The sequence below is a fragment of the Streptomyces sp. NPDC005866 genome (assembly GCF_040629895.1).
In the GTDB taxonomy this organism is placed as follows: domain Bacteria; phylum Actinomycetota; class Actinomycetes; order Streptomycetales; family Streptomycetaceae; genus Streptomyces.
In genome coordinates this window covers 280,800-338,470 of record NZ_JBEXWP010000001.1, presented here as the reverse complement: position 1 = coordinate 338,470, position 57,671 = coordinate 280,800, and the positions used below count along the sequence as shown (strand labels likewise).

Here is a 57,671-nt window from a genome sequence, read left to right as displayed (position 1 = left end):
CAGTCTCCTGCGGAGCGTCCGTGCCCTCGGCCGGCGTCACGGCGGCCTCCGTGGACTTGCGGGTCCGACGGCGGCGCGGCTTCTCCGGAGCGACCGACTCCACCACGGCCTCGACGGCCTCGACGGTCTCAACGACCGCCTCCGGCGTCACGGTCTCCGGGACGGCGGCCGTGACCGGCTCCGGCGACGCCCCGCCGCGCGTACGGCGCCGACGGCGCTGGGTGTGGGTGCCGGCGGGCTCCGACGCCGTGACGGACTCGGCGGCCGGGGACGCGGACTCGGCGGACGGCGCCGTGGCCGTCGTACCGGATGCCGGCTCCGGCGACGCTCCGCCGCGGGTGCGACGGCGGCGGCGCGGGGTACGGGCCGAACGCTCCCGCTCCTCGGAGCGGGCCTCGCCACGGTCGCCCCGGCCACCGCGACCGCGTCCACCGCGGCCGCCGGTCTCGCCCAGGTCCTCCACCTCTTCCGCGTCGAGCCCGGCGCGGGTGCGCTCCGAACGCGGCAGGACACCCTTGGTGCCGGCCGGGATCTTGAGCTCCTCGAAGAAGTGCGGCGAGGTCGAGTAGGTCTCCACCGGCTCGGGGAAGCCCAGCTCCAGCGCCTTGTTGATGAGCTGCCAGCGCGGGATGTCGTCCCAGTCGACGAAGGTGATCGCCGTACCCTTCGCGCCCGCCCGGCCCGTACGGCCGATGCGGTGCAGGTACGTCTTCTCGTCCTCGGGGGACTGGTAGTTGATGACGTGGGTGACGCCCTCGACGTCGATGCCGCGCGCGGCGACGTCGGTGCAGACGAGGACGTCCACCTTGCCGTTGCGGAAGGCGCGCAGCGCCTGCTCGCGGGCACCCTGGCCGAGGTCGCCGTGGACCGCGCCGGAGGCGAAGCCGCGGCCTTGCAGCTGCTCGGCGATGTCGGCCGCCGTGCGCTTCGTACGGCAGAAGATCATCGCCAGTCCGCGGCCGTCGGCCTGCAGTATGCGGGCGATCATCTCCGGCTTGTCCATGGAGTGCGCGCGGTAGACGAACTGCTTGGTGTTCGCCACGGTCGCGCCCGTGTCGTCCGGCGCGGTGGCGCGGATGTGGGTGGGCTGGCTCATGTACCGGCGCGCGAGGCCGATGACCGCGCCCGGCATGGTCGCCGAGAACAGCATGGTCTGGCGCCTGGCCGGAAGCATGTTGATGATCTTCTCGACGTCGGGCAGGAAGCCCAGGTCGAGCATCTCGTCGGCCTCGTCGAGGACGAGCGACTTGATGTGCTTCAGGTTCAGCTTCTTCTGGCCCGCGAGGTCCAGAAGCCGGCCCGGGGTGCCGACGACCACGTCGACGCCCTTCTTCAGGGCCTCGACCTGCGGCTCGTAGGCCCGGCCGCCGTAGATCGCCAGAACGCGCACGTTACGGACCTTGCCGGCCGTCAGCAGGTCGTTGGTGACCTGGGTGCACAGCTCGCGCGTGGGGACGACGACGAGCGCCTGCGGGGCGTCGGTGAGGGCCTCGGGGGCGGCGCGGCCCGCCTCGACGTCGGCGGGGACGGTCACGCGCTCCAGGAGCGGCAGACCGAAACCGAGGGTCTTGCCGGTGCCGGTCTTGGCCTGGCCGATGACGTCGGAGCCCGACAGGGCGACCGGGAGTGTCATCTCCTGGATGGGGAAGGGGTTGATGATGCCGACGGCTTCCAGGGCCTCGGCGGTCTCGGGAAGGATCCCGAGTTCTCGAAACGTCGTAGTCAGGGTGCTGCCTCTTCTGTGTGTCGCGGTCCGAGGCGAGCGCGGGGGTCTTTGACGGACCGTGCCGGGGACGTCGGCTGCCTTACGGGCGGGCCGTGGGGGCACGCCGTATGGCACGGGACCTCTGCCGACGCTCTAGCGCTCGTACCGCTGAGGTGTCCCTCCGGTCGTCGTACGCGATGTGCCGTACGCGCCGGGAGGGCTGTCGGGTCGGAGCCGATCGGGCCACCGACCGGGCATCCTCATACGTGCGGCCTGTCGAGGTACGTCCGAATTCGACGGCGTACCAGCAGGCGCATTACCACCATACCCCGGAATCGTGCACATGTGATGGCCGAATTGGTCACGTCGTGGTAGTCACAGTGGTTGACCAGGGCCTTCCCCGGAGACTTCTCCAGGACTTCCGGGACTTCCCTGAGACTTTGCTGGGGCTTCCCCGAGGCTTCCCCGAGGCTTCCCTGAGGTGGCGGGCGGGCTATTGTGCGCTTCATGACGAGCTCTGACAAGCCTGAGACCGCCTCCGCCGTACCGACCGGTGTCGCCGCCCAGGACTGGGCGCGGGCAGCCGCCGACCCGCAGTACCGTGCCGCGGTCGTGGACCTGCTCGGCGCGCTCGCATACGGCGAGCTCGCGGCGTTCGAGCGCCTCGCGGAGGACGCCAAGCTGGCGCCCTCGCTGGTGGACAAGGCCGAGCTGGCGAAGATGGCATCGGCCGAGTTCCAGCACTTCGAGCGGCTGCGGAACCGGTTGACGGAGGTCGGCGAGGACGCGACGCAGGCGATGGAGCCGTTCGTCGCGGCCCTCGACGGCTTCCACCGGCAGACGGCGCCGTCGGACTGGCTGGAAGGCCTGGTCAAGGCGTACGTGGGCGACTCGATCGCCAGTGACTTCTACCGGGAGGTCGCGGCACGGCTGGACGCCGACACGCGCGAGCTGGTGCTGGCCGTGCTCGACGACACGGGGCATGCCGGGTTCGCCGTGGACAGGGTACGGGCGGCCATTGACGCCGACCCTCGCGTGGGAGGCCGGCTGGCGCTGTGGGCGCGACGGCTGATGGGGGAGGCGTTGTCCCAGTCCCAGCGGGTTGTGGCCGACCGGGACGCGCTGTCGACCATGCTGGTGGGCGGGGTGGCCGACGGGTTCGATCTCGCCGAGGTGGGGCGGATGTTCTCGCGGATCACCGAGGCGCACACGAAGCGGATGGCGGCTCTGGGGCTCGCCGCGTAACGCCCTGGGCCGGCGGGGGCTGTGCGGCGGCCGGGGACGCGTGCGGCTGGTCGCGCCCACGCGGCGGAGCCGCGAATCCGCACAGCCCCGCGTCCCTGACAGGGCGGAAAGCTTGTTCAAAGAGTTCGAAGGCGGTCCGGGAGTTCGGGATCGAGGAACTCGCGGACTACGCCGGGATCGATCGTCGACGCAGATGGCGGCCCGCCGGGCGGAGCAGCAGCGAGAGGGACGCCGCCGAGACGATCGCGGCACCCAGGAGGCTCACGAGGACCGTGCCCGGGCCCAGCGCACTGTGGGTGACGAAGTCGCCGAAAAGGGCTCCCGCGATGCCCGTGGAGAACACCAGGGGGCGGGCCGGAAGGCGGTGGGAAAGGCGGCTGGCCGCGCCCCACGACAGGGCCAGGCCGAGCAGTGCGGATCCAAGGACTTCCAGCAGCATCACGAGGGGTCCCTCCCACAGCTGGCCGGTGCTTCACGGTCGTAGGCCGTCATACCCGTGACCTGCGGAATGCAATCCTCCCCTGTGGGTGACTTGTGGACCGAATGTGGAAAGCGGACATGACAGAGGGGCCCGGGGGACAGATGTCCGCCGGACCCCTCTGTACTGCTGTGGCTAGAGCGCGGTGAAGCCCACCTTGCGCACCGTCGGCTCGCCGAGCTCGATGTACGCCAGGCGGTCCGTCGGGACCAGGACCTTGCGGCCGCGCTCGTCCTCCAGGGACAGCACCTGCGACTTGCCGGCCAGCGCGTCGGCGACGAGTCGCTCGACCTCCTCGGCGTTCAGACCGCTCTCCAGCACGATCTCGCGGGGCGCGTGCTGCACGCCGATCTTGACCTCCACGGCTATGTCCCTCCGACGGTCAGTAAAGTGCGCGACCTTCCGCGCCGTACGCAGCACACATTAGCCCGGTGAGGGGATGTACACGGTGCGGGCGTGCACGCCAGGAGCGAACAGCGAACGGGAATGGAACAGCGAACGGGAGTCAACGGGAATGCCGTGCCGACCGGTCCACCACGCCTCAGTGGTGGTCGGTGCCGTGCAGCGGGAAGCCGGCGATACCCCGCCAGGCCAGCGAGGCCAGCAGCTGTACCGCCTGGTCGCGCGGGACGCTGCGGTCGCTGTGCAGCCAGGAGCGCGCCACCACCTGGGCGAGACCGCCGAGGCCGGAGGCCAGCAGCATCGACTCGGCGCGCGAGAGGCCCGTGTCCTCGGCGATCACGTCGCAGATCGCTGCCGCGCACTCGTTGGTGACCTTGTCGACGCGCTCGCGCACCGCGGGCTCGTTCGTCAGGTCGGACTCGAAGACCAGGCGGAAGGCTCCGCCGTCGTCCTCTACGTACGCGAAGTACGCGTCCATGGTCGCCCGGACCCGCTGCTTGTTGTCGGTCGTCGACGCGAGCGCGCCGCGTACCGCATGGATCAGGGCGTCGCAGTGCTGGTCCAGCAGGGCAAGGTAGAGGTCGAGCTTGCCCGGAAAGTGCTGGTAGAGCACCGGCTTGCTGACGCCGGCGCGTTCGGCGATGTCGTCCATCGCGGCCGCGTGGTACCCCTGTGCGACGAAAACTTCCTGGGCGGCGCCCAGCAACTGGTTCCGGCGGGCACGGCGCGGCAGGCGAGTGCCCCGCGGGCGTGCCGCCTCTGTCTGCTCGATGGCTGTCACGCCGCCTCCCAAAATCGTCACATGCGGATTGCGCCGCGCGGCCATCGTACTTTTCGGTAACCGTGCTGTGCGCGGTGCGAGCGCAGAATTTCACGTACCGGACGACGGCGAAAGCCGCACCGGGAAATGCGGACAGGCCAGGCGGACCCGCCGGAGCCCCCCGCGGTCAGCGATAGTCGTCCTCGTCGAGGGAGACCACGCGCGCCTGTTCGATGAGATCGGCCTCGTTCCCGCGGTCCACGTCCACACCGGTGAGCGGGTCGTCATGGGACGGTGCGATGTCGGTGTGCTGCTCGGCTGCGTCGCCCTCCGGGGCCTCGACGTCGATCTCCGGGACGTCCTCCGCCTCCAGCTCCAGATCGTCGAGCATGTCGGGGTCGACGGGGTCGGTGGGGTCATAGGCCATGGTGGGCTCCCTTCCTTCGAATGTCCCTGGCAGAGGCAGGGGCCATAAACGGGTGCCCTCTATATGAGCGTAGGAGACACCGGATGCGGACGCTATGTCATTGACGGCCCTTCATCCGGGACGTCGTCGACGGCCGTCTCCTCGGCCTCGTTCGCGGCTTGGCAACGGCCGGTCGGCGGTTCGTCGTCGGGCCGTGTGTGTCGACGGCTCGCCCGGGTGACCCTGTGATGGCGAACACACGAATCACTGTGTGATCGTCTCGTAACATTGGCCCATGTCTTCGACCGAGCTGCCATCAGTGCCGCCCACCAGCGTGCTCCCGAAGGCGGCGGCCGTCCGAGTCGCGCAGGGTGAGCGCCTGCGGTCGGTGGGGCTGCCCGGCGTCACCCTTTCGGTCCGGTCCAGGCCGCCCACGCGTGCGGACCTGTCGCCCGCGTTGTACGTCCACGGGCTCGGCGGCTCCTCGCAGAACTGGTCGGACCTGATGCAGCGGCTCGAAGGCGTCGTGGAAGGCGAGGCGGTCGACCTGCCTGGCTTCGGCGACTCCCCGCCGCCGGACGACGGCGACTACTCGGTCACCGGGCACGCGCGCGCGATCATCCGCTATCTCGAGGCGGTGGGCCGCGGTCCCGTCCACCTCTTCGGCAACTCGCTCGGCGGCGCGGTCACGACCCGCGTCGCCGCCGTCCGCCCCGACCTCGTCCGCACGCTCACGCTCGTCTCACCGGCCCTGCCCGAACTGCGTGTGCAGCGCACGGCCATGCCGACGGTGCTGCTCGGCCTGCCCGGCGTCGCCGGGCTGCTCACCCGCACGACCGGCAAGTGGACCGCCGAACAGCGCGTACGGGGCGTGCTGGCCCTCTGCTACGGCGATCCCGGCCAGGTCACGCCCGAGGCGTTCGAGTACGCGGTCCAGGAGCTGGAACGGCGGCTGCGGCTGCCGTACTTCTGGGACGCGATGGCGCGGTCCGCGCGCGGGATCGTCAACGCGTACACGCTGGGCGGGCAGCACGGACTCTGGCGCCAGGCCGAGCGCGTCCTCGCCCCGACCCTGCTGATCTACGGCGGCCGCGACCAGCTCGTCGGCTACCGCATGGCGCAGAAGGCCGCGCGCACCTTCCGCCACTCCCGGCTGCTGTCCATGCCGGACGCCGGGCATGTGGCGATGATGGAGTACCCGGATGCGGTGGCCGGGGCGTTCCGGGAACTCCTGGCGGACAGCGGCGAGTTGGGCGGCAGTACGGCCGCGCCGGGTGCGGGGAGCTGAGGGGCGGGTGGGACGCCACAGTCGCCGCGGCCAGGCAGTCAAAGGTGACGCCGCAGACATATCAGACATAGGTGCGGGCCGAAAGAGAGACCCGAAGGAGGGCGAGCGCGGGGGCACCGGCACCGGTGCGATACCGCGCCCGACCCGCGGCACACCGGCTCAGGGGGTGCCGCGCCTGCCGGACGGTACGCCGGCTCAGGGGTTCTCGCGTCGGCCGGACGGTGCGCCGGTGGGCGGTGTGCCGCGTCCGCCGGAGGGTGTGGCTACGGGCGGGATGCCCCGTCTGTCGGAGCGTGTGGCCAGGGGTGGGGTGCCGCGGTTCGCGGACGGTACGCCTGCCCGTGGTGTCCCGCGCCCGGCGGACGGCAGGCCGGCTCAGGGGGTGCCGCGGCTGCCGGACGGTACGCCCGCGCGGGGGATGCCTCGCTTCCCGGACGGTACGCCCGCGCGGGGGATGCCTCGCTTCCCGGACGGTACGCCCGCCCACGGCGTGCCCCGGTTTCCTGACGGGACCCCGGCTCACGGCGTCCCGCGCGTCCCGGACGGTACGCCCGCCCACGGCGTGCCCCGGTTTCCTGACGGCACCCCGGCTCACGGCGTCCCGCGCTTCCCGGACGGGACCCCCGCCCACGGCGTGCCCCGGTTTCCTGACGGGACCCCGGCTCACGGCGTCCCGCGCGTCCCGGACGGGACCCCCGCCCACGGAGTCCCCCGGGCCCGTGGCGGTCACCCCCAGCAGCGTGAAGCGGGCGGTGGCTGGGGCGAGTTGCGCCGGCAGGCCGGTGCCGTCGCCTCGGGGGCGGCCGGGCCGTCCATACCGCGGCAGCGGCGGAGTGGGCCAGGTGGGCCAGGTGGGCCCCGGCAGGACTACCTCGACGCCTTCGGTGAGGACGTCGACGACTTCGCGCCCCGCACCGGCATCGGCCCCCAGCGCGCGGAAACGTATCCACCCGCCTTCGGCCCGCGCACATCCCCGCTCGCCTCCGAGCCGTACGGCGACGATGACGACGAGCCGCCCACCGGTGAACCCGCGCAGGCCAAGGGCGGCAAGGGCCGGGCCTTCGCCGGTGTCGCGGCCGCCGCCGTCACCACCGTGCTCGCGGTGGTCGTCGCCGGGCAGGTCGCCAAGGGCAGCGACAGCGCCGTACGGTCCCAGTCGGCCGCCGGCGACGCACGGGCCACCGACGGTTCCGCCTCGCGCGGCAACGGCCGTACGACTCCGTCCGCCTCCGTTTCCGCCTCCGCCTCGCCGAGCGTGGCGACGTTGTCGTACGCGCAGGCGATGAGCAAGAAGTACCCGCTGGGTGCCACGCTGGCCGGGTCCGGGAAGTACGACGCCGTGCCGGGGATCGTCAAGGCGCCCGGCAAGGGGCAGAAGTACACCTACCGCGTCGACGTGGAGCAGGGCCTCGGGCTGGACGGGGAACTGTTCGCCGCGGCCGTGCAGAAGACGCTCAACGACGACCGCAGCTGGGCCCACAACGGCGCCCGTACCTTCGAGCGCATCTACTCCGGCAAGCCCGACTTCGTGATCACGCTCGCCAGCCCCGGAACCACCGCCAAGTGGTGCGCCAAGTCCGGTCTCGACACGACCGAGGACAACGTGTCCTGCGACTCGGCCGCCACCGATCGCGTGATGATCAACGCCTACAGATGGGCGCAGGGCAGCGAGACGTACGGCGACGAGATCCACGCCTACCGGCAGATGCTGATCAACCATGAGGTCGGCCACCGGCTCGGCTACGGCCATGTGACGTGCGACAGGGACGGTGAGCTGGCGCCGGTCATGCAGCAGCAGACCAAGTTCCTGGACTACGACGGCATCCACTGTCTGCCCAATCCCTGGCCGTATCCAAAGAGTTGACAGGTGGCGCATACGTCACATTGACATGGGCAGAAAGATCGTACATATTTCTGGGCATGTCGACCCTTCACGCCTCCGCGCGCGCCGCCATCGAGCTGGCGCTCATCGGCGTGACCCCGCTCTGCGTGGCCGACATTCACTGTCGCTGACGCTCGCCCCCTGGCGTTCGCGTCGCGATTTTTCTCTCTGTTGCCGTGACTCGGTCACGGCTCTTTCGACGACCTGACGCCCGGGCAGACGTCTGTTCACTTTCGTCTCACTCCTCGTCAATCTGTCTCATCAGCCGAGACTTGCCCTTCCGAGAGGTCGTCATTCCGATGCGTCAACCGTCCGCCATAGCGCGCCGCGTCGCCGTGGCATCCGTCAGCCTGGTCGTGGCAGCGGGCGCCGCCGCCTGCGGCCCGAAGGACAACGATGCCAACGGCTCCAGTGGCGACTCCACGCCGCACAAGGGCGGCACGCTCAGCGTCCTGAACTCCGCCCCCCAGTCGGACTTCGACCCGGCACGCCTCTACACCTCCGGCGGCGGCAACGTCCCCTCCCTGGTCTTCCGTACGCTCACCACCCGCAACCGCGCGAACGGAGCGGCCGGTGCCAAGGTCGTCCCCGACCTGGCCAACGACACGGGGCGCCCCAGCGAGAACGCCACCGTGTGGACGTACACCTTGAAGAAGGGCCTGAAGTACGAGGACGGGACCCCGGTCACGTCCGCCGACATCAAGTACGGCATCGAGCGCTCCTTCGCCCCCGAACTCTCCGGCGGCGCGCCCTATTTGCGCGACTGGCTGGTCGGTGCCGCCGACTACCAGGGGCCGTACAAGGACAAGAAGGGGCTCTCGGCGATCGAGACGCCGGACAGCCGCACGATCGTCTTCCATCTGAACAAGCCCGAGGGCGAGTTCCCGTACCTGGCCACACAGACGCAGTTCACGCCCGTCCCGAAGGCCAAGGACACGGGCACCAAGTACGAGGAGCATCCGATCTCGTCCGGCCCCTACAAGGTCGTGAAGAACGAGAACGACGGTGAGCACCTGGTGCTGGAGCGCAACACGTACTGGTCGTCGGCCGTCGACGACCAGCGCAAGGCCTACCCGGACACCGTCGACGTGCGTTCCGGGCTCGACTCCTCGGTGATCAACCAGCGGCTGTCGGCGTCCCAGGGCGCGGACGCGGCCGCCCTGACGACGGACACCAACCTCGGCCCGGCCGAACTCGCCAAGGTGACCGGCGACAAGACTCTGGCAGCCCGGGTCGGCACCGGCCACTTCGGCTACACGAACTACATCGCGTTCAACCCGACGGTGAAGCCTTTCGACAACGTCAAGGTGCGACAGGCGATCTCGTACGCCATCGACCGGTCGTCCGTGATCAACGCGGCCGGCGGCAGCGCGCTCGCCGAGGCCGCGACCACCTTCCTGCCCAACCAGAAGTCCTTCGGCTACACGCCGTACGACCTGTTCCCGGCGGGCGAGACCGGCAATGCGGCCAAGGCCAAGGAACTGCTGAAGGAAGCCGGTTACCCGAACGGGCTCACCGTGACCCTGACCCACTCCAACAGCAAGGACTTCGAGACCAGCCCCGAGATCGCGACCGCCCTCCAGGACGCGCTCAAGAACGCCGGCATCACGGTCAAGCTGCAGGGCCTGGAGGAGAACGACTACAAGGACAAGATCCACAGCGTCAGGACGGAGCCGGGCTTCTTCCTCGCCCACTGGGGTGCCGACTGGCCGTCCGGCGGCCCCTTCCTCGCCCCGATCTTCGACGGCCGGCAGATCGTCAAGGATGGAGCGAACTTCAACGCAGGTCTGCTCAACGATGCTTCGGTCAATACCGAGATTGACGCGATCAACAAGTTGACCGACCTTGACGCGGCCGCCAAGCGGTGGGGCGCACTGGACCAGAAGATCGCCGGGCAGGCGCTGACCGTGCCGCTGTTCCACCCCGTCTACAAGCGGTTGGTCGGCAAGGACATCAAGAACGTCGTGATCAGCGACTGGACCGGTGTCCTGGACATCTCCCAGGTCGCGGTGAAGTAGCGCCGTGAGCGAGGCACTTGTCGCCACCCAGGTCCCCGAGGCGCTCGCCTCGGGGACCTCGGGGGCCCGTCAGTTCTGGCGGCGGCTGCGCACCCGGCGCGCCGCCCTCGTCGCGGCGGCCGTCGTCGCGCTGCTCGTCCTGGTCGCGCTCGCCGCGCCCCTGCTCACCGCGGTCGAGGGCCAGGACCCGACCACCTACCACCCGTCCCTCGTCGACTCCGCGCGTGGGGGCGTGCCCACCGGCTCCTTCGGGGGCATCGGTGCCGAGCACTGGCTGGGCGTGGAGCCGCAGACCGGGCGGGATCTCTTCGCACGTCTGGTGTACGGCGCCCGGGTCTCCCTGGGTGTCGCGCTGGCGGCGACCGTGATCCAGGTCCTCCTGGGGCTCCTCGTCGGTGTGGCGGCCGCGCTCGGCAGTGGATGGGTTGATCAACTGTTGAGCCGGTTCACCGACATCTTCGTCGCTATGCCCCTGATGGTCATGTCACTGGCGCTGCTCGCGATCGTCCCGACGAGTTTCCCGCGGCCCGTCCTGGTCACCCTCGTCATCGGGTTCATCGCCTGGGGCAACATCGCGAAGATCGTGCGCGCCCAGACCCTCACGCTGAAGGGGCTCGACTACGTCGCCGCCGCGCGGCTCAGCGGCTGGGGCACCTGGCGCATCGCCCGCCGTGAGCTCCTGCCCGGGCTGGCCGCACCGGTCATCACGTACGCGTCCATCCTGATCCCGGTCAACATCAGTACCGAGGCTGCCCTGTCGTTCCTAGGCGTCGGCGTGAAGCCGCCGACGCCGTCCTGGGGGCAGATGCTCAGCGCCGCCGACGTCTGGTACCAGGCGGCCCCGCAGTACCTGCTGCTCCCGGCCGGCGCGCTCTTCGTGACCGTCCTCGCGCTATCCGTCCTCGGCGACGGTGTCCGCATCGCCCTCGACCCGCGCGCCGCTTCCCGGCTGAGCATCGGCACGGGGCGCAAGCGGGAGACCAGGGCCGCCGGGTCCGCCGGGTCCCTCACGTCGACCGGGTCCGCCGGGTCCGCCGGGTCCGCCGCGTCCGTCGAGGAGGGGTCCGCATGAGCGGCTTCGGTGGCTTCCTGGTCCGTCGCGCCATCGGCACCGTGGTGACCCTGCTGGCCATCTCGGTGATCGTCTATGTCGTCTTCTACGCCACCCCCGGCAACGTCGCCCAGATCACCTGCGGCCCGCGCTGCTCCCCGGAGCAGGTGCACCAGGTGGCCCAGCAACTACGGCTCGACGACCCCCTGTACGTGCGCTACTGGCACTTCCTGGAGGGCCTGGTCGTCGGCCAGGACTACTCGACCGGCACCTCCGTGGAGCACTGCTCGGCGCCCTGCCTCGGGCTCTCCTACCAGACCGACCAGCAGGTGCTGAACATCATCCTCACCAAGCTCCCGGTCAGCCTCTCGCTCGTCCTCGGCGCAATGGTTCTCTGGCTCGTCCTGGGCGTGGGCACCGGCGTGCTCTCCGCCTGGCGGCGCGGCCGGTTCACCGAACGCGTCCTGACCGCCCTGACACTGGCGGGCTGGGCCACCCCGGTCTTCGTGATCGGCCTCGTGCTGATGATCGTCGTCTGCGGGGAACTGCAACTGCTGCCCTTCCCGCAGTACGTCAACTTCACCGACGACCCCGAGCAGTGGGCATGGAACCTGCTGCTGCCGTGGCTGTCCCTCGCCCTCGTCGAGGCCGCCTCGTTCGCCCGGCTGACCCGGTCGTCGATGCTGGAGACGCTGGCCGAGGACCACATCCGCACCTTCCGTGCGTACGGCGTCGGGGAGCGGGCGATCGTCGGACGGCACGCCCTGCGCGGGGCGTTCGCGCCGGTCATCGCGCTGAACGCCAACAACGTCGGCTCGGCCGTGGGCGGCGCGGTGCTCACCGAGACGCTGTTCGGACTGCCCGGCATCGGCCAGGAACTCGTCCACGCCGTCAACGTGGTCGACCTGCCCGTCGTCGTCGGCATGGTCCTGGTCATCGGCTTCTTCGTGGTCCTCGCCAACGCCGTCGCGGACGTGCTGTACGCGGTGGCCGACCGACGGGTGGTACTGACGTGAGTCTCGTCCGAGTCACTGATCTGACCGTGGAGTTCGGCGACCTGCGGGCCGTCGACGGACTCTCCTTCAGCCTGGAGGCGGGCGCCGCCCTCGCCCTGGTCGGCGAGTCCGGCTCCGGCAAGTCCACCGTCGCCTCGGCCCTGCTCGGGCTGCATCGCGGCACGGGCGCGCGGGTCGGCGGCACGATCGAGGTCGCCGGCACCGACGTACAGGCGGCTTCCGACGAGGAACTGCGGCGCCTGCGCGGCGCGAAGGCGGCGATGGTCTTCCAGGACCCGCTGTCGTCCCTCGACCCGTACTACGCGATCGGCGACCAGGTCGCCGAGGTGTACCGCGTGCACACGCGCGTGTCGCGACGGGCCGCACGCGCGCGTGCGGTGGAGGTTCTGGACCGGGTGGGCATCCCGGACGCCCCGCGCCGGTCCCGGTCCCGCCCGCACGAGTTCAGCGGCGGCATGCGCCAGCGCGCGCTGATCGCCATGGCGCTCGCCTGCGAGCCCGGTCTGCTGATCGCCGACGAGCCCACCACCGCCCTCGACGTGACCGTCCAGGCCCAGATCCTCGACCTGCTGCACGCCCTGCGCGAGGAGACCGGCATGGGCCTGCTGCTCGTCACGCACGACGTGGGCGTCGCCGCCGAGAGCGTCGACCGGGTGCTCGTCATGCGGCACGGGCGCGTCGTCGAGCAGGGACCGGTCGCCGCCGTGCTCGGGGCGCCCGCCCAGGCGTACACCCGCGAACTGCTCTCCGCCGTCCCGCGCGTGGACGCGGTGCGCGCGCCCTCACATGCCTCCGAGGAGGCCGTTCTGGAGGCGTCCGGCCTGCGGCGCGAATTCGGGCGCGGCAAGCGGGCGTTCGCGGCCGTGGACGACGTGTCGCTGACCGTTCGCCGGGGCGAGACGCTCGGCATCGTCGGCGAGAGCGGCAGCGGCAAGACCACGCTCGGCCGGATGCTGGTCGGGCTGCTGGAGCCGACGGTGGGGGAGGTGCGTTACGAGGGGCACGCACGCGTGGGTGTGCGGCCGGCCGTGCAGATGGTGTTCCAGGATCCGGTGTCCTCCCTCAACCCACGGCGCAGCGTCGGCGAGTCGATAGCCGACCCGCTCCGCGCGCGTGGCGAACGGGATCAGGGGCGCATCCGGGGGCGCGTGATCGAACTGCTGGAGCGCGTGGGGCTCGAAGGGGCGCACTACGAGCGCTATCCGCACGAGTTCAGCGGTGGTCAGCGTCAGCGCGTGGGCATCGCGCGGGCGCTCGCGGCCGACCCGCGCGTCATCGTCTGCGACGAGCCGGTCTCCGCGCTGGACGTCACCACCCAGGCCCAGGTCGTCGCCCTGCTCGGTGAACTGCAGCGGGAACTCGGCCTGGCGCTCGTCTTCGTCGCCCACGACCTCGCCGTCGTCCGCCAGGTCAGCGACCGGGTCGCGGTCATGCGCCGCGGCCGGATCGTCGAGACCGGACCCGCCAGCGAGGTCTACGACAACCCCCAGAACCCGTACACCCGGCAACTCCTGGCCGCCGTACCCGCCCTCGACCCCGAAGCCGCGGCCCGACGGCGGGCGGCCCGGCGGGAACTGGCGTCGGCGTGACGTTTCAGCAGCTCCTGGGGACGCGATGATGTGACGTTTCGCTGTCGACTGATCTCCTAGCGCGACCGAACGCGATCCGCACGGAGAAGTTACGACCGTTCACCCCTTTTGGTGGTGCGATGGACAACCGTCCGTCGCGCCACCGCCATGTCCGCATACGTTCGTCCCGCTGCGAGCCACCGAGGCAACGGTGGCTCCCCTTACGGGAGATCGATCGGGGGTGCACACGTGCGCATCGGACTGCTTACAGAGGGTGGCTATCCGTATGTGAGCGGTGACGCCAGACTCTGGTGCGACCGGCTCGTACGCGGGCTCGGGCAGCACGAGTTCGACATCTACGCGCTCAGCCGCAGCAGGCGCCAGGAGGACGAGGGCTGGCTGCCGCTGCCGCCGCACGTCAGCCGGGTACGGACGGCTGCCCTGTGGACCGCAGAGGAGGACGGGGTCGCGTACGGCCGACGCGCGCGCCGGCGCTTCGTCGAGAGCTACGGCGAACTGGCGGGGGTGCTGTGCGCCGGTCCGGGTATCGGCGGCTCCGCCGGTCAGGGCCTGGACGGCGCAGGCGGTGCGGAGGGCTCCGGTGTCGAACCCGGTGATCTGGCGGACCGTTTCGGCAGCGCGCTCTACGGACTCGCCGAACTCGCCCGTGACGAGGGCGGACTGGTAGGCGCACTCCGCTCCGACACCGCCGTGCGCACGCTGGAGCGCGCCTGCCGCGCACCCGGCGCACTCGGCACGGCACGCGAGGCGCGCGTGCCGGACCTGCTCGCCGTCGCCGCGCACCTCGAACGCATCCTGCGCCCCCTCTCGCTCGACTGGTACGACGACGACGGCCTCGGCGCCGCCGACCTCTGCCACGTCACCGCAGGCGGTCCGGCCGCCCTGCCGGGCCTGCTCGCCCGCCACTTCTCCGACGTGCCGCTGCTGGTCACCGAGTACGGCGTGCAGTTGCGCTCGCACTACCTCGCGTCCGGCCCGGACGCGGCCGCCCCGGCCGTGCGCGCCCTGCTCGCCGCCTTCCACGGCCGGCTCGCCGCCGAGGCCTACGGCCGCGCCGCGATCATCACCCCCGGCAACGCGCACGCCCGCCGCTGGCAGGAGCGCTGCGGCGCCGACCGCTCCCGCATCCGCACCGTTCATCCGGGCATGGATGCCTCCCGCTTCGCCGAGGTCGGAGAGGCACCGGACCGGGCCGACCCGGACACACTCGTGTGGGTCGGCCGCACAGAGCCGTCCAAGGACCTGGTGTCGCTGCTGCACGCCTTCGCGGAGGTCCGCAAGGAGGAACCCAAGGCGCGGCTGCGGGTCGTGGGCGCCCCGACGGGACCCGAGGGCGACGCCTACTTGGGCCACTGCAAGGCGCTCGCCGCCCAGCTCTTCCCGGACGAGGCCGAGGGCGTGCACGCCGTCGGGGACAACCCGGTCGCCTTCGAGGAGATCGGCGGCCCGGAGGCACCGACCCTCGCCGACGCCTACGCGTCCGGATCGGTCGTCGTCCTCTCCAGCGTCGTAGAGGGCTTCCCGGTCGGCCTCGTCGAGGCGATGTTCTGCGCCCGCGCGACCGTCTCCACTGATGTCGGTGCCGTGGTGGAGGTCATCGGGGGTACCGGTCTCGTCGTGCCCCCGCGCAACCCGCGGGCGCTCGCGGAGGCGTGCGTGGCGCTGCTGCGCGACCCCGAGCGCCGTGACCGCCTCGGAGCCGCCGCGCGCGCCCGGGCGCTCGAACTGTTCACCGTCGAGCAGAACATCGCGGCATTTCACGGCATTTACCTGGAGATCGTCTCGCACTGCCCGGTGCGCCGCGTCGTCCTCGACGAGGCCGGCGAGCCCCTGCCGTTCGCCGTCCCGGCCGAGGCCCATGTCCCCGGCCGCTGGACCGGCCCCACGGCCCGCGTCGTGAACCGGGGCGGACCCGGCTGGGCCCTGGGCGCCCCGCTGCGGCCGACCCCCGTACGGGCCACCCCGCTCGCGGCCACGGAGGGGGTCCTGTGAACGGCGACCAGGACGGCACGGTGACCGGCGGTCTCGGGGAGCTGGACCGGCCCGGGCGCCCCGGCGGTGCCGACGCCTGGGACGGGCGTTCGGAGGAGTGGCTCCCGGGCGCGGAGGAGGGCGGCTCGCAGGACGCTCTTTCCGGAAGCGGGTCGCCAGGACCCGTTCCGGTGTCAGGCGCGGGCTTCAGGGGCGGCCGGACGGGCGCCAAGGACACCGCGGGCAGCCGTAGATCCAGCCCGCGTCGAGGCGCCGCCGACCCCGTGAAAGCGCTGATGCACCGTCACCGGACGCTCTGCGAGCGGGCCGTCGACCCACTGGAGATCGCGGCCGGCCTCGAAGCGCACGGCGTCACCGACCGGACCGCCGCCCGCTTCCGGCACCGCGACGTCTTCTCACTCGCCGAGGAGCTCTACGCGCGCGTGCCCCGCGACGGCGACCGGCGCCCGCGTCCGGAACCGGCGCCCGCGACCCGCGTGCGCGCCGACTGGGCGCTGCTGACACTCCTGCCGGGCGCCGTCGGCGCGGCGGTCGTGACCGGCGTACGGATCGCGGAGGGCCGCCCGCGCCTCCTGGTGGCGGCCGCCGGGGTGCTCGCCCTCGCCGTGGCCGCAGGCCTGGCCCTGCGCCGCGGCCCCCTGGCCGTGCCCGCCCGCACCCTCGCCCGGCACACCACGACCGGCACGCGCGTGTGGACCTGCTGGCTCCTCGCCTACGCCCTCCTCGGCAACGGCCTCCTGCGGGCCGTCCTGGACGGCGGCCCCGAGGGCCTCCCGACCGGCGCCGCGCACGGCCCCTGGCCGGTGACCACCGCGCCCGTCCTCGCCCTCACCCTGGCCTGCGCCCCGGCGGCCTGGAGTGCCCATCTCTTCACGGCGGGCGCCCGCCGCAGGCTCACCGGCAGCCGGGGTCTGGAGGAGTTCACCGGGGCCGTACAGCCGCTGCTGCTCGGCACGTTCGCCCTCTACCTGGGCGTCCTGGCCGCCCTGCTCGCCCTGTGCGGCGCCGCCCTGGGCGAACCCGCCGGCTACCCGGAAACCTTCACCCTCGGCGCCCTCCTCCTGCTCGCCCGCCTCCTCGCCGTCCACAACGCGCCGCAGGGCCCCGTCCTCGCCCTCGCCGCCGCCACGGAAGCGGCTGCCGTGGGCCTGGTTCTGGCCGGCCGGCTGCCCGGCTGCGCCTTCCTGGCGGCCCCCGTAGACGCGCTGGCCGGCGCGTGGGGCGCGGGCGGCGTCCCGGCGCTCGTCTGCGGCACCGCCGCCCTGGCGCTGCTGTTCCAGGCGACCCGCACCCTCACCCGGGCCTCGGCTCACGCGCCGACGGGAGACCCGCAGTGAGCAGAGCCACCCTTCTCTTCGCCTGCCTCGCCGTGCCGTCCCCGAGGCAGGTGCCCGGCACCCCGCCGGAGGCAACCGCATCACCCCTTGAAGGAGACCACCAGATGACCACCTCCCGACCCGGACCCGGAGCGTCCGGAACCACCGGAGTCGCCGGAGCGCACACCCCGGGAGCCATGCGATGAGGGTTCTGCTGATCGGAGCCAACGGATACCTCGGCCGCTTCGTCGCCGACCGGCTGCTCGCCGACCCGGCCGTCCAGCTCACCGCGCTCGGCCGCGGCGACGACGCCGACGTCCGCTTCGACCTCGCCACCGGCAGCCCCGGCGCGCTCACCCGCTTCCTCGACGCGGTCCATCCGGGCGTCATCGTGAACTGTGCCGGCGCCACCCGCGGCGGTGCCCGGGAACTCACCCGGCACAACACCGTCGCCGTCGCCACCATCTGCGAGGCCCTGCGCCGCAGCGGCTGCGGCGCCCGCCTGGTGCAGGTCGGCTGCAGCTCCGAGTACGGCCCGAGCCAGCCCGGCTCCTCCACGGCCGAGGACGCCGTACCGCGCCCGGGCGGCCCGTACGGCGTCAGCAAGCTCGCCGCCACCGAACTGGTCCTCGGGTCGGGCCTGGACGCGGTCATCCTGCGCGTCTTCTCGCCCGCCGGACCCGGCACCCCGGCCGGCTCCCCGCTCGGCCGCCTCGCCGAGGCCATGCGGCGCGCCATGCAGTCCGGCGACGGCGAACTCAAACTCGGCGGCCTCGGCGCCCAGCGTGACTTCATCGATGTACGCGACGTCGCCCGCGCCGTCCACGCGGCCTCGCTCTCCGCCGCCCAGGGCGTCATCAACATCGGCTCCGGCCGCGCCGTCCGCCTGCGCGACGCCGCCGGAGTCCTCGCCCGGGTCGCCGGATACGGCGGCGCCCTGCACGAACTCGACGGCCCCCCCGGCCCGCTGCGCAGCGCCATCGGCCACCCCCGCCTGGACCCCGACCACGCGGCCCCGGTCGCGTACCCGTACCCGGACGGTTGCGGCAGCTGGCAGCAGGCCGATGTGCGCTGCGCCCGCGACCGGCTCGGCTGGCGACCCCGCATCAACCTCGAAGAGTCCCTCGCGGACATCTGGATGGAGGCGGCATGCCGCATCTGACCAGTAGCAGGGCGGGCGCCGCGACCACCGGCGTCCGCACCGCCTTCGGCATCCCCGGCTATGCCCACCCCCTTCTCGCCCAGGCCGAGTGGGCCGAACTCACCCGCCCGGGCACCCCTCTGCACTGGGTCGTCCTCAACGTGGCGAACGGCCCCGGCAGCCGCCCCGACCCGCACTGCCTGGAGGCGGCCGGCCGGCTCCGCAACGCGGGCATCCGCGTCCTCGGCCACCTGGACACCACCTACGGCGCCCGCCCCCGCGGCGACCTGATCTCCGATGCCCGCCGCTATCACGACTGGTACCGCGTCGACGGCTTCCTGCTGGACCGCTGCCCCAGCGAGCGCACCGCGATCCCCGGGATCCGCCGCGTCGTCGCCGCGCTCCGCCGTATCGGTGACGACCCGCACATCGTCCTCGGCCACGGCACCCACCCCCATCCGGGTTTCGCCGAGAACGCCGACCAGCTGGTGACCTTCGCCGGCCCCTGGAGCGACTACCGCTGGTCCCACGTCGCCGAGTGGACCGCGGACTATCCGCCGGACCGCTTCTGCCACTTCGTGCACGGTGTGCCACACGGCCACCTCGACGAGGCGCTGCGTGTCGCGCGCTGGCAGGGCGCCGCCACGATCTACTTCACCGACCGGACCGATCGCGGCGGCCGCGTCGACCCCTGGGAGACCATGCCCGGCTACTGGGACGACATCGTCTCGCGGATCGGAACAGGTGTCTCGGAATGAAGAAGCCCATGGCAGTGTTAAAGGGAGAACAACTGTAGTGATTGACCGATCAACGGAGTCCCCGTGTCGCTGCCACCCCTGGTCGAGCCAGCTTCTGAGCTCACCGTAGACGAGGTCCGCAGGTACTCCCGCCACCTGATCATCCCGGACGTCGGGATGGACGGGCAGAAGCGGCTGAAGAACGCCAAGGTGCTCTGTGTGGGCGCCGGCGGCCTGGGCTCGCCGGCGCTGATGTACCTCGCCGCGGCCGGTGTCGGCACCCTCGGCATCGTGGAGTTCGACGAGGTCGACGAGTCGAACCTGCAGCGCCAGATCATCCACAGTCAGGCCGACATCGGCCGCTCCAAGGCCGAGTCCGCCCGTGACACCGTCATGGGCATCAACCCGTACGTGAACGTGATCCTCCACGAAGAGCGGCTCGAGGCCGAGAACGTGATGGACATCTTCAGCCAGTACGACCTGATCGTCGACGGCACGGACAACTTCGCCACCCGCTACCTGGTGAACGACGCCTGCGTACTGCTGAACAAGCCGTACGTGTGGGGCTCGATCTACCGCTTCGACGGCCAGGCCTCGGTCTTCTGGTCCGAGTACGGCCCCTGCTACCGCTGCCTCTACCCGGAGCCCCCGCCGCCGGGCATGGTCCCCTCCTGCGCCGAGGGCGGCGTACTGGGTGTGCTGTGCGCGTCCATCGGCTCCATCCAGGTCACCGAGGCCATCAAGGTCCTCACCGGCACCGGCGACGCCCTCGTCGGCCGCCTGATGATCTACGACGCCCTGGAGATGCAGTACCGCCAGGTCAAGGTTCGCAAGGACCCGAACTGCGCGGTCTGCGGCGAGAACCCGACCGTCACCGAGCTCATCGACTACGAGGCCTTCTGCGGCGTCGTCTCCGAGGAGGCCCAGCAGGCGGCCGCCGGCTCGACGATCACTCCCAAGCAGCTCAAGGAGTGGATCGACGACGGTGAGAACATCGAGATCATCGACGTCCGTGAGCCGAACGAGTACGAGATCGTCTCCATCCCGGGCGCCAAGCTGATCCCCAAGAACGAGTTCCTGCTCGGCACCGCCCTGGAGGGCCTGCCCCAGGACAAGAAGATCGTCCTGCACTGCAAGACGGGTGTCCGCAGTGCGGAAGTCCTCGCGGTCCTGAAGTCCGCGGGCTTCGCGGACGCCGTCCACGTCGGCGGCGGCGTGATCGGCTGGGTCAACCAGATCGAGCCGGAGAAGCCGGTCTACTGAGCACAGTCTCCGTGGAGGGCGGGGGCTCCGGGTGCGGCAGGCGCCCGGAGCCCCCGCCTTCGTCATGAGCAGACCTTGCCGTCCTTCGGGACCGTGTCGTTCAGCAGACAGGCGTGCACCGTCGAGTCCACGCAGTCGCTCCCGCTGCCGTACGCGCCGTGGCCCTCGCCCTTCCAGGTCAGCTCGATGCCGACGCCCTTGCCCAGCTCCTCCGCCATACGCCGGGCGCCCTCGTACGGGGTCGCCGGGTCGCCCGTATTGCCGATCAGCAGGACCGGGGCGGAACCCGGGGCGCTCACCTCCGGGGTGTCGTACTCCCCGGCCACCGGCCAGTCGTGGCACCAGCCGGCCGTGTCCCAGCCCAGGTAGTCGCCGAAGACGGGCGGATCCTCTCGGCGTGACCTCACGAACAGACCGAGCCGGCCTTCGGCGCCTTCCCCTCCAGCAAGTAGCCGTTCACGGCCGACTGCACGCACTTGTTCTTGCTGTCGTAGGCCCCATGCCCCTGCCCCTTGTACGTCAGCTCCATCCCGACGCCCTTCCCCAGCGCCTCCACCATCTTCTTCGCGCCCTCGTACGGCGTGGCCGGATCGCCCGTGTTGCCCACGACCAGGATCGGCGCCGACCCGGGCGCGCTGACGTCGGGATGGTCGGCGGCGCCCGGCACCGGCCAGTCCGTGCAGCTGACCATGCCCCACGCGAGGTAGTCGCCGAACAGCGGGGATGCGGCACGGAATTGCGGCAGTCTCCGCTGGACGTAGTCGGCTGTGTACCGCGGCTTCTCGTCGGCGCAGTTGATGGCGATGTTCGCCGCCGTGATGTTGCTGTACTCGCCGTTCGGGCTGCGGCCGTTCATCGAGTCGGACAGCAGCATCAGGATCTTCCCGTCGCCGTCGTACGCCTCTTCGAGCCCCTCGGTGAGGTACTCCCAGAAGTCCTTGGAGTACAGGGACTGCGCGATGCCGCTGGTGGCGGCGGTCTGGGTCAGCTGGCGGGGGAGGATGCCGGGGATCGGCTTCTTGTCGAGGTCCGTGAGGAGCTTGGCGATACGGCCCTTCACGTCCTGCGGGGTGTCGCCGATAGGGCACTCGGTCGTCTTGGACGTGCAGTCCTCGGCGAAGTTGTCCAGCGCGAGTTGGAAACCCTTGGCCTGCGCCAGCGAGCTCTGCTCGGGGTTCTGGGTGGGGTCGACGACGGCGTCGAAGACGGCCCGGCCCACGTTCTTCGGGAACAGGTGGGCGTAGACGCCGCCGAGTTCGGTGCCGTAGGAGATGCCGAAGTAGTGCAGCCGTTCGTCGCCGAGGACCTGCCGCATGAGGTCCATGTCGCGGGCTGCGTCGATGGTGCGTACATGCGGCAGGATCGTCTTGGAGTTCTTCTCGCAGGCGGCGTTGAACTGCTTGGTGCGGTTGATCAGCTGGGTGCGCTCGGCCCTGGTTTCGGGCGTCCCGTCCTGCTGGAAGTAGTTGTCGAGCTGGGCGTCGCTCTCGCACTCGACGGGGTCGCTGCGGCCGACTCCGCGCGGGTCGAAGCTGACGAGGTCGTAGCGGGCCCGCAGGGCCGTGTAGTCCGCGCCGAAAGCGGGGAGCGTGGTGACGCCGCTGCCGCCGGGCCCGCCGAAGTTGAAGATGAGGGAGCCGATCCGTTTGCTGGCGTCGCCGCTGGCCGTGGCACGGATCAGCGCGAGACCGATGGTGTCGCCCTTCGGCTGTGACCAGTCCAGGGGTGCCTTCATGGTGGCGCACTGCCAGGCGCCGCCACCGGGCGGCGGCGAGGGGGTGCCGCCATCGCCCTCGGCCTCGTCGGGGGCCGGGCAGTTCGTCCAGTCCAGTTTCTGTGCCGTCAGATCCCCGTGCTCGGAGCCGTTGCCGCACCCGGTCAGCAGGGAGGACAGCACCAGGGCGGCGGTCAGGGCGGGGACACGGATCCGGAAGGGGTTCGGCATGCTTCCATCCTGGGGTCGCGCGCGGCCACGCGCGCGGGGCACGAGCCGTACGAGGTACGAGCCGTACGAGGTACGACCCGGTACGGCCCGTGGCACCTCGCCCACGAGGCGTGCCGCGTCCCGTACGAGCGACAACGCGTTCCCCTACGAGCCGAAGCGCATCCCTATGAGCCGGAGCGCACCCGCTTGGAGCCATCTCCTACGGGTCGGAGCGCGTTCCCGAGCCGGTGCGCCTCGCGCCCACGGCATCGGCGCCGTGCCTAGAGCGCTCCCTTGCGGGACAGGTGGTTGAAGGCCAGCCACCCGGGCAGGACCGGCAGCCACAGGGTCAGCAGCCGGTACAACAGGACGGCTGGGGCCGCGACCTCCTTGGGAAGGCCGACTGCGATCAGGCCGACGGTCAGGGTCGCCTCGACCGCGCCGACACCGCCCGGGGTCGGCGCCGCGGAGCCGAGCGCGTTTCCGGCGAGGAAGACGACCGCGACGCTGGCGATGCTCAGCGAGGTCGACTCGTCGCCGAACGCGCGGATGGAGGCGTCCAGGCACATCACGAAGCAGGCGGTGAGCAGCAGCATGCCGCCGATGCCGGTGACGAGTTTCTGCGGCCGCTGGAGCACATCCAGCATGCGCGGCACGACACCCGCGAAGAGCGACCGCACGCGAGTGGCGACGAATTTCCGCAGGAACGGCACCGAGGTCACCACGAGGACCAGTACGGCGACGGTCAGCAGGCCCGCGATGACGGTACGGGACGGCGACAGCGACGGGGTCTTCTCGGTCCCGGTCAGATAGCCGAAGGACAGCAGCATCAGGATGTGGCAGCCGAGCCCGAACAGTTGCGAGGCACCGACGCTCGCCACCGCGAGCCCGGGGCGCACACCCGCGCGCTGCAGGAAGCGCGTGTTGAGGGCGACACCGCCGACCGCCGCGGGCGCCACGATCTTCACGAACGACCCGGCGACCTGCGCCGCCACGGTCCGCAGGAACGGCACCCGCTCGGGCACGAACCCGAGCAGCGCCATCGCGGCGGCGACATAGCTGAGCGCCGAGAACAGCACCGCGGCGATCACCCAGCCCCACTGGGCGTTCGCGATCAGGGGGCCGAACTCGATGTGGGTGAGCTGGGTCAGCAGGTAGTAGGCGCCGATCGCGCCGGCGATGAGGCTGATCAGCGTGCGCGGCCGCACCCGCTCCAGGCGGGCCGGCTCGACGGGGGCCTGCGGCCTGATCTTCAGCACCTGGTGCCGGATCTGGGTGAGCAGGTCCTCCTCGCGGGCCTCCTCCAGTGCCTCGTCCAGGGCCCGCTTCTCGGCCCGCTGCTCGGCGCGCACCGTCTTCTTGTCGGGCTTCTCGGCTTCCTCCGCGCGGGCCTGCTTGGCCTGCCGGGACGCCCCCAGGACCGCGTCGCGCTCGCGCTGGGCGCGTTCTCTGGCCAGCCTTCGCAGCGTCGCGCGCGTGGAGCGCGTGAGTGCGATCGGCTGGAGCATCGGCAGACAGTCGGCGACGGCGTCGGGCCCGAGGACGCCGACCGCCGAGGCCACCGCCCGCTCGGCGCCCACCCGCAGACCGAGCGTGGTGACCAGTTGGGCGATGTCCATGCGCAGCAGCAGTTCACCGGCCGCGATCTCGCCGCCGCGCAGGTCCGTGAGGATCACCTTGCCGGAACGATCCACCAGGATGGCGTCACCCGCCAGCCTGCGGTGCGCGATCCTGCGCGACTGCAACGCCTGCGCCTGTTGCCAGGTGTTGCGCAGCAGTTCGTCGGTGATGTCCTCGTCGGCCAGTGAGTCGAGCGTGCGGCCGCCGGTGTGCTCGTAGACGAGCATCACGGCGTCCGGGCCCAGCTCGGAGGTGGCGATCAGCTTGGGCGCGTTGGCGCCGGCCGCGATCGCCGCGTAGGCCAGCAGCGCCTCCTGCTCCAGGGCCTGGCGCAGCGACTGGAGGCTGGAGCGGGTGGCGAAGCCGCGCAGGGTCAGGTTGCGCCACGCGCGGTAGAAGAAGCCCTGGGCCTGCTGTTCCCGGTCGACGACCGTGACATCCAGCGGCGGGCCGTCCTCCAGGGTGACGAAGTAGCGCCGGCCCCGGTCGCCGTTCTCGGAGTCCAGGGCCTCCTCGCGGGCCGCGCCGACCGGGTGGAAGCCGACGTGCCGCAGACCCGCCAGCAGGGTCCGACCGGTGGGGCGGACGTTGGGGGAGCCGACCGCGTAGAGCGTGCCGTAGGCGACGGTCCAGCCGATCAGCACGGTGAGGATGATCGAGAAGGGTGTCGTGTAGCCGGTGACGAGCATGGAGAACGCGTCGAGCAGCAGCACGATCCACAGGACCGCGCGCCATCTCGGCCGCCGGGACATGCCGACGGCCGTCATATAGGCGATGACGGGAGCGAGATAGCCGTGCACCGGGTCGGTGAGGGCGTGGATGTCACCGGGGGAGGGCTGGGTGAGCGCCTCCTGGATGGAGCCCGGGGCGGCACGCGCGACCCACAGGTCGGTGGCGAGGGTCACGCCGTGGGCGAGGACGGCCGCCAGCACGCCGTCGGCGATGCGCAGTCCGTCCCGTTTGATCAGCCGCTCGATCGCGAAGGCGACGGGCACCAGCAGGATCGCGATGCTGGACGCCAGTCCGGCGATCCTGATCAGCAGGTCGGGGGCCTGTCCGGTGCCCTTGTTGATGTCCTGTTCGAGCCCGGAGGTGGTGCCGTGCGCGAACGCGGCGATGCCGAGCAGCACGGCGATGGCGAGCACGCCGACCAGGAGGCGCATGAGGTCGGAGGGGCGGTGCACGCGCGCGGGGAGCAGCGGTTCGTCGCCTTCCACCTCGTCCGTGTGTGTTTCGTCCGGCACGTGTTCCGCCTTGGGGGCGTCGGGGTCGGCGGCGGGGGCCGGGTGCCCGGCGTCCGGCTCCACGACGTCCGCGTGTGCGGACTCCGGTCCTGCGGCCTCGGGTCGGTCGGGCTCCGGTCGTGTGGACTCCGGACGGGAGGACTCCGGTCGTGCGGTGCCGGATTCCGCCGCGTTCGGGCGTGCGGCGGCGCCAGAGGTGCCCGCCGCTCCGTCGGGGTGCACGCCCTGCTGCTCGGTCGTCTCTTCTTGATCTCGTATCACCAGTCACCGCCCGCACGATGGTGGCATGCCCCACCGACACACGACGGCATCAGGGTGCAGATGCGGGGGCGCACAGTCTGCCCCAAGCGCCGCCCGAGGGCGAGACGGAGGCCTGACGCGTACCGCGCGGGTTGTCGGTGGGGTGCGGCAGGATGGGGCGAATGAGCGAGCAGAGCCTTCCCGAGGACACCGGGGAGGGGTACGCGGACGAGCTGCCCGAGTACGCCGAGCGGGTCCTGGAGGTCGCCGAGCGGATCCCGCCCGGGCGGGTGATGACGTACGGCGACGTCGCGGAGTGGCTGGAGGAGGGCGGGCCGCGCCAGGTGGGGCGGGTGATGTCCCTCTACGGCGGCGTCGCCCCGTGGTGGCGTGTGGTGCGCGCCGACGGGGTGCTGCTGCCGGGGCACGAACTGAGGGCCCTGGACCACTACCGCGCCGAGGGCACTGCGCTGAAGGAGGCCGGCAGGGCCGCGGACGGCCATCTGCCGCGGCTCGACATGAAGCGGGCGCGGTGGGACGGCGGTGCGGACACGGGGGCTCACACCTGACAGCTTCCGCCATCCGAGGCCCCCAGGGGGAACCTGTGGCCCGTTCGAGGGACACCGGGGACATCCGTGGCATGACGTACGTTCGTGGCGTGTGGGGCGCGCGTGCCCTGAGTGCCGCACGAGGCGGATGGGAAGAAGCGGAAGCTCTGCTTCCGTCCGGTTCGTCGGCGTAGCGTCGGCTGCGCGCGTCCCGCTCATCCCGCGGCCACCACACTGCCCGCGCGACCGCGAGCCAACCAGCACACCCACCAGGACCGGCGAACCACGTGAGCTCCTCTTCCTCCACCAGACGCCTGTCGCACCTCCAGGTGCGACAGGGAACCCGTGGCGCTTACCGACTGGTGCGTACTCCGCCGGCCGACGCGGATCCCCCTCGTCTGGACGCCGCACAGCGCGCCGTGGTTGACCACGGGGCCGGCCCGCTGCTCGTCCTCGCTGGTCCCGGCACCGGGAAGACCACCACCCTCGTGGAGTCGGTGGCCGCGCGGATCGCGCGTGGCGGAGACCCCGAGCGGATCCTGGTGCTGACCTTCAGCCGCAAGGCCGCCGTCCAACTGCGTGACCGCATGGCCCTGCGCGTCGGAGCGGCCCGCGCGCCCCGGGCGACCACCTTCCACTCGTACTGCTACGCCCTGGTCCGTGCCCATCAGGACAGCGGCCTCTTTGTCGACCCGCTGCGGCTGCTGTCCGGACCCGAGCAGGACGTCACCGTCCGCGAACTGCTGGCCGGCCAGGCCGAGCTGGAGCGGCTCGGGCTCGACCCGGTGCGCTGGCCGGACGAACTGCGCGCCTGCCTGACCACCAGGGGTTTCGCCGACGAGGTCCGCGCGGTTCTCGCCCGCAGCCGCGAACTGGGCCTGGACCCGGCCGCCCTGGACGCCTTCGCCCGCCGTATCGGCCGCCCCGACTGGCGGGCCGCGGCCGCCTTCCTCGCCGAGTACCTCGACGTCCTCGACCTCCAGGGCGTCCTCGACTACGCCGAACTCGTACACCGCGCGGTGCTGCTCGCCCAGCGTCCCGAGGTCTCCCTGGACCTGGCAGGCCGCTACGACGCCGTGTACGTCGACGAATACCAGGACACCGACCCGGCCCAGGTGCGGCTGCTGGACGCCCTGGCCGGCGGCGGGCGCACGCTGGTCGCGTTCGGCGACCCGGACCAGTCGATCTACACGTTCCGGGGCGCCGACGTGAACGGCATCCTGGACTTCCCGTCGGCCTTCGCGCGCGTGGACGGCCGTCCCGCCCCCGTCGAGGTACTGCGAACCTCCCGCCGCTCCGGCGCCGGACTGCTGGCCGCGACCCGCCTGCTGACCCAGCGGATGCCGCTGACCCGGCTGCCCGCCCACAAGGTGCGCGCCCACCGCGAACTGGCCGCCGCGCGGGACGGCGGCAGCGTCGAGGTCTACACGTACCCGACGCCCGGCACCGAGCTCGACAACATCGCCGACATCCTCCGGCGCGCGCACCTGGAGGATGGCGTGCGCTGGAGCGACATGGCCGTTCTGGTGCGCGCCGGGTCCAGGACCATCCCAACGGTCCGCCGCGCCCTCACCGCGGCCGGCGTACCCCTGGACATCGACGGCGACGACGTTCCGCTGCGCCACGAACCGGCGGTGGCGCCCCTGCTGACGGCACTCAGGGCGGTGGCGCAGGCGGAAGCGGCACACCCCGGTGCGGACGCAGACGCCAACGCGGACGCACCCAGCGGTGGGGACGCACTCCCGGATGCGGACGCACACGCCAGTGCGGAGGACGGCACCGCGGAAACCCCCTGCTGGCTCAGCACCGAGACCGCGCTCACCCTGCTGACCTCCCCCCTCGCCGGCATGGACGCGGCCGACCTGCGCCGCCTCGGCCGCGCCCTGCGGGACGAGGAGCGGGCGGCCGGCAACGCGCTTCCGCCCCCCTCGGACGAGCTGCTCGCGCGGGCGCTCGCCGAACCCGAGCGCCTGGCCGTCCACGACCCCGGGTACGCGCGCGGGGCGCAGCGGCTCGGCGCGCTGCTCAGGAAGGCCCGGGAGCGCCTGGCTGGCGGCGGTACGGCCGAGGAGGCGCTGTGGGACCTGTGGAACGGCACTCCCTGGCCCTCGCGCCTGGAGCGCACCGCGCGGCGCGGCGGCGCGGCCGGCCGCAACGCCGACCGTGACCTGGACGCCGTGTGCGCCCTGTTCGCCACTGCCGCCCGCGCGGAGGAGCGCAGCGGCGGCCGGGGCGCGCTCAACTTCCTGGCGGAGATCGAGGCCGAGGACATCGCCGCCGACACCCTCGCCGGGCGTGCGGTACGCCCCGACGCCGTCCGCCTGCTGACCGCGCACCGCTCCAAGGGCCTGGAGTGGCGCCTGGTCGTCGTCGCCGGCGTCCAGGAGGGCCTGTGGCCCGACCTGCGACGCCGTGGCTCGCTCCTGGAGGCGGACCGTATCGGCCGCGACGGACTCGCCGAACCGCTCACCCCGGGCGCGCTTCTCGCGGAGGAGCGCCGCCTGTTCTACGTCGCCGCCACGCGCGCGCGTGAACGCCTCGTCGTCACCGCAGTGAAGGCCCCCGCGGACGACGGCGACCAGCCCTCCCGGTTCCTCACCGAACTGGGCGCCGAACCCCAGGACGTCACCGGGCGGCCCCGCCGCCCGCTCTCCGTGGCCGCCCTGGTCGCCGAATTGCGCGCGACCACGGTCGACCCGCGCGCGTCCGACACGCTGCGGGAGGCCGCCGCCCGGCGTCTGGCACGGCTGGCCGCGCTCGCCGACGAGGACGGCCGCCCTCTGGTGCCCTCCGCCCACCCCTACCGCTGGTGGGGCATGTTCGAGCCGACCGAGAGCAAGGTGCCGCTGCGCGACCGCGACCAGCCCGTCGTGCTCTCCGGCAGCGCCCTGGACCAGCTTGCCAACACCTGCAGCCTGCAGTGGTTCCTGGGCCGCGAGGTGAAGGCCGACGCGCCCGCCACCACCGCCCAGGGCTTCGGCAACGTCGTGCACGTCCTGGCCGACGAGGTCGCCTCCGGACGCACCCCCGCCGACCTCGCCGTCCTCATGGAGCGCCTGGAGTCGGTGTGGAACGCGCTCGCCTTCGACGCCCCCTGGAAATCGGCCCAGGAGAAGGACAACGCGCGCGTGGCGCTCGAACGGTTCCTGAAGTGGCACGTCCTGGACCGCACCGCACGCACTCCGGTGGCCAGCGAGCAGGACTTCGACGTCAGCCTCGAAGCGGGCGACTACGAGGTGCGCATCCGTGGCCAGATGGACCGCGTGGAGACGGACGGCGAGGGCCGTGCGTACGTCGTCGACTTCAAGACCGGCAAGCAGGTCCCGAGCGCGGCCGAGGTGACCCGCCATCCGCAGCTCGCCGTCTACCAGCTCGCGGTCCGCGAGGGCGCCGTGGACGACGCCTTCGACGGCGTACGCCCCGAGGCCGGCGGCGCCGAACTGGTCCACCTCCGGCAGGGCGCCGCCCAGCGCGACGGCGGCGAGACCCTGCCCAAGGTGCAGGCCCAGGAGCCGCTGGAGGGGGAGTGGGTCGGCGAACTGCTGGCCACCGCCGCCGGCAAGGTCCTCGACGAACGCTTCACACCGACCACCGGCCAGCACTGCACGCACTGCGCCTTCCGGGCGTCGTGCAGCGCGCGCCCCGAGGGGCGTCACGTGGTCGAGTGACGTACGACGCCCGTCCCACCGTTGTCAGTGGTCACCGTTAGCCTCGACGACATGCCCGCCCGTATCACCGACCCCGAGCAGCTCAAAGAGCTCCTCGGCATCCCGTTCACCCAGGAGCAGACGGCCTGCATCGTCGCGTCGCCCGCCCCGCAGGTGATCGTGGCCGGAGCCGGGTCGGGCAAGACGACGGTGATGGCGGCCCGCGTCGTCTGGCTGGTCGGCACCGGACAGGTGGCCCCGGAGCAGGTCCTCGGTCTGACCTTCACCAACAAGGCGGCGGGCGAACTCGCCGAACGCGTCCGCAAGGCGCTCGTCAAGGCGGGCGTCACCGACCCCGACGTCATCGACCCGGACAACCCGCCCGGCGAGCCGGCCATCTCGACGTACCACGCCTTCGCGGGCCGCCTGCTGACCGACCACGGCCTGCGCATCGGCCTGGAGCCGGCCTCCCGGCTGCTCGCCGACGCCACCCGCTACCAGCTCGCCGCGCGCGTGCTGCGCGAGGCGCCCGGCCCCTACCCGGCCCTCACCCGCTCCTTCGCCGACCTGATCAGCGACCTGCTCACGCTCGACTCCGAACTCGCCGAACACCTCGTACGCCCCGAGGACCTGCGGGCCTGGGACGCCGGACTGCTGAACACCCTCGCGGCCGTCAAGCTCAGCAACGCCGACCTGCGCAAGGTCCCCGAGACGGCCGCCGCCCGCCGCGAACTGGCCGAGCTCGTCCTGCGCTACCGGACCGCCAAGCGCGAGCGGGATCTGCTCGACTTCGGCGACCAGATCGCGCTGTCCGCGACGCTGGCCGGCATCCCCGAGGTGGGCCGGCTGCTGCGCAACGAGTTCCGTGTCGTACTCCTCGACGAGTACCAGGACACCTCGGTGGCCCAACGAGTCCTCCTGGCAGGCCTGTTCGGCGGCGGCACCGGCCACCCCGTGACCGCCGTCGGCGACCCCTGCCAGGCCATCTACGGCTGGCGCGGTGCCTCCGTCGCCAACCTGGACGACTTCCCCGAGCACTTCGCGCACGCCGACGGGAGTCCCGCCACCCGCCAGGCGCTCAGCGAGAACCGCCGCAGCGGCGGCCGCCTGCTCGACCTCGCCAACGGCCTCGCCGAGCCGCTGCGCGCCATGCACGCGGGCGTGGCGGCCCTCCGCCCGGCGCCGGGCGCGGAACTCGACGGCATGGTCCGCTGCGCTCTGCTGCGCACCCACGCCGACGAGATGCACTGGATCGCCGACTCCGTCGCCCACCTCGTCCGCACCGGCACGGCACCCGGCGAGATCGCGGTCCTGTGCCGTACGGCGACCGACTTCGCGGAGATCCAGGGGGCCCTCGTCGCGCGCGACGTCCCGGTCGAGGTGGTCGGCCTCTCCGGGCTGCTGCACCTGCCCGAGGTCGCCGATCTCGTCGCCGTCTGCGAGGTCCTCCAGGACCCCGGCGCCAACGCCTCCCTGGTGCGGCTGCTGACCGGCCCGCGCTGGCGCATCGGCCCCCGCGACCTCGCCCTCCTCGGCCGTCGCGCCCGGCTGCTGGTGTCCCACGCGCGCGTGGGCGACGCCGACGACCCGGACCGCAGGCTCGCCGCGGCCGTCGAGGGGATCGACCCCGCCGAGGTGATATCGCTCGCGGACGCCCTGGACACCTTCCTGGAGCTGCCGCTCGACACCGAGCAGGAGGACGACGGCCTGCCGTTCTCGCCGGACGCGCGCGTGCGCTTCGCCCGCCTGGCCACCGAACTGCGCGAGCTGCGCCGCTCCCTGTCCGACCCGCTGATGGACGTCCTGCACCGCGTCCTCGCGGTCACCGGCCTGGAGGTGGAACTGTCCGCGTCCCCGCACGCGCTGGCCGCCCGCCGCCGCGAGACGCTCTCCAACTTCCTGGACGTCGCCGCCTCCTTCGCGGCCGGCGACCAGGAGGCGACCCTGCTCGCCTTCCTCGGCTTCCTGCGCACCGCCGCCCAGTACGAGAAGGGCCTCGACAACGCCCTGCCCGGCGGCGAGAACACCGTCAAGGTGCTGACCGCGCACCGGTCCAAGGGCCTGGAGTGGGACGTCGTCGTCGTTCCCGGGCTGGTCAAGGGCACCTTCCCGAGCAGCCAGGGCCGTGAGAAGTGGACCGCCCAGGCCAAGGTCCTCCCACACGCCCTGCGCGGCGACACCGACACCCTGCCCGACGTCGAGGCCTGGGACTCACGGGGCATGAAGGCCTTCCACGAGGCCATGAAGGACCACCAGCACACCGAGGAACTCCGCCTCGGTTACGTCACCTTCACCCGCCCCCGCTCCCTGCTCCTCGGTTCCGGCCACTGGTGGGGCCCCAGCCAGAAGAAACCGCGCGGCCCTTCCGACTTCCTCCAGGCCCTGTACGACCACTGCGCCACCGGACACGGCGAGATCGAGGTCTGGGCCGACGAACCGGAGGCGGACGAGGAGAACCCGGCCCTGCACACGGCGAGCGCCGACCAGGTGTGGCCGCTCCCCCTGGACGAGGCCGCGCTGGCCCGCCGCCGCGCGGCCGCCGAGACGGTCCTCGCCTACCTGAACGGGCTCACCGCAGGGGAGGACGGCCATCCAGCGGCCGGTCACGACCCCGCCACCCACGAGGACCCGGAGTGGCCCCCGCCACCCGACGACGAGGAACCCGAGGAACCCGAGGAACCCGACCCCCACGAGGACGACTTCCCGGACGAGGACTCCGCCGACTGGGCGTCCTGGAGCGCCGGCCGTCCCACGGTCCCGCACCAGGCCACGCCCGCCGAGCGCCCGCCCTCGCACATGCCGGAGCAGGAAGGCGCCCCAGAAACGGAACACGCACGCGTGCCGGAGCCCGAGGGCCCCACTCTCACCCCCGAGGAAGCCCGCGCCATCGCCTCCTGGGACCGCGACCTCGACGCCCTCACCGGCGAGCTGCTGCGCGCCCGCCGCAGCGTCACCGACGTGCCCCTGCCGGCCACGCTCTCCGCCACCCAGCTGATGCGGCTGGCCGAGGACCCGGACGGGCTCGCGCAGGAACTCGCGCGCCCCATGCCACGCCCTCCGCAACCGGCCGCACGCCGGGGCACCCGCTTCCACGCCTGGGTCGAGGCGCGCTTCGAAGAGCTCACCCTGCCCATGCTGGAGCCCGACGAGCTGCCCGGAAGCGACGCGGAGATCGCCGACGAACGCGACCTCGAAGCCCTCAAGGACGCCTTCGAACGCACCGAGTACGCCCATCGCACGCCCTACCGCGTGGAGGCCCCCTTCCAGCTCGCCCTCGCCGGCCGGGTCGTACGGGGCCGTATCGACGCCGTATACAGGACCGGACACGGCGACGAGGCGACGTACGAGATCGTCGACTGGAAGACCAGCCGTACCCGGGCCGCCGACCCGCTCCAGCTCGCGATCTACCGGATCGGCTGGGCCGAGCAGCACGGCGTGCCACCCGAGTCGGTCACGGCCGCGTTCGTGCACGTCCGTACCGGTGAGGTGGAACGGCCGGACGGGCTGCCGGACCGGGCCGCCCTGGAAAGGCTGATCGTCGGACGAGCCGAGTGTGACGAACCGCCCGCCGAGGATGTCCGTGCGGGCCGATAGGCTCGTGACCATGAGCCAGACCCCGGACAGCGCTGTCCGTACGTACATCGAGCAGCACCGTGCCGCCTTCCTCGACGACCTTGCCGAGTGGCTGCGCATCCCGTCCGTGTCGGCCCAGCCCCAGCACGCCCCCGATGTCCGCCGCAGCGCCGACTGGCTCGCCGCCAAGCTCAAGGAGACCGGCTTCCCGACCGCCGAGGTCTGGGAGACGCCCGGCGCCCCGGCCGTCTTCGCCGAGTGGCCTGCGGCCGACCCCGAGGCACCCACGGTCCTCGTCTACGGCCACCACGACGTGCAGCCCGCCGCCCGTGAGGACGGCTGGGACAGCGGCCCCTTCGAGCCGGTCGTCCGGGACAGCCGCCTCTACGCGCGCGGGGCGGCAGACGACAAGGGCCAGGTGTTCTTCCACACACTCGGCGTCCGCGCCCACCTCGCCGCCACCGCCCGCACCGCACCCGCCGTCAACCTGAAGCTGCTGATCGAGGGCGAGGAGGAGTCCGGCTCCCCGCACTTCCGGGCGCTCCTCGAACACCACACGGACCGGCTCGCCGCCGACGCCGTGATCGTCTCCGACACCGGCATGTGGTCCGAGGACACCCCCACCGTGTGCACCGGCATGCGCGGGCTCGCCGAGTGCGAGATCGTCCTGCACGGCCCCGACCAGGACATCCACTCCGGCGCCTTCGGCGGTGCCGTCCCCAACCCGGCCACCGTCGCGGCCCGCCTGGTCGCCGCCCTGCACGACGAGCACGCACGCGTGGCGATCCCCGGCTTCTACGACGGCATCGTCGAACTCAGCGACCGCGAGCGGCAGCTGTGGGCCGAGCTGCCGTTCGACGAGGAGAGCTGGCTGCGCGAAGCGCATTCGTACGCCACCGAGGGCGAGGCCGGGCACACCACCCTGGAGCGCGTCTGGGCGCGCCCCACCGCCGAGGTCAACGGCATCGGCGGCGGCTACCAGGGCCCCGGCAGCAAGACGATCATCCCGTCCTCGGCCATGCTCAAGCTGTCGTTCCGGCTGGTCGCCGGTCAGGAGCCCGACCACATCGAGAAGGCCGTCCGCGCCTGGGCCACCGAGCGGATCCCCACCGGCATCCGCGCCGAGATCACCTTCCTGCCGGCCACGCGCCCCTGTCTGACCCCGCTCGACCACCCAGGCCTGCAATCGCTGGCCCGCGCCATGGGCCGCGCCTTCGAGGGACCGGTCCGGTTCACCCGTTCGGGTGGCTCGGGGCCCGCCGCGGACCTCCAGGACGTCCTCGGCGCACCCGTCCTCTTCCTGGGCATCTCCATCCCCTCCGACGGCTGGCACGCCCCGAACGAGAAGGTCGAGCTGGACCTCCTCCTCAAGGGCGTCGAGACCAGCGCCTACCTGTGGGGTGACCTGGCCGAGAACTGGCGCCATGCCCCCTGACCCCTCCGCGCCGTCCGGAGCGGCACCGCGCGCGGGGCACACTGGAAGGGCCGCCCCGCCCGTCCCGCCCCCCGACCCGGCCTCCTCCCACCCTTCGTCCCGCCGAACCGCCCGCTGAAACATCCGTTGCACTGGGGGAGTTGGAAGCACCCGTGACCACCTGGACCGACCACACCGCCGACCGACCCGTCTCGCTCACCGCCCCGAGCGGCATCGACCGCGCTGCCCACCACCGGCTCGACGAGGCCTGGCTCGCGGCGGCGTGGAGCCACCCCGACACCCGCTGCTTCGTGGTCTCCGGCGGCCAGGTCCTCATCGACGAGACGCCCGACGGCCGCACCGAGCTCGTCATGACCCCCTCATTCGAGGCCCCCCTCACCGAAGCCCACCGCTACTTCCTGGGCACCGACGAGGACGGCGTCAGCTACTTCGCACTCCAGAAGGACGCCCTGCCCGGCCGTATCGACCAGTCCGCGCGCCCCGCCGGCCTGCGCGAGGCGGGGCTGCTGCTGTCGCCTCGCGACGCGGGCCTGATGGTGCACGCGGTCGGGCTGGAGAACTGGCAGCGCACCCACCGCTTCTGCTCACGCTGCGGCGAGCGCACGGTCATCGCCGCCGCCGGCCACATCCGCCGCTGCCCCGCCTGCGGCGCCGAGCACTACCCGCGCACCGACCCCGCCGTGATCATGGCCGTCACCGACGAGGACGACCGCATCCTGCTCGGCCGACAGGTCCACTGGCCCGAGGGCCGCTTCTCCACGCTCGCCGGCTTCGTCGAGCCCGGCGAGTCCACCGAGCAGGCGGTGCGCCGGGAGGTCTTCGAGGAGGCCGGGATCACCGTCGGCCCCGTCGAGTACGTCGCCAGCCAGCCCTGGCCGTTCCCGTCCAGCCTCATGCTCGGCTTCATGGCCCGCGCGACCTCGACCGAGATCAACGTCGACGGCGACGAGATCCACGAGGCCCGCTGGTTCTCCCGCGACGAACTGGGCGCCGCCTTCGACTCAGGCGACGTCCTGCCGCCGTACGGGATCTCCATCGCGGCCCGCCTGATCGAGATGTGGTACGGCAAGCCCCTGCCCACCAGGAGCTTCGTCTGAGACGGCGACCCGGGCGATGAGCGACACCTACTGGAACCACAACGTCCACTACCACCCCGTGGTGCTGGACGCCGTACCGCACGGCTGCCGTGCCGCCCTCGACGTCGGCTGCGGCGACGGCCTGCTGGCCGCCAAGCTCGCGGCCAGGGCGGAGTCGGTGACCGGCGTGGACCGGTCACCGGAGATGATCCGGCTGGCGCACAAGCGGGACACGGGAAACGTCACCTTCCTGGACGGCGACTATCTCGACGGCGCGCTCCTCGACGAGGGGAGCTACGACTTCGTCAGCGCGGTCGCCGTCATCCACCACGTCCCCTTCGACGACGCGATCGACCGGCTGACGGGGCTGCTCGCGCCCGGCGGCCGGCTGGTCATCGTCGGCATGGCGCACAACCGCACCCTCCTGGACCGGGTGATCAGCGGCTGCGGGGTCCCCGTGACCCTGCTGCTGCGCGCACGCAGACGCGGCGGCGAGAGGGGTCCGTCCGGTATGCCCGTCGAGGACCCGATCATGAACTGGCGGGAGGTCCGGCGGGCCACCGCGCACCTGCTCCCCGGACGCAGATACCGGCGCCGGCTGCTGTGGCGTTACACCCTGGTGTGGGACAAGCCGGGTGACACACGCGAAGGCGGTCCCTGAACCGGATCAGGGACCGCCTTGCGCGAGGAATGCGAAGAAAACTACGCGCCGACCTTCTGCTTGACCTGGGCCAGCGAGGGGTTCGTCAGCGTCGAGCCGTCGGCGAAGAGCACCCTGGGCACGGTCTGTAGAGTTCCCTCCAGAGTGGAGGCGGCCAGGGGACCTGCATACAGAGCGCCCCCTCCGGTGACCTTGACCGGAGGGGGCGAAGCGCTGGAGAGCGTCAGACCGCGAGAGCCTGCTTCACCTGGGCAAGACTCGGGTTCGTCATGACAACCTCGTCACCACCGTTGGCGGGAACTACCAGAACCGTCGGGACTGTCTGGTTTCCGCCGTTCGCCTTCTCCACGAACGCGGCCGACTTCGGGTCCTGCTCGATGTTGATCTCGGTGTACGCGATGCCCTCGCGGTCCATCTGGCTCTTCAGCCGGCGGCAGTAGCCGCACCACGTGGTGCTGTACATCGTCACAGTGCCCTGCATCTCGCTCGCGCTCCTTCTGGCAGCTAGGGGAAGTTCGTCCAGGGGAGGAACGCATGCGGTCCATCCGCCATTCCCGCAGCACGGGCCCTGCGCGGCGCCTGCCGCATTAGTACGACTGCGCGGGCCCGCCTGTGGACAACCGGCACAGCAGTCTCCGGCGACCTGGCAGCATGGCCGTGTGACAGCAGCAACGCGCTCCTCCCTCTTCCCACAGGTACCGGACTCTGCCGACGCGGTGCTCGAAGGGCTCGACCCCGAGCAGCGTGCGGTGGCGACCGCCCTGCACGGCCCGGTGTGCGTGCTGGCCGGAGCCGGTACCGGCAAGACCCGGGCGATCACCCACCGGATCGCCTACGGGGTGCGGGCCGGCATTCTCCAGCCGTCCAGCGTGCTCGCCGTCACCTTCACCAACCGCGCCGCCGGGGAGATGCGCGGCCGGTTGCGCCAGCTCGGCGCCCAGGGGGTGCAGGCCCGCACCTTCCACTCGGCCGCGCTGCGCCAGCTCCAGTTCTTCTGGCCGAAAGCGATCGGTGGCTCGCTGCCCCGGCTCGTCGACCGCAAGGTCCAGTTGGTCGCGGATGCGGCAGCCGCCTGCCGCATCCGCCTCGACCGTGGGGAGCTGCGGGACGTCACCGCCGAGATCGAGTGGTCCAAGGTCACCCAGACCGTTCCCGCCGACTATCCGCCCGCCGCAGTGAAGGCGGGCCGCGAGGCACCACGCGACCCGGCCGAGATCGCCCAGATCTACTCGGTCTACGAGGGCCTCAAGCGTGACCGCGCGGTCATCGACTTCGAGGACGTCCTGCTGCTCACCGTCGCGATCCTGCAGGACCGGCACGACATCGCGGAGCAGGTCCGCGCCCAATACCAGCACTTCGTCGTCGACGAGTACCAGGACGTCAGCCCCCTCCAGCAGCGCCTGCTGGAACTGTGGCTCGGCGACCGTGACAGCCTGTGCGTCGTCGGCGACGCCAGTCAGACCATCTACTCGTTCACAGGAGCAACGCCCGACCATCTGCTCGACTTCCGCACCCGCCACCCCGGGGCCACCGTCGTCAAGCTGGTCCGGGACTACCGCTCCACACCCCAGGTCGTCCACCTCGCCAACGGCCTGCTGGCCCAGGCCCACGGCCGAGCCGCCGACCACCGCCTGGAGCTGATCTCCCAGCGTCCCGCAGGACCCGAGCCCGTCTACACCGAGTACGCCGACGAGCCCGCCGAGGCCGAGGGCGCCGCCCGCCGTATCCGCGAGCTCGTCGACGCCGGCGTCCCGGCCGCCGAGATCGCCATCCTGTTCCGGACCAACTCCCAGTCCGAGACCTATGAGCAGGCACTCGCCGACGCCGGGGTGCCCTACCAGCTGCGCGGTGCGGAGCGGTTCTTCGACCGGCCCGAGGTGCGCAAGGCGGGCGTCGCCCTGCGCGCCGCGGCCCGCTTCGGCGGCAATGACGCACTGCTCGACGACACCGTGGACCTGGCCTCCCAGGTGCGCGCGGTCCTGTCCGGGGAGGGCTGGACCACCGAGCCGCCGGCCGGCTCCGGCGCGGTCCGGGAGCGCTGGGAGTCGCTGGCCGCCCTGGTCAACCTGGCGCACGACGTCGCCGCCGCCCGCGCCACCGCCACCCTCGCCGACTTCGTCGCGGAACTCGACGAACGTGCGGGGGCCCAGCACGCCCCGACCGTCCAGGGCGTCACCCTCGCCTCCCTGCACTCGGCGAAGGGCCTGGAGTGGGACGTCGTCTTCCTGGTCGGTGTCGCCGAGGGCATGATGCCGATCACCTATGCGAAGACCGACGAGCAGATCGAGGAGGAACGCCGTCTCCTCTATGTCGGCGTGACCCGCGCCAGAGAACGGCTCCATGTCTCCTGGTCCCTCTCCCGCACCCCCGGCGGCCGCCCGAACCGCAGGCCCAGCCATTTCCTGGACGGCCTGCGCCCCGGCTCCACCGGCACCGTCGGCCGCGGCTCCGGCGCCGGCACCGGAGGTGTCGAACGCGGCTTCACCGTCGGCCCCGCGGCCGCACCCCGGCGCACCCAGCGCACCCCCGCCCGCTGCCGGGTCTGCGGACGCACTCTCACCGACGCCGGCGAGATGAAGCTGATGCGCTGCGACGGCTGCCCCTCCGACATGGACGAGGGCCTCTACGAGCGGCTGCGGGAGTGGCGCGCGGACCAGGCCCGGCTCAGTGGCCAGCCCGCCTTCTGTGTCTTCACCGACAGGACGCTGATGGCCATCGCCGAGAGCGCGCCCGACGACGACCGCGAGCTGGCCCGCATCCCCGGCGTCGGCATGCGCAAGCTCAACCGTTACGGCGCCGATGTTCTGGCCATCTGCGCAGGCCAGCAGACCGCAGGAGAAGCCGGGGGGGACTGATGCGAACTGGTCGGAAAAATAGTTTGCGCATGCCCCGGCAATCCCCATAGGTTCTAGGCACGGAAGCGGCGGCCTTCTCGAAGGCCCGGTTCCGTGTTGTACTTGCATACCCGAGCGGACTGGTCATCCCAGTCCCCTAGACGCCGAGAGGAGGCGAGTCCAGTGATCACCATCAAGACCAGCAACATCAGTGCGGCCAAAATGACCGATCTCTCGGCCGTCTCCGTGTGCATGCTCGGCGTCTCGAACCTGGGCACCGGTCTGTCCGGCATTCCTGCCGTGCGTCCGGCGTCCGCCGTTTCCCTGGCGGGTCTTCCCGTCCGTGAGCGCAATGAGCGACCGACCAAGGCACTGGAAGCAGTAGCGGCACAGGCCCAGGCCTATGCCTTTGCGGCAGCCGGTGCCGGAAGCCGGAAGCAGACGACGCAGCACCACCTGATGTGGGCCTTCCGTGGGCCAGAACCCTGGAGTGATCCAGCCTGATCGATCAGGCCGGCGCCTTCAGGGCCGCGGAACCCCATCCGGGATCCGCGGCCCTTCTGTTTGTCCCCACCACAGGGACAGACGGGCGAAGGGGCCTCGGGGCAAGAGCAGAACCCGGTACCAGCCGCCAACCGGTCCAACCGGACCGGAACGACCAGACGAGGAAGAACACCCCGTGCAACTCGAAGCGCACGCCCCGTCCGTACCGCCTTCCGAAACGATCCCCCCGCCCGGCCTCACGGAGGACTCCACCTTGACTCCGCTCACCGCGCTCACCGCGCTCGACGACGCCATCGAGAACCTCGGCGTGCCCGTCCCCTGCCGCTCCTACGACCCGGAGGTCTTCTTCGCCGAGTCGCCGGCGGACGTCGAGTACGCCAAGTCCCTCTGCCGCACATGCCCGCTGGTCGAGGCCTGCCTCGCCGGTGCCAAGGAGCGGCGTGAGCCCTGGGGTGTCTGGGGTGGCGAGCTGTTCGTCCAGGGTGTCGTCGTCGCCCGCAAGCGGCCGCGTGGCCGCCCGCGCAAGAACCCGGTCATGGCATGAACATCCAAGGAACGATCGACCGCCCCCTCACGCACGACCCCAGGAAACAGGCCCCGATGAAGCCGTCCACCAGCGAGCCCACAGGCTCCGCGATCCCAGACTTCACCACCGCCGGTACGACTACCGGCTCGCGTCAGAACAGGACCCGCGAGATGCAACTCATCCCAGAAGCCCTGGCTCGTGCGCATATGCGCGAGCGACTGCACGAGGCCGAGCGGGAACGCCGGGCCGTGCGCCTGGCGACCGCTCGCCGGATGCAGCGCCGGGCCGAGCGCGCCTCGATGCGCGCCCGCCGTGCGCTCGCCATGGCCGTCATGCAGTAATCCCGAGCACCTGAAGCGGTGGCCTCCCGGCTGAGGAGGCGAAAGCTACCCGCGGGGGCCGGTCCGGCCGAACGGACCGGCCTCCGCGGTGCGTTGTGCCCTCGGATCCGCACGCCGCGGCGTTATCGTCGCCGGGTGACGAGTCTTCCCGGAGGCAGTGATCACGGTGGTTCCGCCACGGAGCCCCACCCTCTTGTGTGCGCCCGCTGCGGCGCCCCGGCCCACGGCCCCCAGTCCACCACCTGGACCTGCTCCGTGGAGAGAGGCGTCCGCCAGTTCTTCTGCGACACCTGCTCCAGGGACAACCTCAGAGCGATCGAGGGCCGGCTCGACTCGTCCTGGTGGTGATCACCGCGCCTGCTGCGGCCCCTACTGCACCTCTACGGCCGCCTCGGTCTCCTCGGCTTCTTCTTCCCCCGCTTCTTCGGTCTCTTCGGGCACGAACCCGGGCAGCCACGCCTCCAGTTCCTCCCGCAGCCGTACCGTCGCGCCCAGTTGGCACAGCACGCCGATGGTGCTCAGGGTCACCCGGTGTATCAGCAGGTAGGCCGGCGGCAGGTTGAGCTGTCTGCCCAGCTGGTAGGCGGGGTTGCGGGGGTCGGCGATGCGGGCCGCCTGGCTGCGCATCCAGTTGCGGGTGAAGGTGAACGCGTCGACCTGTGCCGGTTCGATGATCGGCAGCAGATAGTCCAGGACGGCGTCGGGGTCAAGCTCTATGGTCTCCTTGACGAATCCCTCGGCGCACAGCAACTCGTAGACCGCCTCGGCATCACCGTCCAGCGTCATCCGCAGGGAGTCGCCGATCGGGGTGGGCAGGCCGCCCGTGAGGCGGTCGACCGTGCCGAAGTCCAGCACGCCCAGGCGCCACTCCTCCTCGTCCTTTGGCCCACCGGGCAGCAGACGGAAGTTTCCCGGGTGCGGGTCGGCGTGCAGCAGGCCGGTGCGGGCCGGACCCGAGAACAGGAACCGTGCCAGGAGCTGCCCGGCCCGGTCGCGCTGTTCCTGCGTACCCTCCGAGATGATCTCGGAGAGCGGTATTCCGTCGATCCACTCCGTGACCAGGACCTGCTCGCGCTGGTGCACCACTGCGGGGACCACCACATCGGGGTCGTCCGCGAACTCCTCCGCGTGCGCCGCCTGGGCCTGCGCCTCCAGGGCGTAGTCCAGCTCCTCGGAGACCCGGTCGCGCAGCTCCGTGATCAGCGGCTTGATGTCCATGCCCGGGATCAGCGGACCCAACAGGCGGGCGAAGCGGCTCAGTTGCCCGAGATCGGACAGCAGGGCCTCGCCGGCTCCCGGATACTGCACCTTGACCGCGACCGCACGACCGTCGTGCCACACCGCCCGGTGCACCTGGCCGATCGAGGCCGCCGCCGCGGGCTTCTCCTCGAACTCCAGGAACAGCTCCCGCCAGTCCTCGCCGAGACGGTCGGCGAGCACGGCGTGCATGGTGCGGGTCGGCATCGGCGGCGCGGCGTCCTGGAGTCTGGTGAGGGCCGCCCGGTAGGGGCCGGCGACCTCCTCGGGGAGGGCGGACTCGAAGACGGACAGGGCCTGCCCGAATTTCATGGCCCCGCCTTTCAACTCTCCCAGGACTTTGAAGAGTTGCTCCGCCGTGCGCTGTTGCAGCTCCCGGCCGACGATCTCTGCGGACTCGCCGACGATGCGCTTGCCCAGACCCCAGGTCGCCCGGCCTGCGATGCCGAGCGGGAGCGCGGCGAGCTTGGCGGTCCGGGTGACCGCCTTCCGGGGAAGATCAGACATGCGCCCTCCAAGTCCCAGTCGGCCGTGCGGCGTCCGTGCGCTCTCGTCGCCCTGCCGACGGCCGTTGCACCACCATTGTCTCGTGTGGAGCCCCGTTGGTTGAGGAGTGTTCCACCTCAGCTTTCTCCGCCGCTCCGCAGGGGCATGCGGGGTGCGGCCAGACCGGCCGCGCATGCCAGTGCAGAGCCGGCACGGACGCCTCCCAGCGTGTTCCGGTGCCGGACGGCGACTCTCCGTCGAGGAAGGCCAGGGCATGAGCGGCGGCCAGCCCGGCCACGGCCGTCGCCAGCGTCAGATCGCAGGCCCCCACCCGGCGGGACTGCCCGGACCGCCACTGGGCGATCAGGCGTGGCCAGGCCGGATCCCGGTCCGTACGGTGCTCGTGCAGACAGCCGGCGCAGCCAGTCCCACCCGGCAGGACGAGCGGACCGACGACGCCGGTGCCCTCCACGACCCCCGTGTAGAGGTGAGGTGTCCCGGAGGCCATGAGCGGTTCGGCGGCGCGCGCGTCAGGGGCGTGCACCAGGACGTCGTCGCGCGGGGCGATGACCACCAGGGAGAGGCCGGGTTCTTCCGCGGCCGGGTCCGGGCGGCGCGGTGGGCGGTCCGGGGCGGCCCGGCGGACGACCCTGCGCGCGGCCTCGTCCCGCCGCTCGCCGACGGCCTCCGCGGGCAGCCCGCCCGGTGCCACGTCCCACGGCTGGACGCGGCCCACATCGCGCACATCGACCTCGCCGACACCCGCGCCCGACAGCAGCGCGGCCAGCGTGACACCGACCCGGCCCGCGCCCCGCACCTGCACCCGCAGCGCACGCCGGGCCGCCAGCCGGCCGATCGCGCCGCCCGGCTCCGGAGTGATCAGGGACAGCGAGGCAAGATCGGGACGGAGCCGGTCCAGGACCTCCTGCTTCTCGCGCAGCGCCTCCACCGCCGGCCCGCCGCCGCGTGCGTCGTCGACGAGCCCGGCTCGTGACAGCCGTTCCACCAGCGCGTCGACATGCCCGTCCGGCAGGTCCATGCGCCGCCCTTCCTGACGCAGCAGCGCGAGCCCCCGGGTGCCGTTGAGCAGGTCCAGAAAGCTGCCGGTCGCCGTGTCCAGCGGCCCGAGTGTCACCGCGTGCGCCGGGGTCATCCCGAACTGCACGGTGTTGAGATCGCGCCAGCCGCGCCGGAGCGCGGGCTTCACCAACGGATGCATGACAGGCCCCCGTAGCTGTCTCAAGGTCATGGAACATCCCCGTCTGCCGGAGGAGCCGGTCACGCTCCGCCGACGACTGCCAGCATGCCCGTCCCGCTCGGCGGGCGTCGAAAGTTGTCCACAGGCTGTGAGTATTCGTCGTACAAATCAGACGCATGGTGGGGGATCGGCATCGAACCGTCCCGGACCCGGGACTTCCCCCAGGTGCAGCGGGTAACGTCGGGGCGTGCCCGCCGACCCACTGCACCGTGCCGGAAACCCACAGCGCAGCATGACAAGCCAGCCGCCCAGCGGCTTGGGGGTGAGCGCGATCGAGGTTCGCAGAAGCGCCCGGCGCCGCCGGACGGTCTCCGCGTACCGCGAGGGCGATCGCACCGTCGTGCTGATCCCCGCCCGGATGTCCGAGGCGGAGGAAAAACGCTGGGTGACCGTCATGCTCAACAAACTCGCTGCCCAGGAGAGCAAGCGAGTGCTGGGCGACGCCGAACTGGCCGAGCGCGCCGAGCGGCTGTCGGCCCAGTACTTCGACGGCCGGGCCCGCCCCGCCTCGGTGCGCTGGGTCACCAACCAGAACACCCGCTGGGGTTCCTGCACCCCCGCCGAGGGCAGCATCCGCCTCTCGCACCGGCTCCAGGGCATGCCCGAGTATGTCGTCGACTATGTGCTCTGCCATGAACTGGCGCATCTGCTGGTGCCCGGGCACGGTCCCGACTTCTGGCGGCTTCTGGAGGCGTTTCCGCGGACCGAGCGGGCCCGGGGCTACCTCGAAGGGGTGGTCGCCGCCGACCGATTGCCCCATGCGCCCGGCGCCCGCGGTGAGTGACGCGCCCCGCAAGTGCTCCCTTCGGAGCCGCCGAGCGCGGTTGTGTACCGGGTCTGTACCGACTTCCTCCGATGTCCGAGTTAGCCGTTAGCCTGGCGCGACGCACTCACATTCGGGACGGGGGACGGTCGTAACGCATGGCCAGGGAATTCCAACGCGGCCACAAGGCCAGGATCAGTGACCTCACGGCGGGCACGGATCTGTACGTAGGTGTGCAGATCTCCGGGCCCGGACTGACCTTCGACATCAGCTGCTTCGGCCTGGACGCCGAGGAACGGCTTTCGGACGACCGGTACTTCGTCTTCTTCAACCAGCCGAAGTCCCCCGAGGAGTCCATCCAGTTGCTGGGTGCGCAGGCGGGCGACACGGAGTCCTTCCGGGTCACGCTGGACAGGATCCCGCCGCGGATCCAGAAGCTGGCGTTCACCGCGACCATCGACGGCGCCGGGCAGATGTCCCAGGTCGCGCCCGGATACATCCGGATCGTCGCGGGCGGCGAGGAGGTGGCCCGGTACTCCTTCAACGGCTCGGAGTTCTCCACAGAACGCGCAGTGATGCTGGGTGACTTCTACCTGAAGGACGTGTGGCGCTTCGCCGCCGTCGGCCAGGGCTTCGACGGTGGTCTGGACGCGCTGCTGAAGAACTTCGGCGGCGAGGTGATGGAGGAGGAGGCGCCCGCCGCGCCTGAGCCGCAGCAGTCGCAGGCCGCCTCCGCGCCCGGATTCGCGCCGCCTGCCTTCGGCGCCCCGTCCGCGCCCGCGCCGGCCCCTGCGCCCGCGCCCGCCCCGGCACCTGCCCCCCAGGGCTTCACCCCGCCCCCGGCGCCCGGCCCCGCGCCGGTTCCGAATGTGCACGGCGCGCCCACCGTCATCGCCCCGCTGACCCCGCCCGGCACCGTGCCGCCCCCGTCCCCGGCACCCGCGCCCTACGGCCATTCGCCCGCCCCGAGCGCGCCCATGCCGCCCGGCTACGGCCAGCCCCCGGCGGCTCCGCAGGCCCCGGCCCCGCCGCCCGGATACCCCCAGGCACCCCAGATCCCGACCGCGCCCCCGGGCTACGGCCAGCAGCCGCCGTTCGGGCAGGTCCCCGGCCAGCAGACCTACGGCGTCCCGCAGGGCGCTCCCCAGGGCGGTGCCGGAGTCGGCGCGGCGCTCCAGCAGTTCAAGGAGACGCCCACCGGGCAGCGCTGGACGCAGCAGAACAAGAAGCTCGTCCGGGTCGACCTGGGCATGGGCGGCCAGCCGGTGCTTGCCCGGCAGGGCAGCATGGTGCTCTACCAGGGCAAGGTCGACTTCAGCTACAAGGGCGCCGGTTTCATGGGCCGGGTCGTGGGCAACGCGACCGGCCAGGAGATGCAGCTGATGCGCTGCACCGGCCACGGCCAGGTCTTCCTCGCCGAGAACTCCGCCCATCTGCACCCCATCGAGCTCCAGGGCGACGCGATCTGTGTCTCCGCCGAGAGCGTCCTCGCCTTCGACGAGGGCCTCCAGTACGAGGTCCGCCGGGTCGAGGGCCACGGCATCCCCGGCGGCGCTCTGTTCACGATGCAGTTCCAGGGCACCGGCACGATCGTCGTCAAGACGCACGGCACGCCCGTCGTGCTGCCCGTGACCCCGACGACGTTCGCGGACTGCAACGCGGTGGTCGCCTGGTCGGCGGCCTCGCAGGTGATCGTCTCCAGCCAGGTCCGGATGCGACGCAACGCCTACCCGGGCGACACCGGCGAGAGCGTCAACCTGCAGTTCCGGGGAGCCCCCGGCAACTTCATCGTCGTTCAGCCGTACGAGGTCTGAGGGAGCCCGTCATGAACCAGCCGCTCGCGGGCTACGCTCCCGCACCCGTCACCGCCCGCATGGAGAACCACGGCAACCACATGCTGAAGGTCGCCATGCAGACCGGAAACGACCTCCTCGCGCGCGTGGGGTCGATGGTCGCCTACGAGGGCTTCGTCCAGTACGAGCCCAACCCGCCGGCCGTCCGCCAGATCGCCCGTGACTGGATGACCGGCGAGGGCGCGCCCCTGATGAAGTGCTCCGGCGACGGACTGCTCTACCTCGCGGACTACGGCGCCGATGTCGTCGTCATCAACCTCAACGGCGACGGCATCTCCGTCAACGCCACCAACCTGCTCGCCTTCGACGCCCATCTGACGTGGGGTGTGGAGCGGGTGAAGGGTCTGGCCAAGTTCGCCGGCCAGGGCCTGTGGAACACCAAGATCTCCGGGCAGGGCTGGGTCGCCCTGACCTCCCGGGGCAAGCCGATCGTCGTCGACTGCGGCGGCGGCGAGGACGAGACATACGTCGACCCGGACGCGCTGGTCGCCTGGTCACCGAACCTCAAGGTGAAGGGCAAGCGCAGCTTCAAGGCACAGTCCCTGATCGGCCGGGGGAGCGGCGAGGCATACCAGATGGCCTTCTCCGGGCAGGGCATCGTCGTCGTCCAGCCCAGCGAGGACAGCACCGACCGCCTTCGTTTCCGGGGCTGAGGGGGAGCCAGAGAATCATGCAGAGCCCGCTTTTCGCGCACAACGACTCCCAGGCCCGGGACCGCTACAGCCTGCAGAACAAGCAGATGCTGCGGGTCGTCCTGGAGGGGCACGACGACATCCTCGCCCGCAAGGGCACGATGGTCGCCTACCAGGGGCTCGTCGAGTTCGACGCCGAGTACACGAGCAACCAGCAGTCACGCGCGCGTGCGTACACCGGCGAGGGACTGGACCTGATGCGCTGCCACGGGCAGGGCACGGTCTACCTCGCCAACCTCGCCCAGCACATCCACGTCCTGGACGTGGAGCACGACGGCCTGACCGTGGACAGCGGCTACGTCCTCGCCATGGACTCCTCGCTGCACTACGAGGTGGTCGCCGTGGACAGCCTCTACGGCATCTCCGGCTCCGGGAAGTACCAACTCAACATCACCGGCCACGGCAAGGTCGCCCTGATGACCTCCGGCGCGCCGCTGCTGATGCAGGTCACGCCCGACAAGTACGTCAACTGCGACGCGGACGCGATCGTCGCCTGGTCCACCGGGCTGCGCGTCCAGATGCAGGCCCAGACGCATTCCTCGGGCGTGTGGCGGCGTCGCGGGAACACCGGTGAGGGCTGGGAGCTCAGCTTCATGGGAAGTGGCTTCGCGTTGGTCCAGCCGAGTGAACTGCTCCCGCCGCAGAACGCCCAGATCGGCCAGGGCCTCGCCGCCCAGTTCGGGATGGGCCAGCAGGGCGCGCGTGGGACGAACCAGGGGAACGTCTGGAGCTGAGAGAGCACGAGGTAAGGGGCGCCCGCCCAAATGGGCGGCCCTTACCTCGTGCGCGGGGCCCCTCCACGGACTATGCGATCAGAGCCGGGCGCGGGTCGCTTCCAGCAGTCGTACGACCGAGCCGTCGGCGATCTCCGCGACCTCGTCGTAGGCGAACCAGCGCAGGTCCAGGGACTCGTCGCTGATCACGTGGGCGGCGCCCCGCGGGGCCACGGCCGTGTACTGGACGTCGAAGTGCCAGTGGCACGGCACCGGGATCGGGTGCCGGTCCAGGCGGACCGGGCCGCCCGGCAGCAGCGTCAGCCCCGGGATCCCGGACTCCTCGGTCGCCTCCCGCAGGGCCGCAGCGGCCAGCGTCGCGTCGCCCGGCTCGCAGTGGCCGCCCATCTGCAGCCACATCCGCAGCTTCCGGTGCAGGGTCAGCAGTACCCTGCCGTGCTCGGGGTCGACGACCAGCGCGCTGGCCGTGACATGCCCCGCGTGACACGCCTTCCACATTCCGTCCGGGTGCGCCGCGAGATGGTCCAGGTAGGCCTGGCGCAGCTCCTCCTGGCCCTCGTACCCCTTGAGGACGAGGACCGCGTCGTCGTACAGGCTCACTCGGCGTCGTCGCCTTTTGCCTGGTCGTCCTTCTTGCGCAGGTCGGGCTTCTGGGCCGCCTCGCCGAGCATCTTGTCCAGCTCCGAGAAGTCCAGCTGCTCGCGGTGCACGAAGCCGTCCGGGTCGTCCAGATCGCCCGCCGTCGGCAGCATGTCCGGGTGGGCCCACAGCGCGTCCCGGCCGTCTACACCACGTGCATCGGTCAGCGAGGCCCACAGGCGGGAGGCGTCGCGCAGCCGGCGCGGGCGCAGCTCCAGGCCGATCAGCGTGGCGAACGTCTGCTCCGCCGGGCCGCCCGTGGCGCGACGGCGGCGCAGGGTCTCGCGCAGCGCGTCGGCGGACGACAGGCGCGGCTTCGCCGCCGCATGCACCACCGCGTCGACCCAGCCCTCCACGAGTGCCAGCGCGGTCTCCAGACGAGCCAGGGCCGCCTTCTGCTCGGGCGTGTCCTCGGGCTGGAACATGCCCTGCTGGAGGGCGTCCTGAAGCTGCTCGGGGTTCTGCGGGTCGAACTGGCCGACCACGTCCTCCAGCTTGGCCGTGTCGACCTTGATCCCGCGCGCGTACCCGTCGACCGCGCCGAACAGGTGCGAGCGCAGCCACGGCACATGCGCGAACAGGCGCTGGTGGGCCGCCTCGCGCAGCGCGAGGTACAGCCGCACCTCCTCCTTCGGCACGCCGAGGTCCTTGCCGAACCCCTCGATGTTCACCGGCAGCAGCGCGGCCCGGCCGACCGGGCCGAGCGGCAGGCCGATGTCGGTCGAGCCGACGACCTCGCCCGCGAGCACGCCGACGGCCTGCCCGATCTGCGTGCCGAACATGGCGCCGCCCATCGAGCGCATCATGCCGATCAGCGGGCCCGCCATGGCCTGCATCTCCTCCGGCAGGACATCGCCCATCGCGGCGCCGACCCGCTCCGCGACCGGGTCGACCAGCTCCTGCCAGGCGGGCAGCGTCGCCTCGACCCACTCCGCACGCGACCACGCCACGGCCGAGCCGGAACCGGACGGCAGCGATGTCGCGTCGTCCAGCCACAGGTCTGCCAGCCGCACGGCCTCCTCGACCGCCGTGCGCTCGGCGGGGCCCATGCTCGCGTCCTTGACGCCGTCCGACGTGCCCTGGGAGACCGTCTGGCGGGCGATCTGCTTGGCCATGTCCCAGTTCACCGGGCCGCCCTCGTACGAGAGCATCTGGCCCAGCTGCTGGAAGGCCGCGCCCAGGTCGGTGGGGTTCAGCGAACCGAACATGGCAGCGAACGGATTGTCGGCGCCGGGGCCGCCGAAGCCGCCGGCCCCGGGTGTGCCGATACCGAACGGGTTGGCCGGTCCCTGCCCACCACCGCTCTGCTGGTCCTTCTTCTTGCCCTCGTCGCCGTCTTCCGGCTCCTCCGGCGGAAGGCCGAAACCGAATGGGGTGTCACTCACGGGAATCCTCGGCTGGTAAGGCCACCGGTTCTCTCCGGCGGCGCGGCTGCCCGACAACACCACCCAGCGTAGACACCCCGACCCGATCGGGCCTCGGTGCTTCGCCGACAGTCGGCCTGCGGCAGGATGGATGCCACCTGGTACGTACGCGTCACTCACGCTCGTACTGAAGACAACCGCTGGAGACGCCCGGTGAGTTCCCCAGATCCGCAGGTTCGCGCAGCGCGAAACCCGTCAACCCTTGCCGCCGTGCGCGGGCCCGTCGTCGCCGTCACCGGCGCCGCGACCGGGGTCGGCGCGCTGCTGACCGAGCGGCTGGCCGCGTCCGAGGAGATCAAGCAGGTCATCGCCATCGACGAGCGGCGCGGGGAGTGCGCGGACGCCCAGTGGCACATCCTCGACGTGCGGGATCCGGCCATTGCGGACAAGCTCCGCGGGGCCGATGTGGTGGTGCATCTCGCGCTCGACCTGGATCTCGAGACGGATCCGGCCGCTCGTACGGCCTACAACGTGCGCGGGACGCAGACCGTGCTGACCGCGGCGGCCGCGGCCGGGGTGCACCGCGCGGTGCTGTGCACCTCCGCGATGGTCTACGGCGCGCTTCCGGACAACGAGCTGCCGTTGTCCGAGGACGCGGAGTTGCGCGCCACGGCGGAGGCCACGGGCGTGGGGGACCTGCTGGAGATCGAGCGGCTCGCGCGCCGGGCGCCCCGCGCGCACCCCGGGCTCAATGTCACCGTCGTGCGCCCCGCGGTGCTCGTCGGCGGCACCGACACCGCGCTCACCAGGTATTTCGAGTCGCCTCGTCTGCTTGTGGTCGCCGGGTCGCGGCCGGCCTGGCAGTTCTGTCATGTCGAGGACCTGTGCAGCGCGCTCGAGTACGCCGTGCTGGAGCAGGTCGACGGGGAACTCGCCGTCGGCTGCGACGGATGGCTGGAGCAGGAGGAGGTCGAGGAGCTCAGCGGGATCCGGCGGATGGAACTGCCGTCGGCGGTGGCGCTCGGCGCCGCGGCCCGGCTGCACCGGATCGGGCTGACGCCGTCGCCTGCCGGGGATCTCGCCTACACGATGTATCCGTGGGTGGTGAGCGGGAGCCGGCTGCACGAGGCCGGGTGGCGGCCGGGGTGGACCAATGAGGAGGTCCTCGCCGAGCTGCTGGAGGAGGTGGCCGGACGGCACACCGTGGTCGGGCGGCGGCTTGGCCGTAAGGACGCGACGGCCGCGGGGGCCGCGGGTGCGACAGTCGCGTTGCTGGGCGCGGCGGCGGTGGTGCGGCGGGCGCGGAAGGCCCGGCGGCGGATCTGACCACGAGCCGAAAGTGGTGACCACGAGCCGAAAGTGGTGGCACGAGCCGAAAGTGGTGGCACGAGCCGGAAGTGGTGACCACGCGCAGGAAGTAGTGGTCATGGGCCGGAAGTAGTGGTCATGGGCTGGAACTGGTAGGAGTCTCCAAGCCGCACGCGTGTGTGCCTGGTGTTGGGTGTATTCCGCGTGGTCCCCGGCTTGCGGCACGATGGGGGTATGGCTGCTGTGAACGATCACCCCGGTGAGCTTGGTGCCGAAGATCCCGTCAAGCTGATCGGGATTCGGGAGAGTGCGCTCTCCGTGGACGAGGTCTTCGCGGCCGTGGGGGACGACGCGGCCGGTGGGATCGCGCTGTTCGTGGGGACCGTGCGGAACCACGACGGGGGCGCCGACGTGGACACGCTCGGGTATTCGTGTCATCCCAGTGCCGAGACCGAGATGCGGCGGATCGCCGAGAAGGTCGCCGCCGAGTACCCGGTGCGGGCGCTGGCCGCGGTGCACCGGGTGGGGGACCTGCGGGTGGGTGATCTCGCCGTGGTCGTCGGTGTGTCGTGTCCGCATCGCGGGGACGCCTTTGAAGCCTGTCGGAAGCTGATCGACGACCTCAAGCACGAGGTGCCCATCTGGAAGCACCAGAAGTTCTCGGATGGCACGGAGGAATGGGTCGGGGCCTGCTGAAGGGCCCGTGTCCGGTTTCCGGTTGCGTAACCGTACCCCCCGCGTGAGCGTTGTCAGTGCGGCTGATTAATCTGCTGATCAGTCAGTCGCGGAAGCTCATGGGGTTGGGAGGTCGGCATGGGGGCGCTTGTCTGGTTGCTGATTCCGCTTGTGGCTGCGGTCGCTGCCGGTCTGTGGGGCAGCTGGGCCAGTCGGACCAGGAGAGCACGGAGCGACGGGCCCGAACTCGACGGGTACGCGCGATTCCGCGAGGCCATGGAGAGGTCCCACTCCGGCAGCTGAGCCGCGTCTGACGGGTGGCCCTGAAGGTGCGCTGACAGACACGTCCCGTACTGTCTTTGCATGCCACGCCGCACCGCGACGATGCTCGCCTCCACCCTGATGCTGATCGCGCTCCTGTGCGCCGGAGTGCTCATCAACGTGCCGTACTCGGAGATGTCCCCGGGCCCGACCGTGAACACGCTCGGGGACCACGGCGGCGAGCCGGTGCTGCAGATCTCCGGTCACAAGACCTACGCGACCTCCGGGCATCTGAACATGACGACCGTCCGGGTCACCAGCGCCGGCTACAAGATGAACCTCGTGGAGGCGGTCTACGGGTGGCTCTCCCACGACAACAAGGTCGTGCCGCACGACACGCTCTACCCGAACGGCAAGACCGAGCAGCAGTCCACCCAGGAGAACGCCGAGGAGTTCAGTCAGTCCCAGGAGAGCGCGAAGGTCGCCGCCCTGAAGGAGCTGGGCGTCCCGGTGAAGTCCTGGATCATCGTCTCCACGGTCCTCAAGGGCTCGCCGTCCGAGGGCAAGCTGCACGCAGGTGACGTGATCAAGGCCGTCGACGGTACGACGGTCAAGCAGCCGACCGACGTCGCCACGCTGGTGACCAAGCACAAGCCCGGCGAGGACGTCGTCTTCACGGTCGTGCCGGCCAAGGAGCAGGCCGCCGCCGAGAAGGCGAACAAGACGGCCACCAAGACCGAGAAGGTCACCGTCACCACGGCCACCTCCGACGACCGCGGTACGAAGCGCGCCATCGTCGGGATCTCCGCCGGGACCGATCACACGTTCCCGTTCACCATCGACATCAAGCTCGCCGATGTCGGCGGGCCGAGCGCGGGGCTCATGTTCGCGCTCGGCATCTACGACAAGCTCACCCCGGGCAGCCTCACCGGCGGCAAGTTCGTCGCCGGCACCGGCACGATCGAGGACGATGGCACGGTCGGCCCGATCGGCGGCATCTCGATGAAGACCATCGGCGCGCGCGGCAAGGGCGCCCAGTACTTCCTGACCCCGGCCGACAACTGCGCCGAGGCCGCCAAGGACACCCCGAGCGGCCTCACCCTGGTCAAGGTCAAGACGATCGACGACGCCCTCGGCGCACTCAAGGACATCCGCGACGGAGACACCGGCGCCCTGCCGAAGTGCAGCACCAAGAGCTGAGGACCTACAGCGGACCTGAAAAGCCGGGGCACCCCTCCTGATGAGGGGCGCCCCCGGTGCCGTGTACGAGGCGCGTGCGAGCCGTTGCGCGAAGGTCTCAGTCCGCGAACGTCGCCTTCAAAGCCTCCGCCAGGCCCGGGACCAGATCGGGGCCGGTGAGGACCTCCGTCGGCGAGTCCTTCTCGCGCAGCCGCACCGCCGAGTCGCGGCTGCCGTCCCGCAGCACGCCGACCGTCATCCGGACCTCCTGGCGGTCGGGGTGGCTCGCCACCCACTGCGCCAGCCCGGCCTCGCTCATCCCCTCCGGGACCTGGGACTCGGCGGACGGCGGCAGCATCAGCCGCTCCACCGTGAGCGCGCAACCGACCACCGCGTCCGGCCAGGCGATGGTGCCCAGGAACTCGTCCAACGCTTTTTCCGTTGGCACTTCGTCCTGCTCGATCGGGGTGAGACCGGTGGTCGCGGACTCGTCCTCCAGACCGAGCTGGGCGGCGAGAGCCGGTTCCTGGGTGCGCAGCCGTGCGGTGTCGACGAGGGCGAAGAGGCGAGCGGGCTGGTCCCAGCCGAGACCGGAGGCGTACTCGTCGATCTCGAGGACGGCCCGGGTGAGCGGGTTCGCTGCCATGGGAGTGTTGGACATGGTCACAATCCTGCCTCGTTCATGGCCGGAATCGGGAACCGAGTAAACCGTGAGTAAGTTGCATAGGTGTGGCCCCGCGATCACGGGGGGCCACGAAAGGCCCCCGGACACGAGGGCCTGACGGAACAGAAGCGGATCAACAGCGAACTTCGAGGTGCGCACCTTGGCTTTCCAGATGCCGGACCGCGGCGGAGGCCCGACAGGGCCGCGGATCAGAGCGGGCCGCCCGTCCCGGCGTGTCCGGACCCTGCTCATGACACTGGGCGTCCTTGCCGTGCTCGGCATGGCGTTCACCATGTTCGCGGGCTTCTGGACGGACTGGCTCTGGTACCGGTCGGTGCACTACTCCTCGGTGTTCACCACCACTCTGTGGACGAAGATCGGGCTGTTCTTCGTCTTCGGCCTGCTGATGGCGGCCGCGGTGGGCTTCAACGTCTGGCTCGCGCACCGGCTGCGGCCGCCGCTGAGCGCCATGTCCATGGAGCAGCAGAGCCTGGACCGCTACCGGATGGGCATCGCGCCGTACAAGAAGTGGCTGCTGTTCGCGGTCACCGCGCTGGTCGGGCTGATCGCCGGCGCGTCCGCGGCCGGCCAGTGGCGCACCTGGCTGATGTGGGTCAACGGCGTGCCCTTCCACCAGAAGGACCCGCAGTTCCACCTCGACGTCTCCTTCTACGCCTTCGACCTGCCCTGGTACCGCTTCCTGCTGGGCTTCGGCTTCGCCACCGCGGTCCTCTCCCTGATCGCCGCCGCGCTCACCCACTACCTGTACGGCGGGCTGCGCGTCACCAGCCCCGGTGCGCGCGCCACCGGTGCCGCGACCGGCCACCTCTCGGTGCTGCTCGGATTCTTCGTCGCCCTCAAGGCGGTCGCCTACTGGCTCGACCGGTTCGGACTGGCCGTCAAGTCCAGCGACTTCAAAGCCACCGGCAACTGGACCGGTCTCAGGTACGTCGACGCCAACGCGTATCTGCCGGCCAAGACGATCCTGTTCTGCATCGCCGTCATCTGCGCGCTGCTGTTCTTCGCCACCCTGTGGCGGCGCACCTGGCAGCTGCCCGTCATCGGCTTCGGCCTGATGGTGCTTTCGGCGATCCTCATCGGCGGCCTGTACCCGGCGATCGTCCAGAAGTTCCAGGTCCAGCCCAACGAGCAGGCCAAGGAAGCCCCGTACGTCCAGAAGAACCTCAAGGCCACCCGCGAGGCGTACGGCATCGACGACACCAAGGTCACCGAGTACACGGGCAAGAGCACCACCACGGACAAGACCAAGCTCCGGGACGACGTCGACGCCACGGCGAGCATCCGGATCATGGACCCGAACATCGTCTCGCCGACGTTTCAGCAGCTCCAGCAGATGCGGAACTACTACGCGTTCCCGACCAATCTGGACGTGGACCGCTACACCAAGGACGGCAAGGTCCAGGACACCGTCATCGGTCTGCGTGAGCTCAACCTCGACGGCATCCCGAAGAACAACTGGATCAACGACCACTTCCGCTACACGCACGGCTACGGCGTGGTCGCCGCCAAGGGCACCGAGGCCGACAACCAGGGCCAGCCGGTCTTCATCGAGTCCGACCTGCCGTCCAAGGGCGACCTGGGGACGTACCAGCAGCGGATCTACTACGGCGAGAAGACCAACACCTACTCGATCGCCGGCGGTCCCCAGAAGGAGATCGACTACTCCGACGACAGCGGTGAGAAGACCACCAGTTACGAGGGCGGGAGCGGGGTCAGTCTCTCCAGCCCGATCAACCGGGCCGCGTACGCGGTGGCGTTCAACGAGCCGCAGATCCTGTACTCCGGCGCGATCGGCAAGGGCTCGCGGATCCTGTACAACCGCACGCCCAAGGAGCGCGTGGAGGCGGTCGCTCCGTGGCTGACCATCGACGGCGACGCCTACCCGGCGGTGGTGAAGGGCCGGATCCAGTGGATCGTCGACGCCTACACGACGTCGAACGGTTTTCCCTACGCCTCCCGTACGACCCTCGGTGACACCACCGCCGACTCGCTGACCGCGAACAACAACTCGCGCGCGGTTGTGGCCCAGCAGAACCAGGTCAACTACATCCGCAACTCGGTGAAGGCGACCGTCGACGCGTACACCGGCGAGGTCAAGCTCTACCAGTGGGACACCGCGGACCCCGTGCTGAAGACCTGGATGAAGGCCTTCCCGGGCACGGTGCAGCCGAGGAGCGCCATCTCGCAGGAGCTGATGGACCACCTCCGGTACCCGCAGGACCTGTTCAAGGTGCAGCGTGAACTACTCACCCGCTACCACGTGACGGACGCCCAGACGTTCCTGACCGGCAGCGAGGTGTGGCAGGTGCCCGACGACCCGAGCAACAAGTCGGGCGACGCGGTGCCGCCGTACTACCTGAGCATGAAGATGCCGGACCAGAGCGCGCAGACGTTCTCGCTGTCGACGACGTTCACGCCCAACGGCCGGGACAACCTCAGTGCGTTCATGTCGGTCGACTCCGAAGCCGGTTCGAAGGACTACGGCAAGATCAGAATCCTGAAACTGCCGACCAGTACGACCGTCGACGGGCCCAAACAGGTCCAGAGCCAGTTCAACTCCGAACAGGACATCGCCGCCGCCATCAAACTCCTCAAGGGCGGCGACTCCGAGGTCGAGTACGGCAATCTGCTGACCGTGCCACTGGACGGGGGCCTGTTGTACGCGGAGCCCGTCTACGTACGCGGTGCCGGGGTCAAGTACCCACTGCTGCGCAAGGTGTTGGTGACCTACGAGGGCAAGACCGCGTTCGAGAACACCCTCAACGAGGCACTCGACAAGGTGTTCGGTTCGAACGGTTCGGGCACCGGGTCCTCGGACAGCGGGACGACGACGCCACCGACGTCCGGCAATCCGACGGTCCAACAGGCTCTGAACGACGCCCAGAAGGCCTTCGAGGCGGGACAGGAGGCCCTGAAGAAGGGCGACTGGACGGCGTACGGCAAGGCCCAGGGCGAGCTGCAGGACGCGCTCAACCGGGCGGAGGAGGCGCAGTCCAAGGCCGGCAAGACCGGTGGGGGCACGTCGCCGAGCGGTAGTCCGAGCCCCGGTACCAGTTCGAGTCCAGCCGCGAGCGGCAGTCCCAGTCCGAGCGGATGATCACGCCCGCCCCGCGCCGTGGTACGGTTTGAACACAACGGCGCGGGGTGGAGCAGCTCGGTAGCTCGCTGGGCTCATAACCCAGAGGTCGCAGGTTCAAATCCTGTCCCCGCTACTGAAGTCGAAGGCCCGGATCCTCTTTGGGATCCGGGCCTTCGTGATGTCCGGACGGGCAGCCAGTGGCGCCCGGACCGCCGGCTCCTGCTGTCCGCAGGGGCGGCTCATGGTGTCCGGACGGGCGGCGAACGCATGTACCGGTGCGAGAGGGCGCCGTGCCACTGTGGGGAGTCGGCAGGGATGTGTTTGACTTGTCGTTCTGTGGGCAAGTCGACAAAACGCTGAAGTGACCTCACGGGTTGCGGTATACCGGATGTACCCAGGTTGCAGGTGGTGCGACGATGGACGTTATGGGGGACAAGGCAGCTCTGTTCGAGACAGGGCGATTTGTGCAGCCTTCGGGCGAGGAGCCGACCCGCGACGAGGCCGCCGAGGCCGCTGAGGAGGCACGCCGCCGGCTCCATGCCGAGGCCGGTGACGTCGAGTCGATGAGTGTGCTCGGTGCCATGCTGCTGCGCCGTGGCGACCTCGACGGAGCCGAACCCCAGTTGCGTGCCGCCACCGCCGCCGGTGACCGTGCCGCCGCCAACAACCTCGGCGTCCTGCTGCACCAGCGCGGCTACCCCGAGGAGGCCGCCGGATGGTGGCGGATCGCCGCCGTCGCCGGCTCCGCGGCCGCCGCCCACGCTTTGGGCCGCCACCACCGCGAGCGCGGGGACGAACCCGCCGCCGAGTACTGGCTGCGCCAGTCCGCCGAGCAGGGCCACGCGCTCGGCGCCTACGCGCTGGCCGACCTGCTGGAGCACCGGGGGGACGCGGACGCCGGCCAGTGGATGCGAGCCGCCGCCGAGCGCGGCCACCGGGAGGCGGCGTACCGGCTGGCGCGCGCCCTCGATCGCAG

46 protein-coding genes, 1 tRNA gene and 2 pseudogenes (2 of these 49 cut by a window edge) are annotated in these 57,671 nt (G+C 71.3%); 34 read left to right on the top strand and 15 right to left on the bottom strand.

All coding sequences use genetic code 11. From position 1 onward, the window contains the following. Positions 1-1,633, bottom strand: the 5' portion of a protein-coding gene (locus tag ABZ396_RS01595; RefSeq protein WP_358926213.1) for a DEAD/DEAH box helicase. The gene continues 698 nt to the left of window position 1, outside the view; the window shows 1,633 of its 2,331 coding nt (coding positions 1-1,633); its start codon is at positions 1,631-1,633; its stop codon lies off the left edge, out of view. 570 nt (positions 1,634-2,203) lie between these two features. Between ABZ396_RS01595 and ABZ396_RS01590 the strand changes: the two genes are divergently transcribed. Further along, on the top strand, positions 2,204-2,950 hold the full coding sequence (locus ABZ396_RS01590) for a ferritin-like fold-containing protein (protein WP_358926215.1): 747 nt from the start codon (positions 2,204-2,206) through the stop codon (positions 2,948-2,950). A 166-nt stretch (positions 2,951-3,116) separates the two neighbouring features. Here the strand turns inward: ABZ396_RS01590 and ABZ396_RS01585 are convergent, their stop codons facing one another. The 4 genes from ABZ396_RS01585 to ABZ396_RS01570 form a co-directional block, all read right to left on the bottom strand. Then, a complete protein-coding gene (locus ABZ396_RS01585) occupies positions 3,117-3,389 on the bottom strand; it encodes a hypothetical protein (protein ID WP_358926217.1) in 273 nt (90 codons plus the stop codon). 174 nt (positions 3,390-3,563) lie between these two features. After that, complete coding sequence (locus ABZ396_RS01580; protein ID WP_358926219.1) at positions 3,564-3,791, bottom strand: DUF3107 domain-containing protein; 228 nt, start codon at positions 3,789-3,791, stop codon at positions 3,564-3,566. Between the two features lie 178 nt (positions 3,792-3,969). Beyond that, positions 3,970-4,611, bottom strand: a complete 642-nt coding sequence (locus ABZ396_RS01575; RefSeq protein ID WP_358926220.1) for a TetR/AcrR family transcriptional regulator — start codon at positions 4,609-4,611, stop codon at positions 3,970-3,972. A gap of 166 nt (positions 4,612-4,777) precedes the next feature. After that, positions 4,778-5,017, bottom strand: coding sequence for a hypothetical protein (locus ABZ396_RS01570; protein ID WP_358926222.1), 240 nt, complete (start codon positions 5,015-5,017; stop codon positions 4,778-4,780). A gap of 274 nt (positions 5,018-5,291) precedes the next feature. On the opposite strand from ABZ396_RS01570, the gene ABZ396_RS01565 reads away from it, so the two are divergent. From ABZ396_RS01565 to moeZ, 12 genes are all read left to right on the top strand, one after another. Beyond that, positions 5,292-6,284, top strand: a complete 993-nt coding sequence (locus ABZ396_RS01565) for an alpha/beta hydrolase (RefSeq protein WP_358926224.1) — start codon at positions 5,292-5,294, stop codon at positions 6,282-6,284. A 418-nt stretch (positions 6,285-6,702) separates the two neighbouring features. Beyond that, a complete protein-coding gene (locus ABZ396_RS01560; RefSeq protein ID WP_358926226.1) occupies positions 6,703-8,148 on the top strand; it encodes a DUF3152 domain-containing protein in 1,446 nt (481 codons plus the stop codon). 56 nt (positions 8,149-8,204) lie between these two features. Next, positions 8,205-8,297 (top strand): Ms4533A family Cys-rich leader peptide, encoded by a 93-nt coding sequence (locus tag ABZ396_RS01555; RefSeq protein ID WP_358926227.1) that lies wholly within the window; start codon positions 8,205-8,207, stop codon positions 8,295-8,297. Positions 8,298-8,465: 168 nt separating this feature from the next. Next, positions 8,466-10,184 carry an ABC transporter substrate-binding protein gene (locus ABZ396_RS01550; protein ID WP_358926229.1) on the top strand — a complete coding sequence of 573 codons (1,719 nt, stop codon included), beginning with the start codon at positions 8,466-8,468 and terminating at the stop codon, positions 10,182-10,184. A gap of 4 nt (positions 10,185-10,188) precedes the next feature. Beyond that, positions 10,189-11,256, top strand: coding sequence for an ABC transporter permease (locus tag ABZ396_RS01545; protein ID WP_358926230.1), 1,068 nt, complete (start codon positions 10,189-10,191; stop codon positions 11,254-11,256). After that, positions 11,253-12,251, top strand: coding sequence for an ABC transporter permease (locus tag ABZ396_RS01540; protein WP_358926232.1), 999 nt, complete (start codon positions 11,253-11,255; stop codon positions 12,249-12,251). Before ABZ396_RS01545 ends, ABZ396_RS01540 begins: the two co-directional genes overlap by 4 nt. Further along, positions 12,248-13,840, top strand: a complete 1,593-nt coding sequence (locus ABZ396_RS01535; RefSeq protein ID WP_358926234.1) for an ABC transporter ATP-binding protein — start codon at positions 12,248-12,250, stop codon at positions 13,838-13,840. The genes ABZ396_RS01540 and ABZ396_RS01535 overlap by 4 nt, the downstream gene beginning before the upstream one ends. Before the next feature lie 228 nt (positions 13,841-14,068). Continuing rightward, positions 14,069-15,832, top strand: a complete 1,764-nt coding sequence (locus ABZ396_RS01530) for a DUF3492 domain-containing protein (protein WP_358926236.1) — start codon at positions 14,069-14,071, stop codon at positions 15,830-15,832. Next, complete coding sequence (locus ABZ396_RS01525; protein WP_359183550.1) at positions 15,829-17,169, top strand: hypothetical protein; 1,341 nt, start codon at positions 15,829-15,831, stop codon at positions 17,167-17,169. The genes ABZ396_RS01530 and ABZ396_RS01525 overlap by 4 nt, the downstream gene beginning before the upstream one ends. A 181-nt stretch (positions 17,170-17,350) precedes the next feature. Continuing rightward, positions 17,351-18,310: an NAD-dependent epimerase/dehydratase gene (locus ABZ396_RS01520; RefSeq protein ID WP_358919281.1), complete on the top strand. Its 960-nt coding sequence runs from the start codon at positions 17,351-17,353 to the stop codon at positions 18,308-18,310. Continuing rightward, complete coding sequence (locus ABZ396_RS01515; protein WP_358919279.1) at positions 18,298-19,047, top strand: spherulation-specific family 4 protein; 750 nt, start codon at positions 18,298-18,300, stop codon at positions 19,045-19,047. Before ABZ396_RS01520 ends, ABZ396_RS01515 begins: the two co-directional genes overlap by 13 nt. Before the next feature lie 63 nt (positions 19,048-19,110). Beyond that, a complete protein-coding gene (gene moeZ / locus ABZ396_RS01510) occupies positions 19,111-20,289 on the top strand; it encodes an adenylyltransferase/sulfurtransferase MoeZ (protein WP_358919277.1) in 1,179 nt (392 codons plus the stop codon). A gap of 62 nt (positions 20,290-20,351) precedes the next feature. On the opposite strand, the pseudogene ABZ396_RS01505 reads toward moeZ, so the two are convergent. From ABZ396_RS01505 to ABZ396_RS01495, 3 genes and pseudogenes are all read right to left on the bottom strand, one after another. After that, positions 20,352-20,672 (bottom strand): annotated as a pseudogene (locus ABZ396_RS01505) (alpha/beta hydrolase); the annotation flags it as partial. A 20-nt stretch (positions 20,673-20,692) separates the two neighbouring features. Further along, positions 20,693-22,234 (bottom strand): alpha/beta hydrolase, encoded by a 1,542-nt coding sequence (locus ABZ396_RS01500; RefSeq protein WP_358919275.1) that lies wholly within the window; start codon positions 22,232-22,234, stop codon positions 20,693-20,695. 260 nt (positions 22,235-22,494) lie between these two features. Then, on the bottom strand, positions 22,495-25,338 hold the full coding sequence (locus ABZ396_RS01495) for a lysylphosphatidylglycerol synthase domain-containing protein (protein ID WP_358919273.1): 2,844 nt from the start codon (positions 25,336-25,338) through the stop codon (positions 22,495-22,497). 161 nt (positions 25,339-25,499) lie between these two features. Between ABZ396_RS01495 and ABZ396_RS01490 the strand changes: the two genes are divergently transcribed. From ABZ396_RS01490 to ABZ396_RS01465, 6 genes are all read left to right on the top strand, one after another. After that, positions 25,500-25,886 carry an MGMT family protein gene (locus ABZ396_RS01490; protein WP_358919271.1) on the top strand — a complete coding sequence of 129 codons (387 nt, stop codon included), beginning with the start codon at positions 25,500-25,502 and terminating at the stop codon, positions 25,884-25,886. 266 nt (positions 25,887-26,152) lie between these two features. Continuing rightward, entirely contained in the window at positions 26,153-29,533 is a 3,381-nt protein-coding gene (locus tag ABZ396_RS01485) for an ATP-dependent DNA helicase (protein ID WP_358919269.1), read from the top strand. Between the two features lie 51 nt (positions 29,534-29,584). Beyond that, entirely contained in the window at positions 29,585-33,106 is a 3,522-nt protein-coding gene (locus ABZ396_RS01480; RefSeq protein ID WP_358919268.1) for an ATP-dependent DNA helicase, read from the top strand. A 10-nt stretch (positions 33,107-33,116) separates the two neighbouring features. Then, complete coding sequence (locus tag ABZ396_RS01475; RefSeq protein WP_358919266.1) at positions 33,117-34,520, top strand: dipeptidase; 1,404 nt, start codon at positions 33,117-33,119, stop codon at positions 34,518-34,520. A gap of 152 nt (positions 34,521-34,672) precedes the next feature. After that, positions 34,673-35,617, top strand: a complete 945-nt coding sequence (nudC, locus tag ABZ396_RS01470) for an NAD(+) diphosphatase (RefSeq protein WP_358919264.1) — start codon at positions 34,673-34,675, stop codon at positions 35,615-35,617. A 16-nt stretch (positions 35,618-35,633) separates the two neighbouring features. Next, entirely contained in the window at positions 35,634-36,257 is a 624-nt protein-coding gene (locus ABZ396_RS01465; protein ID WP_358919263.1) for a class I SAM-dependent methyltransferase, read from the top strand. Positions 36,258-36,298: 41 nt separating this feature from the next. Here the strand turns inward: ABZ396_RS01465 and ABZ396_RS01460 are convergent. Together ABZ396_RS01460 and ABZ396_RS01455 are read right to left on the bottom strand one after the other, a co-directional pair. Further along, positions 36,299-36,418 (bottom strand): annotated as a pseudogene (locus ABZ396_RS01460) (NrdH-redoxin); the annotation flags it as partial. A gap of 62 nt (positions 36,419-36,480) precedes the next feature. Next, a complete protein-coding gene (locus tag ABZ396_RS01455) occupies positions 36,481-36,738 on the bottom strand; it encodes a mycoredoxin (RefSeq protein WP_358919261.1) in 258 nt (85 codons plus the stop codon). A gap of 178 nt (positions 36,739-36,916) precedes the next feature. On the opposite strand from ABZ396_RS01455, the gene ABZ396_RS01450 reads away from it, so the two are divergent. The 5 genes from ABZ396_RS01450 (at position 36,917) to ABZ396_RS01430 (ending at position 40,810) form a co-directional block, all read left to right on the top strand. Continuing rightward, positions 36,917-39,112: an ATP-dependent DNA helicase UvrD2 gene (locus ABZ396_RS01450; RefSeq protein WP_358919259.1), complete on the top strand. Its 2,196-nt coding sequence runs from the start codon at positions 36,917-36,919 to the stop codon at positions 39,110-39,112. A gap of 162 nt (positions 39,113-39,274) precedes the next feature. Then, on the top strand, positions 39,275-39,595 hold the full coding sequence (locus ABZ396_RS01445) for a hypothetical protein (RefSeq protein ID WP_358919257.1): 321 nt from the start codon (positions 39,275-39,277) through the stop codon (positions 39,593-39,595). Between the two features lie 175 nt (positions 39,596-39,770). Next, positions 39,771-40,139, top strand: coding sequence for a WhiB family transcriptional regulator (locus ABZ396_RS01440; protein WP_358919255.1), 369 nt, complete (start codon positions 39,771-39,773; stop codon positions 40,137-40,139). Next, entirely contained in the window at positions 40,136-40,462 is a 327-nt protein-coding gene (locus ABZ396_RS01435; RefSeq protein ID WP_358919254.1) for a hypothetical protein, read from the top strand. The genes ABZ396_RS01440 and ABZ396_RS01435 overlap by 4 nt, the downstream gene beginning before the upstream one ends. A gap of 135 nt (positions 40,463-40,597) precedes the next feature. Next, positions 40,598-40,810, top strand: coding sequence for a hypothetical protein (locus tag ABZ396_RS01430; protein WP_358919252.1), 213 nt, complete (start codon positions 40,598-40,600; stop codon positions 40,808-40,810). 21 nt (positions 40,811-40,831) lie between these two features. Here the strand turns inward: ABZ396_RS01430 and ABZ396_RS01425 are convergent, their stop codons facing one another. Both ABZ396_RS01425 and ABZ396_RS01420 read right to left on the bottom strand, forming a co-directional pair. Then, a complete protein-coding gene (locus ABZ396_RS01425; RefSeq protein WP_358919251.1) occupies positions 40,832-42,226 on the bottom strand; it encodes an AarF/ABC1/UbiB kinase family protein in 1,395 nt (464 codons plus the stop codon). Next, a complete protein-coding gene (locus ABZ396_RS01420) occupies positions 42,219-43,424 on the bottom strand; it encodes a TOMM precursor leader peptide-binding protein (protein WP_358919249.1) in 1,206 nt (401 codons plus the stop codon). The genes ABZ396_RS01425 and ABZ396_RS01420 overlap by 8 nt, the downstream gene beginning before the upstream one ends. A gap of 226 nt (positions 43,425-43,650) precedes the next feature. Between ABZ396_RS01420 and ABZ396_RS01415 the strand changes: the two genes are divergently transcribed. The 4 genes from ABZ396_RS01415 to ABZ396_RS01400 all read left to right on the top strand — a co-directional run bounded on the left by ABZ396_RS01415 (position 43,651) and on the right by ABZ396_RS01400 (position 47,505). Beyond that, positions 43,651-44,247 (top strand): M48 family metallopeptidase, encoded by a 597-nt coding sequence (locus tag ABZ396_RS01415; RefSeq protein ID WP_358919247.1) that lies wholly within the window; start codon positions 43,651-43,653, stop codon positions 44,245-44,247. A 137-nt stretch (positions 44,248-44,384) separates the two neighbouring features. Then, complete coding sequence (locus tag ABZ396_RS01410; protein WP_358919245.1) at positions 44,385-46,040, top strand: TerD family protein; 1,656 nt, start codon at positions 44,385-44,387, stop codon at positions 46,038-46,040. A gap of 11 nt (positions 46,041-46,051) precedes the next feature. Then, on the top strand, positions 46,052-46,732 hold the full coding sequence (locus tag ABZ396_RS01405; RefSeq protein ID WP_352219810.1) for an AIM24 family protein: 681 nt from the start codon (positions 46,052-46,054) through the stop codon (positions 46,730-46,732). Between the two features lie 17 nt (positions 46,733-46,749). Then, positions 46,750-47,505 (top strand): AIM24 family protein, encoded by a 756-nt coding sequence (locus ABZ396_RS01400; protein WP_358919243.1) that lies wholly within the window; start codon positions 46,750-46,752, stop codon positions 47,503-47,505. A 78-nt stretch (positions 47,506-47,583) separates the two neighbouring features. Here the strand turns inward: ABZ396_RS01400 and ABZ396_RS01395 are convergent, their stop codons facing one another. Together ABZ396_RS01395 and ABZ396_RS01390 are read right to left on the bottom strand one after the other, a co-directional pair. Next, the gene (locus ABZ396_RS01395; protein WP_358919241.1) at positions 47,584-48,105 is read right to left on the bottom strand and encodes an NUDIX hydrolase; all 522 of its coding nucleotides are present in this window, start codon (positions 48,103-48,105) and stop codon (positions 47,584-47,586) included. After that, positions 48,102-49,529 carry a zinc-dependent metalloprotease gene (locus ABZ396_RS01390; RefSeq protein ID WP_358919240.1) on the bottom strand — a complete coding sequence of 476 codons (1,428 nt, stop codon included), beginning with the start codon at positions 49,527-49,529 and terminating at the stop codon, positions 48,102-48,104. Before ABZ396_RS01390 ends, ABZ396_RS01395 begins: the two co-directional genes overlap by 4 nt. Positions 49,530-49,721: 192 nt before the next feature. Between ABZ396_RS01390 and ABZ396_RS01385 the strand changes: the two genes are divergently transcribed. The 3 genes from ABZ396_RS01385 to ABZ396_RS01375 all read left to right on the top strand — a co-directional run bounded on the left by ABZ396_RS01385 (position 49,722) and on the right by ABZ396_RS01375 (position 52,952). Continuing rightward, entirely contained in the window at positions 49,722-50,834 is a 1,113-nt protein-coding gene (locus tag ABZ396_RS01385) for an SDR family oxidoreductase (RefSeq protein WP_358919238.1), read from the top strand. Positions 50,835-51,050: 216 nt separating this feature from the next. Further along, entirely contained in the window at positions 51,051-51,512 is a 462-nt protein-coding gene (locus tag ABZ396_RS01380) for a molybdenum cofactor biosynthesis protein MoaE (RefSeq protein ID WP_358919236.1), read from the top strand. Positions 51,513-51,854: 342 nt separating this feature from the next. Further along, positions 51,855-52,952: a PDZ domain-containing protein gene (locus ABZ396_RS01375; protein ID WP_358919235.1), complete on the top strand. Its 1,098-nt coding sequence runs from the start codon at positions 51,855-51,857 to the stop codon at positions 52,950-52,952. 97 nt (positions 52,953-53,049) lie between these two features. Here the strand turns inward: ABZ396_RS01375 and ABZ396_RS01370 are convergent, their stop codons facing one another. After that, positions 53,050-53,592, bottom strand: coding sequence for a PPA1309 family protein (locus ABZ396_RS01370; RefSeq protein ID WP_358919233.1), 543 nt, complete (start codon positions 53,590-53,592; stop codon positions 53,050-53,052). Between the two features lie 175 nt (positions 53,593-53,767). Between ABZ396_RS01370 and ABZ396_RS01365 the strand changes: the two genes are divergently transcribed. The 3 genes from ABZ396_RS01365 to ABZ396_RS01355 all read left to right on the top strand — a co-directional run. Beyond that, a complete protein-coding gene (locus tag ABZ396_RS01365) occupies positions 53,768-56,713 on the top strand; it encodes a UPF0182 family protein (protein WP_358919289.1) in 2,946 nt (981 codons plus the stop codon). 41 nt (positions 56,714-56,754) lie between these two features. Then, positions 56,755-56,828: transfer RNA gene (locus ABZ396_RS01360), tRNA-Met, on the top strand. Between the two features lie 283 nt (positions 56,829-57,111). After that, positions 57,112-57,671: the start of a tetratricopeptide repeat protein gene (locus tag ABZ396_RS01355; protein WP_358919231.1), read on the top strand. It continues 1,282 nt past the right edge of the window; the window shows 560 of its 1,842 coding nt (coding positions 1-560); it begins with the start codon at positions 57,112-57,114; the stop codon falls past the right edge of the window.

Coding starts and splice junctions, on each gene's coding strand:
- ABZ396_RS01420 (WP_358919249.1), bottom strand. CDS start 43,424: ATGCATCCGTTGGTGAAGCCCGCGCTCCGGCGCGGCTGGCGCGATCTC.
- ABZ396_RS01515 (WP_358919279.1), top strand. CDS start 18,298: ATGCCGCATCTGACCAGTAGCAGGGCGGGCGCCGCGACCACCGGCGTC.
- ABZ396_RS01410 (WP_358919245.1), top strand. CDS start 44,385: ATGGCCAGGGAATTCCAACGCGGCCACAAGGCCAGGATCAGTGACCTC.
- ABZ396_RS01585 (WP_358926217.1), bottom strand. CDS start 3,389: ATGCTGCTGGAAGTCCTTGGATCCGCACTGCTCGGCCTGGCCCTGTCG.
- ABZ396_RS01520 (WP_358919281.1), top strand. CDS start 17,351: ATGAGGGTTCTGCTGATCGGAGCCAACGGATACCTCGGCCGCTTCGTC.
- ABZ396_RS01425 (WP_358919251.1), bottom strand. CDS start 42,226: ATGTCTGATCTTCCCCGGAAGGCGGTCACCCGGACCGCCAAGCTCGCC.
- ABZ396_RS01550 (WP_358926229.1), top strand. CDS start 8,466: ATGCGTCAACCGTCCGCCATAGCGCGCCGCGTCGCCGTGGCATCCGTC.
- ABZ396_RS01455 (WP_358919261.1), bottom strand. CDS start 36,738: ATGCAGGGCACTGTGACGATGTACAGCACCACGTGGTGCGGCTACTGC.
- ABZ396_RS01490 (WP_358919271.1), top strand. CDS start 25,500: ATGAGCGAGCAGAGCCTTCCCGAGGACACCGGGGAGGGGTACGCGGAC.
- ABZ396_RS01435 (WP_358919254.1), top strand. CDS start 40,136: ATGAACATCCAAGGAACGATCGACCGCCCCCTCACGCACGACCCCAGG.
- ABZ396_RS01555 (WP_358926227.1), top strand. CDS start 8,205: ATGTCGACCCTTCACGCCTCCGCGCGCGCCGCCATCGAGCTGGCGCTC.
- ABZ396_RS01570 (WP_358926222.1), bottom strand. CDS start 5,017: ATGGCCTATGACCCCACCGACCCCGTCGACCCCGACATGCTCGACGAT.
- ABZ396_RS01500 (WP_358919275.1), bottom strand. CDS start 22,234: ATGCCGAACCCCTTCCGGATCCGTGTCCCCGCCCTGACCGCCGCCCTG.
- ABZ396_RS01405 (WP_352219810.1), top strand. CDS start 46,052: ATGAACCAGCCGCTCGCGGGCTACGCTCCCGCACCCGTCACCGCCCGC.
- ABZ396_RS01465 (WP_358919263.1), top strand. CDS start 35,634: ATGAGCGACACCTACTGGAACCACAACGTCCACTACCACCCCGTGGTG.
- ABZ396_RS01475 (WP_358919266.1), top strand. CDS start 33,117: ATGAGCCAGACCCCGGACAGCGCTGTCCGTACGTACATCGAGCAGCAC.
- ABZ396_RS01480 (WP_358919268.1), top strand. CDS start 29,585: ATGCCCGCCCGTATCACCGACCCCGAGCAGCTCAAAGAGCTCCTCGGC.
- ABZ396_RS01400 (WP_358919243.1), top strand. CDS start 46,750: ATGCAGAGCCCGCTTTTCGCGCACAACGACTCCCAGGCCCGGGACCGC.
- ABZ396_RS01380 (WP_358919236.1), top strand. CDS start 51,051: ATGGCTGCTGTGAACGATCACCCCGGTGAGCTTGGTGCCGAAGATCCC.
- ABZ396_RS01365 (WP_358919289.1), top strand. CDS start 53,768: ATGCCGGACCGCGGCGGAGGCCCGACAGGGCCGCGGATCAGAGCGGGC.
- ABZ396_RS01375 (WP_358919235.1), top strand. CDS start 51,855: ATGCCACGCCGCACCGCGACGATGCTCGCCTCCACCCTGATGCTGATC.
- ABZ396_RS01540 (WP_358926232.1), top strand. CDS start 11,253: ATGAGCGGCTTCGGTGGCTTCCTGGTCCGTCGCGCCATCGGCACCGTG.
- ABZ396_RS01370 (WP_358919233.1), bottom strand. CDS start 53,592: ATGTCCAACACTCCCATGGCAGCGAACCCGCTCACCCGGGCCGTCCTC.
- ABZ396_RS01565 (WP_358926224.1), top strand. CDS start 5,292: ATGTCTTCGACCGAGCTGCCATCAGTGCCGCCCACCAGCGTGCTCCCG.
- ABZ396_RS01560 (WP_358926226.1), top strand. CDS start 6,703: ATGCCTCGCTTCCCGGACGGTACGCCCGCGCGGGGGATGCCTCGCTTC.